Annotated in this window: 54 protein-coding genes and 2 pseudogenes (1 of these 56 running past the window's edge); 28 read left to right on the top strand and 28 right to left on the bottom strand. The window is 58.0% G+C overall.

Annotated elements, in window-relative coordinates; genetic code table 11:
* From MF607_RS22765 to MF607_RS15510, 5 genes are all read right to left on the bottom strand, one after another.
* A partial coding sequence (locus MF607_RS22765; protein WP_347340890.1) for a PAS domain S-box protein occupies positions 1–1813 on the bottom strand: 1813 nt, incomplete at its 3' end.
* 2 nt (positions 1814–1815) lie between these two features.
* Positions 1816–2001, bottom strand: coding sequence for a type II toxin-antitoxin system ParD family antitoxin (locus MF607_RS15520; RefSeq protein WP_242120399.1), 186 nt, complete (start codon positions 1999–2001; stop codon positions 1816–1818).
* A gap of 107 nt (positions 2002–2108) precedes the next feature.
* On the bottom strand, positions 2109–2420 hold the full coding sequence (locus MF607_RS23135; protein ID WP_488803478.1) for a four-helix bundle copper-binding protein: 312 nt from the start codon (positions 2418–2420) through the stop codon (positions 2109–2111).
* 87 nt (positions 2421–2507) lie between these two features.
* On the bottom strand, positions 2508–2732 hold the full coding sequence (locus MF607_RS15515) for a DUF2171 domain-containing protein (protein ID WP_242120397.1): 225 nt from the start codon (positions 2730–2732) through the stop codon (positions 2508–2510).
* A gap of 274 nt (positions 2733–3006) precedes the next feature.
* A complete protein-coding gene (locus tag MF607_RS15510; RefSeq protein ID WP_242120395.1) occupies positions 3007–3552 on the bottom strand; it encodes a transposase in 546 nt (181 codons plus the stop codon).
* Between the two features lie 97 nt (positions 3553–3649).
* On the opposite strand from MF607_RS15510, the gene MF607_RS23130 reads away from it, so the two are divergent.
* A complete protein-coding gene (locus MF607_RS23130; RefSeq protein ID WP_242120393.1) occupies positions 3650–4207 on the top strand; it encodes a hypothetical protein in 558 nt (185 codons plus the stop codon).
* Here MF607_RS23130 and MF607_RS23125 read toward each other — a convergent pair.
* Positions 4169–4438: pseudogene (locus MF607_RS23125) on the bottom strand (transposase); the annotation flags it as partial. The gene MF607_RS23130 and the pseudogene MF607_RS23125 overlap by 39 nt on opposite strands.
* A gap of 221 nt (positions 4439–4659) precedes the next feature.
* Between MF607_RS23125 and MF607_RS15500 the strand changes: the two are divergent.
* The 5 genes from MF607_RS15500 (at position 4660) to MF607_RS15480 (ending at position 10006) form a co-directional block, all read left to right on the top strand.
* Positions 4660–6099: an IS1182 family transposase gene (locus MF607_RS15500; RefSeq protein WP_242120391.1), complete on the top strand. Its 1440-nt coding sequence runs from the start codon at positions 4660–4662 to the stop codon at positions 6097–6099.
* Between the two features lie 257 nt (positions 6100–6356).
* Positions 6357–6737, top strand: a complete 381-nt coding sequence (locus MF607_RS15495) for a PAS domain-containing protein (protein WP_242120389.1) — start codon at positions 6357–6359, stop codon at positions 6735–6737.
* A gap of 10 nt (positions 6738–6747) precedes the next feature.
* Positions 6748–8037, top strand: coding sequence for a sensor domain-containing diguanylate cyclase (locus tag MF607_RS15490; protein ID WP_242120387.1), 1290 nt, complete (start codon positions 6748–6750; stop codon positions 8035–8037).
* Positions 8034–9200, top strand: coding sequence for an AMP-binding protein (locus MF607_RS15485; RefSeq protein WP_242120385.1), 1167 nt, complete (start codon positions 8034–8036; stop codon positions 9198–9200). Before MF607_RS15490 ends, MF607_RS15485 begins: the two co-directional genes overlap by 4 nt.
* Positions 9201–9295: 95 nt before the next feature.
* Positions 9296–10006 carry an EAL domain-containing protein gene (locus tag MF607_RS15480; RefSeq protein WP_242120383.1) on the top strand — a complete coding sequence of 237 codons (711 nt, stop codon included), beginning with the start codon at positions 9296–9298 and terminating at the stop codon, positions 10004–10006.
* Positions 10007–10112: 106 nt separating this feature from the next.
* Here MF607_RS15480 and MF607_RS15475 read toward each other — a convergent pair whose 3' ends face one another.
* The 3 genes from MF607_RS15475 to MF607_RS22940 all read right to left on the bottom strand — a co-directional run bounded on the left by MF607_RS15475 (position 10113) and on the right by MF607_RS22940 (position 12130).
* Positions 10113–10547, bottom strand: a complete 435-nt coding sequence (locus MF607_RS15475; protein ID WP_242120381.1) for a pyridoxamine 5'-phosphate oxidase family protein — start codon at positions 10545–10547, stop codon at positions 10113–10115.
* A 220-nt stretch (positions 10548–10767) separates the two neighbouring features.
* Positions 10768–11139, bottom strand: a complete 372-nt coding sequence (locus MF607_RS15470) for a response regulator (RefSeq protein WP_242120379.1) — start codon at positions 11137–11139, stop codon at positions 10768–10770.
* Positions 11132–12130, bottom strand: a complete 999-nt coding sequence (locus MF607_RS22940) for a sensor histidine kinase (protein ID WP_242120377.1) — start codon at positions 12128–12130, stop codon at positions 11132–11134. The genes MF607_RS15470 and MF607_RS22940 overlap by 8 nt, the downstream gene beginning before the upstream one ends.
* A gap of 249 nt (positions 12131–12379) precedes the next feature.
* On the opposite strand from MF607_RS22940, the gene MF607_RS15460 reads away from it, so the two are divergent.
* Positions 12380–12775, top strand: a complete 396-nt coding sequence (locus MF607_RS15460; protein WP_242120375.1) for a response regulator — start codon at positions 12380–12382, stop codon at positions 12773–12775.
* On the opposite strand, the gene MF607_RS15455 is transcribed toward MF607_RS15460, so the two are convergent.
* Both MF607_RS15455 and MF607_RS15450 read right to left on the bottom strand, forming a co-directional pair.
* The gene (locus MF607_RS15455) at positions 12768–13043 is read right to left on the bottom strand and encodes a hypothetical protein (RefSeq protein WP_242120372.1); all 276 of its coding nucleotides are present in this window, start codon (positions 13041–13043) and stop codon (positions 12768–12770) included. The two genes, MF607_RS15460 and MF607_RS15455, sit on opposite strands and share 8 nt — an antisense overlap.
* Positions 13044–13138: 95 nt before the next feature.
* Complete coding sequence (locus MF607_RS15450) at positions 13139–13348, bottom strand: hypothetical protein (protein ID WP_242120370.1); 210 nt, start codon at positions 13346–13348, stop codon at positions 13139–13141.
* A gap of 261 nt (positions 13349–13609) precedes the next feature.
* Between MF607_RS15450 and MF607_RS15445 the strand changes: the two genes are divergently transcribed.
* The gene (locus tag MF607_RS15445; protein WP_242120368.1) at positions 13610–13912 is read left to right on the top strand and encodes a hypothetical protein; all 303 of its coding nucleotides are present in this window, start codon (positions 13610–13612) and stop codon (positions 13910–13912) included.
* 451 nt (positions 13913–14363) lie between these two features.
* On the opposite strand, the gene MF607_RS15440 is transcribed toward MF607_RS15445, so the two are convergent.
* Positions 14364–15719 (bottom strand): transposase, encoded by a 1356-nt coding sequence (locus MF607_RS15440; RefSeq protein ID WP_242120366.1) that lies wholly within the window; start codon positions 15717–15719, stop codon positions 14364–14366.
* Between the two features lie 223 nt (positions 15720–15942).
* A complete protein-coding gene (locus tag MF607_RS15435) occupies positions 15943–16971 on the bottom strand; it encodes a glycoside hydrolase family 5 protein (protein ID WP_242120364.1) in 1029 nt (342 codons plus the stop codon).
* Positions 16972–17009: 38 nt separating this feature from the next.
* On the opposite strand from MF607_RS15435, the gene MF607_RS15430 reads away from it, so the two are divergent.
* Positions 17010–17201, top strand: a complete 192-nt coding sequence (locus MF607_RS15430; RefSeq protein WP_242120361.1) for a hypothetical protein — start codon at positions 17010–17012, stop codon at positions 17199–17201.
* Positions 17202–18570: 1369 nt separating this feature from the next.
* Here MF607_RS15430 and MF607_RS15425 read toward each other — a convergent pair.
* Both MF607_RS15425 and MF607_RS15420 read right to left on the bottom strand, forming a co-directional pair.
* Positions 18571–18867, bottom strand: coding sequence for a hypothetical protein (locus tag MF607_RS15425; RefSeq protein ID WP_242120359.1), 297 nt, complete (start codon positions 18865–18867; stop codon positions 18571–18573).
* A 207-nt stretch (positions 18868–19074) separates the two neighbouring features.
* Positions 19075–19410, bottom strand: a complete 336-nt coding sequence (locus tag MF607_RS15420) for a hypothetical protein (RefSeq protein ID WP_242120357.1) — start codon at positions 19408–19410, stop codon at positions 19075–19077.
* A gap of 213 nt (positions 19411–19623) precedes the next feature.
* On the opposite strand from MF607_RS15420, the gene MF607_RS15415 reads away from it, so the two are divergent.
* On the top strand, positions 19624–20040 hold the full coding sequence (locus tag MF607_RS15415; RefSeq protein ID WP_242120355.1) for a globin family protein: 417 nt from the start codon (positions 19624–19626) through the stop codon (positions 20038–20040).
* Between the two features lie 27 nt (positions 20041–20067).
* A complete protein-coding gene (locus tag MF607_RS15410; RefSeq protein ID WP_242120353.1) occupies positions 20068–20814 on the top strand; it encodes a methyl-accepting chemotaxis protein in 747 nt (248 codons plus the stop codon).
* A 498-nt stretch (positions 20815–21312) separates the two neighbouring features.
* On the opposite strand, the gene MF607_RS15400 is transcribed toward MF607_RS15410, so the two are convergent.
* Both MF607_RS15400 and MF607_RS15395 read right to left on the bottom strand, forming a co-directional pair.
* Positions 21313–22079 (bottom strand): IS5 family transposase gene (locus MF607_RS15400; protein ID WP_242120349.1). Its coding sequence is split into 2 segments (ribosomal slippage): positions 21313–21755 and positions 21755–22079, totalling 768 coding nucleotides; the frame shifts between segments, so codons are not numbered across the junction.
* A 37-nt stretch (positions 22080–22116) separates the two neighbouring features.
* Positions 22117–22503, bottom strand: a complete 387-nt coding sequence (locus MF607_RS15395; protein WP_242120347.1) for a hypothetical protein — start codon at positions 22501–22503, stop codon at positions 22117–22119.
* 174 nt (positions 22504–22677) lie between these two features.
* Here MF607_RS15395 and MF607_RS15390 point away from each other — a divergent pair, with 174 nt between their 5' ends.
* Entirely contained in the window at positions 22678–24222 is a 1545-nt protein-coding gene (locus tag MF607_RS15390) for an HWE histidine kinase domain-containing protein (RefSeq protein WP_242120345.1), read from the top strand.
* Positions 24219–24623, top strand: coding sequence for a response regulator (locus MF607_RS15385; protein ID WP_242120343.1), 405 nt, complete (start codon positions 24219–24221; stop codon positions 24621–24623). Before MF607_RS15390 ends, MF607_RS15385 begins: the two co-directional genes overlap by 4 nt.
* On the opposite strand, the gene MF607_RS15380 is transcribed toward MF607_RS15385, so the two are convergent.
* Positions 24601–25287, bottom strand: a complete 687-nt coding sequence (locus tag MF607_RS15380) for a recombinase family protein (RefSeq protein ID WP_242120341.1) — start codon at positions 25285–25287, stop codon at positions 24601–24603. The two genes, MF607_RS15385 and MF607_RS15380, sit on opposite strands and share 23 nt — an antisense overlap.
* Positions 25288–25489: 202 nt before the next feature.
* Between MF607_RS15380 and MF607_RS15375 the strand changes: the two genes are divergently transcribed.
* Positions 25490–25738: an AbrB/MazE/SpoVT family DNA-binding domain-containing protein gene (locus MF607_RS15375; protein WP_242120339.1), complete on the top strand. Its 249-nt coding sequence runs from the start codon at positions 25490–25492 to the stop codon at positions 25736–25738.
* Positions 25731–26120: a type II toxin-antitoxin system VapC family toxin gene (locus MF607_RS15370; RefSeq protein WP_242120337.1), complete on the top strand. Its 390-nt coding sequence runs from the start codon at positions 25731–25733 to the stop codon at positions 26118–26120. Before MF607_RS15375 ends, MF607_RS15370 begins: the two co-directional genes overlap by 8 nt.
* 346 nt (positions 26121–26466) lie before the next feature.
* Here MF607_RS15370 and MF607_RS15365 read toward each other — a convergent pair whose 3' ends face one another.
* The gene (locus MF607_RS15365) at positions 26467–26904 is read right to left on the bottom strand and encodes a Ros/MucR family transcriptional regulator (RefSeq protein ID WP_242120335.1); all 438 of its coding nucleotides are present in this window, start codon (positions 26902–26904) and stop codon (positions 26467–26469) included.
* Positions 26905–26990: 86 nt separating this feature from the next.
* Positions 26991–27173 (bottom strand): hypothetical protein, encoded by a 183-nt coding sequence (locus tag MF607_RS15360; protein ID WP_242120333.1) that lies wholly within the window; start codon positions 27171–27173, stop codon positions 26991–26993.
* Between the two features lie 531 nt (positions 27174–27704).
* On the opposite strand from MF607_RS15360, the gene MF607_RS15355 reads away from it, so the two are divergent.
* On the top strand, positions 27705–28496 hold the full coding sequence (locus MF607_RS15355) for a hypothetical protein (protein WP_242120331.1): 792 nt from the start codon (positions 27705–27707) through the stop codon (positions 28494–28496).
* 81 nt (positions 28497–28577) lie between these two features.
* Here MF607_RS15355 and MF607_RS15350 read toward each other — a convergent pair whose 3' ends face one another.
* Positions 28578–29363: a hypothetical protein gene (locus MF607_RS15350; protein ID WP_242120329.1), complete on the bottom strand. Its 786-nt coding sequence runs from the start codon at positions 29361–29363 to the stop codon at positions 28578–28580.
* Between the two features lie 194 nt (positions 29364–29557).
* Between MF607_RS15350 and MF607_RS15345 the strand changes: the two genes are divergently transcribed.
* The 3 genes from MF607_RS15345 (at position 29558) to MF607_RS15335 (ending at position 33099) form a co-directional block, all read left to right on the top strand.
* Positions 29558–30657, top strand: a protein-coding gene (locus MF607_RS15345) for an IS3 family transposase (protein WP_242120327.1) whose coding sequence is annotated in 2 segments (ribosomal slippage) — positions 29558–29819 and positions 29819–30657 — 1101 coding nt in all. Because the reading frame shifts where the segments join, the coding sequence is not laid out codon by codon here.
* 508 nt (positions 30658–31165) lie between these two features.
* Complete coding sequence (locus MF607_RS15340) at positions 31166–32710, top strand: sensor histidine kinase (RefSeq protein ID WP_242120325.1); 1545 nt, start codon at positions 31166–31168, stop codon at positions 32708–32710.
* Positions 32707–33099 (top strand): response regulator, encoded by a 393-nt coding sequence (locus MF607_RS15335; protein WP_242120323.1) that lies wholly within the window; start codon positions 32707–32709, stop codon positions 33097–33099. The genes MF607_RS15340 and MF607_RS15335 overlap by 4 nt, the downstream gene beginning before the upstream one ends.
* A 225-nt stretch (positions 33100–33324) precedes the next feature.
* Here the strand turns inward: MF607_RS15335 and MF607_RS15330 are convergent, their stop codons facing one another.
* Entirely contained in the window at positions 33325–35766 is a 2442-nt protein-coding gene (locus MF607_RS15330) for a TonB-dependent receptor domain-containing protein (protein WP_242120321.1), read from the bottom strand.
* Positions 35767–35951: 185 nt separating this feature from the next.
* Here MF607_RS15330 and MF607_RS15325 point away from each other — a divergent pair, with 185 nt between their 5' ends.
* The 4 genes from MF607_RS15325 (at position 35952) to MF607_RS15310 (ending at position 39904) form a co-directional block, all read left to right on the top strand.
* Positions 35952–38534, top strand: coding sequence for a sensor domain-containing phosphodiesterase (locus tag MF607_RS15325; protein WP_242120320.1), 2583 nt, complete (start codon positions 35952–35954; stop codon positions 38532–38534).
* Positions 38535–38732, top strand: a complete 198-nt coding sequence (locus MF607_RS15320; RefSeq protein ID WP_242120318.1) for a hypothetical protein — start codon at positions 38535–38537, stop codon at positions 38730–38732.
* 226 nt (positions 38733–38958) lie between these two features.
* Positions 38959–39555: an inorganic diphosphatase gene (gene ppa, locus MF607_RS15315; protein WP_242120414.1), complete on the top strand. Its 597-nt coding sequence runs from the start codon at positions 38959–38961 to the stop codon at positions 39553–39555.
* 82 nt (positions 39556–39637) lie between these two features.
* Positions 39638–39904, top strand: a complete 267-nt coding sequence (locus MF607_RS15310; RefSeq protein WP_242120316.1) for a hypothetical protein — start codon at positions 39638–39640, stop codon at positions 39902–39904.
* 1 nt (position 39905) lies between these two features.
* On the opposite strand, the gene MF607_RS15305 is transcribed toward MF607_RS15310, so the two are convergent.
* Together MF607_RS15305 and MF607_RS22750 are read right to left on the bottom strand one after the other, a co-directional pair.
* Positions 39906–40304, bottom strand: a complete 399-nt coding sequence (locus tag MF607_RS15305) for a hypothetical protein (protein ID WP_242120314.1) — start codon at positions 40302–40304, stop codon at positions 39906–39908.
* Positions 40304–42694 carry a bifunctional diguanylate cyclase/phosphodiesterase gene (locus MF607_RS22750; protein WP_277925939.1) on the bottom strand — a complete coding sequence of 797 codons (2391 nt, stop codon included), beginning with the start codon at positions 42692–42694 and terminating at the stop codon, positions 40304–40306. Before MF607_RS22750 ends, MF607_RS15305 begins: the two co-directional genes overlap by 1 nt.
* A 461-nt stretch (positions 42695–43155) precedes the next feature.
* On the opposite strand from MF607_RS22750, the gene MF607_RS15285 reads away from it, so the two are divergent.
* From MF607_RS15285 to MF607_RS15275, 3 genes are all read left to right on the top strand, one after another.
* Positions 43156–43947 carry a hypothetical protein gene (locus tag MF607_RS15285; protein WP_242120311.1) on the top strand — a complete coding sequence of 264 codons (792 nt, stop codon included), beginning with the start codon at positions 43156–43158 and terminating at the stop codon, positions 43945–43947.
* Between the two features lie 317 nt (positions 43948–44264).
* On the top strand, positions 44265–44672 hold the full coding sequence (locus MF607_RS15280) for a response regulator (RefSeq protein WP_242120309.1): 408 nt from the start codon (positions 44265–44267) through the stop codon (positions 44670–44672).
* 345 nt (positions 44673–45017) lie between these two features.
* Positions 45018–45290, top strand: a complete 273-nt coding sequence (locus MF607_RS15275; RefSeq protein ID WP_242120308.1) for a hypothetical protein — start codon at positions 45018–45020, stop codon at positions 45288–45290.
* A gap of 1106 nt (positions 45291–46396) precedes the next feature.
* Here MF607_RS15275 and MF607_RS15270 read toward each other — a convergent pair.
* The 4 genes from MF607_RS15270 to MF607_RS22935 form a co-directional block, all read right to left on the bottom strand.
* The gene (locus MF607_RS15270) at positions 46397–47809 is read right to left on the bottom strand and encodes a methyl-accepting chemotaxis protein (protein ID WP_242120306.1); all 1413 of its coding nucleotides are present in this window, start codon (positions 47807–47809) and stop codon (positions 46397–46399) included.
* Between the two features lie 271 nt (positions 47810–48080).
* On the bottom strand, positions 48081–48542 hold the full coding sequence (locus MF607_RS15265; protein ID WP_242120304.1) for a recombinase family protein: 462 nt from the start codon (positions 48540–48542) through the stop codon (positions 48081–48083).
* 657 nt (positions 48543–49199) lie between these two features.
* Positions 49200–49640 (bottom strand): chemotaxis protein CheW, encoded by a 441-nt coding sequence (locus MF607_RS15260; protein ID WP_242120302.1) that lies wholly within the window; start codon positions 49638–49640, stop codon positions 49200–49202.
* 17 nt (positions 49641–49657) lie between these two features.
* Complete coding sequence (locus MF607_RS22935; RefSeq protein WP_242120300.1) at positions 49658–51520, bottom strand: methyl-accepting chemotaxis protein; 1863 nt, start codon at positions 51518–51520, stop codon at positions 49658–49660.
* Between the two features lie 175 nt (positions 51521–51695).
* Between MF607_RS22935 and MF607_RS15250 the strand changes: the two genes are divergently transcribed.
* Positions 51696–52064 (top strand): transposase, encoded by a 369-nt coding sequence (locus MF607_RS15250; RefSeq protein WP_431311960.1) that lies wholly within the window; start codon positions 51696–51698, stop codon positions 52062–52064.
* 148 nt (positions 52065–52212) lie between these two features.
* A pseudogene (locus tag MF607_RS15245) lies at positions 52213–52547 on the top strand (IS5 family transposase); it runs 493 nt beyond the window's last position.

The raw sequence follows: 52547 nt of genomic DNA, 5'->3' as shown, positions 1-52547 counted from the left end.
GCAACTCGACCGACGATTTGATGATCGTCAGTAGATTGTTGAAGTCGTGCGCAACCCCGCCCGTCAGCTGCCCGACCGCTTCCATTTTTTGAGCCTGGCGCAGCGCATTTTCCGCCTGTTCGCGAACCGCGATCTGGGCGACCAGTTCTTCATTCTTGGCCAGCAGCTCGCCGGTGCGGCGATCGACCGCATGTTCCAGTTCTAGGTTCAGGCGGTGGAGCGCCACCTCCTGCGTTTTCTCTGCGGTGACATTGGCGCTTACGCCTGCCAGCGCGATCGGAATGCCCGCATCGTCGCGGATGATCCGGCCACGCGAGTGAATCCAATGTTCGGTGTCGTCCGGCCAGAAAACGCGAAAGGCGAGGTCGTAATCATGCCCGGTATCGATGCTGCGCTGGATCGCCCGCAACCGATCCTCGCGATCATCCGGGTGGATGGCGGCACACTGCTCCTCATAGCTCATCGGGTGATCGGGGTTGCGCCCATAGTTTTCCCGGCACTGGGGGGAGGTGGTCAGCACCCGGTCGGGCAGGCTGATCGAGAAGGTGCCGAGCTTGCCGGCATTGATGGCCAATTGGAGGTCGGCACGATTGCGCTCCCGCTCCGTTTCCATCCCCTGTATGGCCTCGGCTGCCATCAAAGCGTCCTCGATGTCCTGGACGACGGTTACGGCGGCCACGATGCTCTCGTCGGCAGCCAGCACCGGCCCGCTGCTTACCTCCAGTCGGCGTACCGATCCGGCAGGATAGTCGCCGCCTGCGGCGACGCGGTATCGCATCAACTCACGGTCGATGCGTTCCCCGGTCGTGAGGGCACGGACCGTGGGATAATCCTCGGGGATGTAAGGGCTATCGTCCGCCTTGATCGCGCCATAGCCGGCGTACCGGTCGATACCCTCGCCCTCGGTACCATGGCCCAGGATTGCCCGCAGCCGGTCGTTGATGATTGCCTTACGGTCCGATGACGCCGGCGCGATTGAAATGCCGATCGGCGCCTGGCTGACCACGGCGTCGAGCAGGCCCTTCTCGTAGGCAAGTCGGCTTTCCGCCAGACGTTGATCTTCGATGTCAATGCAGGTGCCGATCCACCGCATGATCCGGCCGGCATCGTCACGCTCTGGGATCGCGCGGCAGCTAAACAGGCGATAGGCACCGTCGTGGCGCCGAAAGCGCATATTGGCCGCGTAGGTCTCCTCGGTTGCGACCGAATGGCCCCACTCTTCTTTCACCTGCGCCACATCGTCAGGGTGGAGGGAGCGAACCCAACCTTGCCCCATCAGATCGTCAAAGGATTTACCGACGAACTGCTGATAGTTCTCGTTTACGTAGATGTTGCCGCCCCCCGGCGCCGTAGTGAAAACGAGGCCGGGCAACGCCTCAGTCAGCGTACGATACTGACGCTCGCTCTCCCGCATCATCTCGTTGGCCTGATGTTGGGGCGTGCGGTCACGCAGGATCTTCAGGTAACCGATATGTTGACCGGTGTCCTCATCCTCGAAACGCATCATCAGCCCGGACGCCCAAAGGCGCGAGCCGTCCTTCTTCATGTGCCAGCGCTCGTCCTCGCTGCGCCCCGTCTCGCGGGCGCGCGTCATCTCCAGTTCGCAGCGATCGATGGCCCGGTCCTCCGGCGTGAAAAACCGATCAGCGGGGCTGCCCAGCATTTCTTCTTCTGACCAGCCCAACAGGGCCTCGGCGCCGGGATTCCAGCTGGTGATGAGCCCTGCAAGATCGGTCGTGACGATCGCGAAGTCGGTAGCGCTGGTGAGGACGGCGCGCGCGAGCGCCGATTGGTGCTTGGCGATATTGGACACGATCAGATTGCCTGGTGCTGGATGACGGGGGAGGTGACTGGGGGCAGCGGCTCTTGCCCGCGCAGGAGGCGCACGGCGGCTCGCACTACCTCGCTGGCACTGTTGTAATCGCCTGCGCTCACACGCGCATCGATATAGGCATCAAGTTCGGGAGTGAGCGACACGTTGCGGGTCTGTCGGATAGCCATGTCGCCCCGTTCCCCGCGTGACGCTCTGTGTCAATCCTTGTTACACCACCGACATCATGGACAGATACTAGACATCTTCATGGAAGACAGCTGGCCCGATTGACCTACTATGCGGCCATCTTCTCGCATGCTTCCGCACACCGGAGGCAGGCCGCAACACAGTCCTCCATACCATCCAGCTTTTCGCAGCTGGCAGCGCAGGCTCGGCATATCTCGGCGCACTCACGGCAGATGTGGCGATGATGCTCCGAGCCACGAGCCATGAAGTCGACGGAAGTCGCGCAAATCTGGACGCAATCCAGCATGATTTTCACGTGCGCTGGCGCAACATGAGCATCCCCGGCTTCCAGACAATGGTTCATCACCATCGATAGGCAGGTCACGTGACACGACTGGCAAGCGTCCAGGCACGCCTTCATTTCAGGCTTCATCTGTTGCATCGTCACGCTCCTCTACAGGTTTGAGGCAGAGGCGGGGCCCGCACATGGCGGATCCCCGCTTTACCATCAGGCCTTGGCGGCCTGGGCTTCGGCCTTGGTCACCTTCAGATAGATGCGATTGTCCTCGACCCGGTCCACCATATCGAACGGAAGCGTGTGATGCTGGTGATCAGCGGCGTCGGTCTTGGTCAGCTTGATCGTCTCGCCCTCGACCTTGTCGACGGTGCCAACATGCTCGCCGTCCGACCCGGCGACTTCCATGTGCTCCTTGATACGCAGCTTCTCGAACATAATGCCTCCTTGTTGACGGAAACCAACGCTCGGTCTGCGGCGAGGATGCATCAACACCCATGCGGTCGACCTTGTTTATTAGATTCAAATCTACCTAGCCCTTTCCCAATTGGGAACCAGACCGTCTGAAAACTCATCTGCTGTTAGGTCTTGGATGAGGGCCGAGGCGAGAAATGGCGGGAGGGTCGGTCTTGCCCTTGATTCGATGGTGAGGCCGCGGAGGGTTGTCGGAACGTCATACTGGGCGTTTTAACGGCGGATATGGCGGCGCGGATCAGGCCTGCACCGCTCGGATCAGCCCCGGTACGCCGATGAGGGTGATGGCCCGTCTGAGATTGTAGGCGAATGCCGTCAGGCTGAACTCGGCGCGCACCTTCTCCAGCCCGCGCATCAGGAACGCGCCCTGGTTCATCGACTGCTTGATTGTGCCGAACGGGTGTTCGACCGTGGAACGCCGGATGATAAGGAGGTCTGGCCGCTTCGCGAGGCGCTCGGCCATGCGCTCGATGAGGTGTTCTTTCTCCCAGCGGTTGACGCGTCGCCAGCGTCCCGTGGTGCATAGCGGCTTCATCTGGCACTCGGCGCAGGCGGCAGGGCTGGAATACTGGACCGTCACATGCCCGCGGGTGATCGAGCTGTGGCGGGTATCGAGTATCTGCCCGCCGGGACAGTGATAGGCGTCGGCTGCCGGATCGTAACGAAACCGCTCCTTGGGAAAGAGGCCGTTGCTGACGTTGACGCCCCGGTGCGGCCGCGGAATGTACGGCGTGATGCCGGTCGCCTCGCAGGCCTCGATGTCTTCGCCCTTGTGGTAGCCCATTGTCCGCCACGGCATCGATCCGCTCGACCCCCAGCACCTCCATCGCCGCGCTGGCGGTGGGTGCCAGCTGACCCATGTCGTTGCAGGCGTTGATGACATGCTGCTCGACGATCAGGCTGTGCTTCGCATCGACTGCCACCTGCGCATTGTAGCCGATGGTCACCTTGCCATGGGCGACCATCGCGCGTGCATCGGGATCGGTGAGCGAAATCTGTCCTTCGCCGCTTTCCTCCAGCTGGCCCATGAGCGCTGCGCTGGCCTGACGCTGCTCGCGCAATCTGGCGATCTTGGTCGCCAGCGCCTCAGCGCGGCCGGTGCCGGCAGCATCCTCACCGCGGTCGATCTGGTCCAGTTCAGCCAGATAGCGCTCCAGTCGTGCATCGGCCGAGGCGAGATAGGTCGCCAACCGCTCGCGGCTGAAGTTGCGTGCCCGACCGTTCACCGCCTTGAGCCGCGTGCCGTCCACCGCCAGCAACTCTCGCCCGAACAGGTCGAGCTTGCGGCACAGCATCACGAATGCGCGGAACACCGCCTTGAACGCGGCCCGGTTGTCGCACCGGAAGTCAGCGATGGTCCGAAAGTCTGGATGCACCCCGCGCAACAGCCAGATCAGCTCGAGATTGCGGCCTGCCTCCGCCGCCAGGCGCCGGCTTGACCGCACGCGGTTCAGATAGCCGTACAGATACAGCTTCAGCATATCGACCGGATCGTAACCCGGCCGCCCGGTTGCCTTCGGCTGCGTCCGCTGAAAACCCGCGCTACCCAGATCGAGGTCGTCGACGAAGGCGTCGATGAACCGCACCGGGTTGTCCGCCGCCACATAGTCCTCGACCGAGGCCGGCAGCAGCAGCGCCTGGTTCCGGGCATGACCTTCGATGTATGCCATGCCCCAAGACTACACCGTCCCGGCACACCGTGGAATCCGCAACACCGTTTTCGGACGGTCTGGATCCCATTCGAGACGGCGTGGTCGCGTCCGATGCGAGCCTCCAAACGCGTTTGGTGTCGCAAAAGTAGGTACATACGATACGTTCGAAACTTAGGCAGACTGTGTGGAAACCTCGTCTGAGGATTCCCGTGGATCTCGGCGTATGGTATGTTTCTGCCATGGCGCATCTGGCTGGAACGGACCGCTCGCAGCTCCTGCTGCTGCCCGAGGCGGTGGATGATTATGTTGGGTCGGACAATCCGGTCCGGTTTATTGAGGCCTTTGTCGACGGGCTCGACCTTGGCACGGCCGGGTTCGTCCGGGTGCAGCCGAAGGCGACGGGACGCCCAGGCTACGATCCGGCCGATCTGCTCAAGCTGTACATCTACGGGTACCTGAACCGCGTTCGTTCGAGCCGACGCCTGGAAGTCGAGACCCACCGCAATATCGAGGTGATCTGGCTGCTGCGGCACCTGAAGCCGGACTTCAAGACCATCGCTGATTTCCGCCGCGACAACCGCACCGCCTTCAAGGAAGTGTTTCGGGAGTTCGTGGTGATGTGCCGCCAACTCGACCTGTTCGGCCGCGAGCTCATCGCGGTGGACGGCACGCGCATCAAGGCGGTCAATAACAAGGACCGCAACTTTACCCGTACTTCGCTCGTCAAGTTCATTCAGGAAGCCGACGAGAAGCTCGCCGGTTATATGAAACGGCTTGATGAGGGAGACGCCGACGACGATCACACGCCGAGTGCCGGTTCCAGTCGGGGTGGCGAGAAGCTGGCTGAGAAAATCGCAGCCATCCAGAGTAAGCGCGACCGGCAGAAGGCGCTCCTCGCCGAACTGGAGCGCACAGGCACCGAGCAGATTTCGCTCACAGACCCTGATGCCCGCGCGATGGCACGCATGACCAAGGTCGGGGTTGGCTACAACATCCAGCTCGCCGTCGACGTGAAGCACAAGCTGATCGCCGAGCAGGCCGTGAGCAACCAGGTCCTCGACTTGGGCCTGCTCGCCCAGACCGCGACAGCGGCTATGGAGGCGCTCGGCGTCAACCGGATCGAGGCAGTTGCCGACCGCGGCTATTTCAAGATCGAAGACATTGAGGCCTGCGAAGCAGCCGGTGTCACCGCTTATGTCCCCAAGCCGATCCGCGGCCCCGCCGTGCGTGACGGCTTCTTCAGCAAGGAGGTGTTCGGCTACCAAGCCGACCGGGACGTCTTCGTCTGCCCGGCCGGAGCGGTGCTCTCGCCACGGCATTTCGGCAAGTCGCGCGACAATGTGAAGGTCGACTACACCAACCGCGCTGCCTGCAAGGCTTGCGAGATGAAACCTCACTGCACCCGGACTTTTCGCCGTGTCTCTCGCCTGGAGAACGAGGCGGTGCTCGACCGCATGGCGGCGCGGCTCGCACTTCGGCCTGGCGTACTCGACGAACGGCGAAACAGTGTCGAGCACCCGTTCGGCACCATCAAACAATGGATGGGCCAGGGTGCGTTTCTCATGCGCCGGCTGCAGAACGTTCGCGGCGAGTTCAGTCTCACCGCGCTCGCCTACAACATCAGACGGGCCATCACCCTGGTCGGGGTACCGGGCCTGGTCGCCGCGGCAAGGGCATAATACCCCCCGTCCGGCCCCTGAATGTCGTACCGAACGTCAGCCGAGCCGCTTCTCCCGGCATCAAAACGACCCTGGGACGTAACCCGGGGCATCTCCGGCTGAAGAACCGTTCAACGGAGGGTATCGCAGTGCGCTACAGCCTGCTCACGCCTTTTCACACGGTCTGTAGGATATTCGCGACACTTCGATATGACGACCGCTACTTGTGAACATCGTCTTAGGTGGAGTTTAACGGAAACCCCGTATCCGACTTTCAGATGGAGGTCGGCGTGTCGATGTCAGCAGAAAGTTTTGAAGGCGTTTCCCGGGATGCCCTGGAAGCGATGAGCGTCGAGCAGCGGGATGCACTGCCCTTTGGCGTTGTCGGGTTCGGCCCGGATACGACTGTGCAGATTTACAACGCGACCGAGGCACGGATGTCGGGCCTAGACCCCTTTACGGTCATGGGCGTGCCATTCTTCGACGCAGTCGCGCAGTGCATGAACAATTTCATGGTCGCGCAGCGCTTCGAGGACGAGCCGGATATCGATGCTATCATTCCGTACGTGCTGACCTTGCGGATGCGTCCGACCAAGGTTCGGCTGCGGCTGCTGGCCGCGGACGGTGCGACCTGCCGATTTATTCTGATCGAGCGATAGGGCCACGGCCATGAACGATAAGTCGAGCGAGGAGCAGCTTCTCGAATTCCTCTATGCCTGTCCGGTCGGCCTCATCGAATGTGATGCCGCCGGCGATATCGCCCTGATGAACCCGCATGCCATGCAGCATCTGCTGCCGCTGGCAGGTGCGCGCGATGCCAGCAACCTGTTCGCCGCGATGGAACAGCACGCCCCTGAATTGCGAAGCATCGCCGCAGCTCATACGGCCCCAACCGGGCGCGTCTGTGACGGCCATAGAATCTTCGTCGATCTGGGGCCGGGCCGACGTGCGCAGGCACCCAAAGTGCTGGCGTGCACGGTGGTCAAACTTGCCCCAGATCGCCTGATGGTGACGCTGTCTGATATCAGCCAGCAAGTGGTGCAGGAAGAACGCCTGCGCCAGGCGGATACCTGGTTCGCGACGCTGCTGGATGACGTCGATGAATACGCCGCGCTTGCCATCGGCGCGGATAGCCGGATTACGTCGGCCAATGCCTGTTTCACGCGACAGACCGGCTATGAGAGTGTCAGTGCGATTGGGCGCAATCTGGCCGACGTGCTTGAAGGTGATCAATCGGGTGGCGACCTGCGGGTAGAAGAGCAGGTGAAGATCGCTGAGCGCGATGGCTGGCACCTGCAGGAAGGTTGGCAGCAGCGTTCGAACGGTGAACGCTACTGGTGCCAGCGCCTTGTGGTTGCGCGTTTCGACTACGATGCGCCGTCCCCTTCCGGCTTCTCGATCATCTTGCGCGACGTACCCCGACGCCAAGAAGCGGTTGATGACATGCGCCGCCTTCTAACCTGTGATCATCTGACCGGTGCGTCCAACCGTCGGCATTTTAGCCAGGTTATGGAACGCGAGCAGGGGCAATGGCGCGAGTTGCGGCAATCGCTGTCGCTGGTCGTTCTGGATCTCGATTATTTCAAGGCGATCAACGACACGCACGGCCATCCGGTCGGCGATGCAGTGCTATGCCGCGTTGCCGAGGCGTGTGCCGCTCTGCTGCCGCCCCGCTGTATCTTCGCTCGATTAGGCGGTGAGGAGTTCGGCGCCTTGCTTCCACGGTACGATCAAATCCAGGCGCTGGGGCTGGCGGAAGAGATGCGTGCCGCAATCGCTGATCTGGAAATTCAGGTCCCGACCGGACCGCTACGGGTGACCGCAAGTCTGGGCTGCGCCACGTTTGATGAGGTCGGTGGGTCGATTGATGCGCTGATCACACTGGCGGACGAGCGCCTTTATGCGGCAAAGCGTGCCGGGCGGAACCAAGTCTGTCATTCTTCTGCTCGAGCCGCATGAGCGCCGGCCTGCCCCGTCTCGCTGTTCACCGCATCGCTTGTGCAGTGGTAGCAGCAGAGGTGAAGCGACTGCGCCCGGTCGACGCGCCGCTGATTGCGCTGCAAGATTGGCCCGAAGCCATGCCGATCGGTGATGACGGGTTGGGATTGGATTCCCTCGAACAACTTGGCGCACTCGGCGCACTGGCCGAGACATTCGATCTCGATGACAGCGCGCTGGGCCAAGTCTCGCCGGACCGGGTCGGGGCTTGGATCGACTGGATCATGCAGAGCCACATATTGGGCCGGTCTCGCTTGACGGTGCAAACCTCCGGTTCGACTGGGACCCCGTCAGTTTGTCGGCACGCCGTGGCAGAGCTGATCGAGGAGGCGCAATTCCTCGCCACGCAGATTGCCGACCAACGACGCGTCGTCGCGCTGGTGCCGGCCCATCATTTGTATGGGATCATTTGGACGGCTCTACTGCCCGCGTTAGTCGACATACCCGTCGTGGTGCGGGCGCTTGGTGCGCCCCTGGAACTCGCCAGCGGGGACCTTGTCGTGGCTGTGCCCGATCAGTGGCGGACGCTGTCACGGCTGACCCGCGCTTTCCCCGACGACGTGGTGGGTATCAGTTCGGCCGGTCCGCTCGACGACCATGTAGCAGCCGCGCTGATCGAGTCCGGCCTAAAACGGATGTTCGATATTTATGGTTCGTCCGAGACCGGTGGTATCGCAATGCGCGAACTTCCCGGCTCCGCTTACGCATTGCTGCCACGATGGCAGCTCACGCCGGATGGAGACGATGACTGGCAACTGACTGACCATGACGGACGTCATCATGCGCTGCCCGATCATGTCGAGCGGATCGGAGAACGCAGTCTGCGGCCGACCAGGCGGCGCGATGGTGCGGTCCAGGTTGGCGGCCATAATGTCTGGCCCGCCCGCGTGGCCGACGTGCTGCGCCGAATCGATGGGGTCGTTGATGCGGCAGTTCGGCTGCACTTCGATGGCCGGCTGAAAGCCTTCATCGTACCGAACAGCAATATCGACCCTGACGAACTCACAGTGATGATCGAGCGCCATACAGCGGACCAGTTGCCTGCGCTCGAACGCCCCCGCCACTTGCGGTTCGGCGCGGCGCTGCCGCGCAACGCGATGGGTAAACTAGAAGATTGGTCATGATACATTCTCCGATATCTGCGGCAGACGTCGCTCGGTCCAAGCCAGTCGGGTTGAGTGATGCCTGTCGGGGCTGCAAGACTGCCGCGCCCCTCGGCATGGACATCACCATGGCGTTTCAGCCAATTGTCGACATCCGTACCGGCTCGATCTTTGCCTATGAAGCGCTCGTACGCGGGATCGAGGGGCAGTCGGCGGGAACCGTGCTGGCTGCTGTCGGACCGGACATGATCTACAAGTTTGATCAGACCTGCCGGGTAAAGGCGATCGAGTTAGCCGGCAGACTGTTTGCGCCTGCCGATAACGCCAAGTTATCGATCAACTTCATGCCGAACGCGGTTTATGAGCCCAATGCCTGCATTCGGGCGTCGCTCGCTGCGGCGCGGCGGGTAGGGTTCGATCCCGCCAAACTGATGTTCGAGTTCACTGAGGATGAGCGGATGTGCGATGTTCCGCATGTCCGACGCATTATCGAATCCTATCGTGCGCGCGGCTTCACCACTGCAATTGACGACTTCGGCGCTGGTTACGCCGGGCTCGGCCTTCTTGCGGAACTGGAGCCGGATATTCTGAAGCTGGACATGGCGTTGATCCGTGGGATCGAGGCATCGGCTGCTCGTCGGACGATCGTTGCGAGCGTCGTAAGCATGGCCAAAGCACTAGGAATACAATGTATCGCAGAAGGGATCGAAACTGCCGCAGAGCTTGACGTTCTACAGGAGATCGGGATTAAGCTTTGCCAAGGCTATTACCTGGCGCAGCCGGCAATAGAGACACTGCCTAATGTCGAGTTGCCTTTGCTGGTGTAAAAAATCGGTGTTGTCGCTAGTTAGGCAATAGCTAGTACAATAGCAGATTGGACCTCCGCGACAAAGCGCGGAAGTCCAATACGATTTGTACATTTGCGTACGTGAATCAGATAGCGATATTCCCTTCGTCGCCACCATCCCAATAGCGGATAGCTTTCGCATCGACACGGATCATTATAATACCAGATGTGTCAATGCCCTCAGGAAAGTACCGATCGAGATCTTTCGTCCAATGATCGGCGAAGGCAGCCTTGTCCTGAATCAGCGCAGCGTTTCCCTCAACGGTGACGAACAACGGCGGTCCACCAAGCATGCCCGCGGCACCGGTATAGCTAAGGATGACATGCGGATCGGCGCGCAGGTCACTGATCTTACGAGAGTCCTCATAGGCGAAGAAGTAGCTGTCACCTCGATATTCCACATCGCCGTTATTGCTCATCGGGCGAGCGGTCATAGTGCCGTTCGACGAGCGAGTCCCCATCATCGTGAAATCCAGCTTGGCCATTTTCTTGGACAGATCGTGTAGGCTGAGGTTCGACATGGTGTTGCTCCTTTTGCAGAGCGATAAGATCGCTCACGTAGTTACAACGAACGTAACGGCGGGTTGGCCGCGCGGACCGATATAATTATCGCTCCGCATCGTGATGATATATATCAAAGAGGTGATATGACTTGGAATGATATCGGATATATGGCTGCAAATAAAATATTTTTGCAATTAAGATCAAATAAGCGCAACTAGTCCTGCATGCTAACTTGTTTCAGATACGTTCAAGAACGTATTTTCTTATTTTCGCTCGAGTGAAAGGTTTTTCGCACCTCGGCAGTTCAAGGAAGCGTGTCTCGAGATTGCTGTCGTCATATCCTGTGCATATAATAGTGTATGCATTCATAGCCATCAGCCTGTCGAGTACGGGCGTACTGACCTCACCAGCGAGATTAATGTCGACGATGGCAATATCGATCGGCCTGCCCGATTGGACCGCCTCTAAGGCGCTGGCAAGGCGGGTTGCCCAGGCAACGGAAGCGCCAAGCTCCTCCAGGCTTCCCTTCAGGCTCAACCCGACCAAGGCATCGTCCTCGACAAGCAGAACCGATTGTCCATTCAGATTCTTTCCAGAAACGTCAGTCATTCGTGGGTTCGGTGCCATAATGCTCAAGGGGAAGGTCTATGACGCAGCTAACCTGATCCCGGTCAATCGATAGTACGGTTGCTGCACCAAGCTGTTGCGGCAAGGCCTGCTCGATCAAGACGCGACCATAGCCGACGCGCTCAGGCGTGCCCTGCTGAGAAAGAGCCAAGCCAGTTTCCAACCACTTGACGCACAACCATCGACCACGGGCGTCCTCGTACTCGAACCAAGAAACCGACAGCTGCCCCTGAGAAGATGACAGAGCGCCATATTTTAGCGCATTCGTAGACAGTTCATGGATAGCGAGCGCCAGTATCTGCGCAGCTGTGTTCCTGATAGCGATGTCGTCGCCAGTGAGCGTGACGCGTTCTCGTCCGCGTGGACCTGCCAAGGCAATAAGCTCGAGTTCGACAAGTCGGCCGATCGTGATCGGATCGTGCTCGGCGTGGGATAGCAGACCTTGAACCCGGCTGAGCGCCGACAGGCGATCATCGAACCGGTCCTGGAAATCGTCTAGTGACGTCGAGCGTTGAATTGTCTGTTCCGCGATCGAATGGACCACTGCAATCAGATTGCGCGTACGGTGCTGTAGCTCCGCCACCAAAACCTTCTGCTCGGCTTGAAGGCGCCTGAGATCGTCGACATCGGTCGACGTCCCGATCCACTCGATAATCGCACCTTCATCGGATCGAATGGGCAGTGCACGGGTCTGGAACCACCGGTACGTTCCCGTGGTATTGCGGATCCGCAAGTCGGCATGAAACTCGCTCTGCCGTTCCGCTTGGGCCCAAGCTGTTCGACCGATGTCACGATCGTCGGGATGAACAACGTCCAGCCAGCCAGCGTCGGCACTCTGCGTCTCGCTTTGGCCGGTGTAGTCTTGCCACTGCGGACTTGACCATGTCCATGTGCCCTGTCCGACAGCCCGCCAGATCATCTGCGGCATGCCCTCGATCAAGGTTACAAGCCAGGTTTCAGTGTCAGGATTCACCGCGTCTCATTTCTATCTTCGCGTGCCACTAGCGGCACCCAGTGCCGTTCTGAGCGGCGAAGACGAGATAACGACGTTGTGATGACAATGACCCACGTCGCATTGATAGCACCGTGGCAATTTTGTCTCAGTTTGGAACGTTGTAACGTATAATATCGCTTGAACCCCAAAGAACGAGCGACTGCCCGCAGCTAATAGGTTAGCAACCTGCCAACGGTTAGCGTTTCGGATAAGCCGATCTCTGTGTCGTTGACGAACATTTTGGAACAGTACGGTCCAATGAGTATCAGGTGCGCAACGATCCTGCTGGTTGACGATGAAGAAGCGATAAGATCGATACTTCGTGATTACCTGAATGACCTGCAGTATAACGTAATCGAGGCTAGCAACGGGGATGAGGCTATTGCTGTCATTGACAGCATGGTGAAGATAGATTTGGTCATTACCGATATTATTATGCCAGGAGCCACGGATGGACTAAGCTTGATAGATTATGCGCGTCGAGCAAACCCAAGAACCCGCACGATCGCTATGTCAGGTTTTGCAGGAAGTTATAACGCAAGTGTCAAGAAAGCCGATAAGTTTATGTCAAAGCCATTCACATTTCCGGCGTTAGAGCGGGAGGTAAATCTACTTATCAATTAGTTTGATAGGTTCGAAATGCGTCGCCTGTACCCAGGAGATCGGACCCGCTCTTCCCGGCCCCGGAGCGCGTCGCAGCGAGCAGCTCTCCCCTTTGGCGTTCAACCGTGAGATCTGCCGGGATCGCGCGCGTCGCCCAGGCAGGCATGTCGGGCGTCTCGAAACGAGTGCGGCCGTTCTCCCGCACGAGGAGAAGGCGGTGGCGCTTGCCGCCGTTATCGAACACGAACGATCGATCGGCGATGTTGATCGCGACCGGCAGGTTCGTCATGGTGCGCGCGTAGCGTCGATCGGTATGCTCGCGCGGCACGTCATGGCCCCCCGCCCCGTTCGGGCCAGCGAACACTCAGAGTTGAGGCTGGTCCTTTACAGGGTCTGGATCACCTCGTCGCCGGCTGACCCTTGCCGGACCAGCTCACGCCGTCCGTCCGGATATTCCTTGATCGCCAGCCCCTCGGCCGTCTTCTCTTCCCAATAGTAGATCGGCCGACCGGCCGCGAGGTGTTCGCGCGCGGCTAGGTCGCCGTCACGCTCCACTCCGGTGGAGATCACGTCCCAGAGGTCGGGCGCATCCATCGCCGCTCCTTTCTCAAAAACACAGCTTTGTGACCGTTATGTGAGAAGCATATAAGGAGAACGGATTTTGCGAAACAGATAATCCGCTCGCGTCGAGGCCGAGAAGAGCGAAGCGATCGACGTGCCTTCCTTCTCACCAGACGTTCCTTATCGGGAAGGTGGCGGCCTGGCTGTCACTCCGCGATGGATCATTGTCATGAGCCATTCATTCCACAGGTGCATCAGTGCGTGCACTCCGACCAACAACCATTTGGACTAAGAATGAACAAAACCGTACTAATCATAGTGGCGATTGCGCTCTCCGCCTGCGCTCAGAAACAAGGCGAGATCAGAAGCTACGGTAATGACATGCTGCCCGCTGCACAGTCTTATGGCAATGATGCACTACCAAGCGCCGAAGTCACTGCTTTTCAAAAGGTGGACGCGCGCTTGAAATACGGCAATGCCCGGATCGAACATGATGCCAATGGCTGTGCTGTGTATCAGGGTACAGCTTCTGACGGGAAAGTACGCCATGAACCACTACGTGATGTGTCCAACCGAGCGATCTGTGTTCGTCGATAAAAGATGATCCGCTATCCGGAAGGGGAAGCTTTACTATCCTTCCCGATATTCGATCCCATCGGGAAACCAAGTCGCCTCCCCGATCATCCCAATCGGGACGGTGTCTTCCGTTCATGTTCGGCCCGGCCTATCGAAACTTCTTTCTGGCCGCGATAACGGCAACTATCAGACAAAGCACGATTGCAACGAGCAGCATCGGTGACATTCTCGAAACTCCACTTTAGCAAATAGGCATTCTAAAGAGGTCGTTGTCGCACAGACAATGGGGCTGAGCTATTCCCGCTTTTCGATGCAGATCGTCCGAAAACGCGACGGGAGGCGGTTCGGCGAGAAGGTTCACGGAGGGAACTGCTGAACATCGGATATTGCCGACGCCCGCGCCGCAGAGACGCCCAAATGGGCTGTGGGCCGGTTCTATTCGGGGTCGTGTCGGTGAATATCGCCGTCTGGATCAGGCCTGCACTGCCCGGATCATCCCCGGCACGCCGATGAGGGTGATGGCGCGCCTGATATTGTAGGCGAGCGCGGTTAGGCTGAACTCGGCACGGACCTTCTCCAGCGCGCGCATCAGGAAGGCACCCTGGTTCATCGACTGCTTGATCGTGCCGAACGGGTGTTCGACCGTGGAGCGGCGAATGACGAGGATGTCGGGCCGCTTTTCGAGGCGCTCGGCCATGCGTTCGATAAGGTGTTCTTTCTTCCAGCGGTTGACGCGCCGCCAGCGTCCCGTGGTGCATAGCGACTTCATCTGGCAGCCGGCACAGGCGGCGGGGCTGGAATACTGGACCGTCACATGCCCGCGGGTGATCGAGCTGTGGCGGGTGTCGAGTATCTGCCCGCCGGGGCAGTGATAGGCGTCGGCTGCCGGATCGTACCGGAACCGCTCCTTGGGAAAGAGGCCGTTGCTGACGTTGATGCCGCGGTGCGGGCGGGGAATGTAGGGCGTGATGCCGGCCGCCTCGCACGCTTCGATATCCTCGCCCTTGTGATACCCCATGTCGTTGCAGGCATTGGTGACGTGCTGCTCGACGATCAGGCTGTGCTTCGCATCGACCGCTACCTGCGCGTTGTAGCCGATGGTCACCTTGCCATGAGCGACCATTGCGCGGGCATCGGGATCGGTGAGCGATATTTGCCCTTCGCCACTTTCCTCCAGCTGGTCCATGAGCGCTGCGCTGGCCTGACGCTGCTTGCGCAATTTGGCGATCTTGGTCGCCAGCGCCTCAGCGCGGCCGGTGCCGGCAGCATCCTCGCCACGGTCGATCTGGTCCAGTTCGGCCAGATAGCGCTCCAGTCGTGCATCGGCCGAGGCGAGATAGGTCGCCAACCGCTCGCGGCTGAAGTTGCGCGCCCGACCGTTCACCGCCTTCAGCCGCGTGCCGTCCACCGCCAGCAACTCACGACCGAACAGGTCCAGCTTGCGGCACAGCATCACTAAGGCGCGGAACACCGCCTTGAATGCGGCCCGGTTGTCGCGCCGGAAGTCGGCGATGGTCCGAAAGTCGGGCCGAACCCCGCGCAGCAACCAGATCAGTTCGAGATTGCGGCTCGCCTCCGCTGCCAGGCGCCGGCTAGACCGCACGCGGTTGAGATAACCGTACAGGTAGAGCTTGAGCATATCGGCCGGATCGTAACCGGGCCGCCCCGTCGCCCTCGGCTGCGTCCGCTGAAAACCCGCGCTCCCCAGATCGAGGTCGTCGACGAAGGCATCGATGAACCGCACCGGGTTGTCCGCCGCCACATAGTCCTCGACCGACGCCGGCAGCAGCAGCGTCTGGTTCCGGGCATGACCTTCGATGTATGCCATGGCCGAAGGCTACACCTTCACGGCGCGACGTGGAATCAGAAGCGCCGTTTTCGGACGGTCTGGATCCCAAACGGGACGATCGCGGCCAACGCGGTTCAACTGGCTCGACCGTAGCGGCCAACGTTGATCGGCTAAATCTATATGCGTACCCGTTTTTGTAACGCCGCCATGATGTCGGTTGCCGGCCCGGACAGCTATGTATCGCCGTCCGGGCCGGAGGTGGCTACTTCGCCGCGTTGACGATGGCGGTGATCGTATCGGTATGGACCCCTTGCCCCGTGCTCCGATTGAATAGACCGGACGTATGGTTGCCGGTCGGTCCGTTGTCCCAATACATCGGCACCATTCCATGCTGAACCGCGGATTTGGTGACGTACCGGTCCCATTCGGTGCGGTACTTCGCGCTGGGATCATACTCGGTCTTCGATATTGCGCTGTATTCCCCAAGGATCACGGGAATGTTCTTGTCGACGAAGTTGACCTTCATTTTCTGGAACGTGTTGTCGACGTATTGCTCGTTCGCCCACGATTGCGTCGCGTTGGGGTCCGTCGCACCTGCGCCCCATTGCCAGATCGCGCTCTTTTCGTTCAGGCTGAAATCATAAGGGTCGTAGTAATGGACCTCCATCATCATTCGGTTTGCCACCGTGTCAGCGGGCAACGTCGCGTTGCAAGACACGGCGTGGTCGATGTTCGTGTTGTAGCTCTGGACCACAAGGTAGCGACTGGCGTTGCCTCCGCCGGTAGCGCGGACGGAATCGACAAACACCTTGTTGAAGCCGTTCTGGACCGCGCAATTCTCTGCGGATGGCGCGTTGTAGTTGCCCGTCACCATTACCTCGTTCGTGCCGGCGAAGAGCAGACGATCGTTATAGTCGCGGAAGCGTGTGGCGATCTGTGTCCAGAAGGTCTTCAGACGGGCGTTGCCCGCCGCTTGATCGGCGTAGGTCGGCTGCAGCCAACCGCCATCCCAATGTACGTTGATCATTACGGTCAGGCCGGCAGAACGCGCCTGATCGACCACCTGTGCAACACGGTCCATCCACGCCGATCCGATGCGATCGTTGGCGTCGGCGTATTGCTTCCACGAAACCGGGATGCGGATGCTCCTGAAGCCCGCCGCGGCGATACCGTTCATCAGCGCCCGCGACGCGGCGGGATTGCCCCATGCGGTCTCTTGCGAGGTCGTGGCGGGCGCGGCGGTGCTACCGATCGCTTCTAGTGTGTTGCCGAGGTTCCAGCCCGGCGTCATCTGCGCCGCGAACTGAACAGCGGACTGCGTCGGGGTTGGTGAGGGTGTCGGTGTCGGTGTCGGTGTCGGTGTCGGTGTCGGTGTCGGTGTCGGTGTCGGTGTCGGTGTCGGTGTCGGTGTCGGTGTCGGTGTCGGTGTCGGTGTCGGGGCGGGCGTCGGCGTTGCAACGGGCGCACTCGACACCGATCCAGTCATGGAACCACCGCCCGAACAGCCTGCCATCAAGCTGACCGCCAACACAGACCAGATCGTCCGACCACCGGATCGCCGCGATACGGCGGGTTCATTCATCGTCGTCATATCCTCTTCCCCTCGTTTATATCGTTCAAAGCTTCAAACCAGTCCCGCCCCGTCCCGCTTCGATCCCAATGGGAATGCCGCGACCGTCTCGTTGGCCGTTCGTTTTAACAAAACTCCCACGCTCCTGATCGGCTGTAATGCTAGCTAATTGGCACGGTCTCTCAGCGGTGAATGGCTCCTTATCGCCGTGCGGAATCACCTGTTTTTCGTACACCTTGTAAGCGATCGGTAGTCGAGCTTGGAACGTTTGGCGGCCCGGGGTCGGATTGCAACTAACACAGCAAACCGCCGCCGAGCGGCGTAGCGGGTATCAGGCGCACGCAGTAATTTTGAATTCACGGATTTATGCGGGGTTGAAGGCGGGATTGCGGAGCGCGCCTCCGCCTCGGGATATAGCGGATCGTCCCAATCTGGGAGCGGTAGCACAAGAGCACAACGGCGCTACAGCAATATCCGGTTGAGTCGATACTTTGTCGGCATTAGCAGAGCCCAATCTGAAAAGGCTTATTCAACGTGTCTGTGGAATATCGAGAGGCCGAACGGCAACGCCGTATTGACGATCGGAGCAAGACTGTAGCGGACGTTGCGGAGGAATTGCTGGGTTCCGACGTTGGCGCTGGTTGCATTCAAGCGGCACTACTTTGTTGGGATCGCCAATATGGCAAGGAAGCCGCTTCGATACTCGCGCGCACGGCATTAATGGGGGTTTGCGGCGAATTGGACCGTGGCGGCAGACGAGCCGATTAAGTCACAACGTGCGGGGCAAATCTTTGCTACCGGCGCGGTTTGGCGGAGTGGGCCTATCTGCTCAATAAGGCTTACAACGCGCGAGGGAGACACCGCGAGCGCGGTCGGTGCCGACGGCGGCGCCGCGTCATACGATGGTACGATTTGCATCTCGTTCTGATGCCTTAACGTGCATGCATGGCTTCACCGCGTACGATAGTCGGAAGCTTCGCTTCCCCGTCGGAGCAAGAGCTCGAACGTGACGAACTGATCGCCAGTCGAAGCCTGACATTGGCGGACATCGCGCAGCAGCTTCTAGGGCAGGATGGTGGTGCGGCGCTGATCAGAGCAGCGATCGTCTGCTGGGAGCGGGACCATGGTCGGCCAGCAGCCTTAGAGTTCGCCCGTACGGCTCTTCTGGGCGTCCATGAGCAGCTTAGTGGCGGTCAACAGCGCCACAATTGATCAGTGCGTCGACGGCTCCTAGAGTGGGTATCTGACGCTTCAATAGCGTTGCATTTCGGTTCAATCGCCGGACGGGGTGTCCGCCGTTGGCATGTCTATGATCAGTGGTTAGAAGCTATTGCAGTTTAGCATGCGTCGAACCTCAGCCTCCGCATCCTCAAGGCATCCGAATATGCCGGAAACTGGCGGTGTTTCGACATCGTGCGAAGCGTCGTAGTAGAGCGCGGCGTCGAAATCCGTTGACCAGCAAAACTCCGTTGGGGCATGAAAACCCATCTGTCGCTGAGCTTCGACGGAGAAACGCCACCATGAGTAAAGGCAGAAATGCCCGTCGCGGCGTCTGACAATCGCGACGCGCCCAAGCCCGTCAGCGGATATGAAAACCTTTTCCTCGCGCTCGATCATGCTGCAAGTTCGCATAGCAGATGCAACTGCGGCAATGGGGTTGCCAGCGGACGCAGGGGTATGATCCTCGAGATCGTGGGTATCGTCGATGATCGGACCGGCAGTTCAAGCCGGCGAAGGCGGACGGAGAGTCCGCCGCGTGAACGTGAGTGGCTTGTGACAACCTGTTGCTCTGTTTTAAAATGCGGTTCGCTTGGAGTTACTTCATCATCGTTCTGGAACTGTGATGGTTGGCTCAGACGTAATCGTGTAGACAGAAACTGAAAAACCTTTGGCTTCAACTTCGGCTAAGGCAGCCTTGTCCGCCCCCGCTTGGAAAGTAGGACCTTTTGTTGAAACGGGTTTAAGAAAGCTCCACGGTGCATACTGCTCCGGCAGGTTTCTTCCCGTTTGATCGATAGTGTAAGCCATCGCGCCTTGCGTACCTTTAAACATATAGACGGTTTCCACTTGACGCGCCTCCAGACCGGCCATTTGAGATGCCCCGACGCTTGCTGCAACCACTACTGCCGCGACGGCCAATGCCTTGATTGTAAACCTCATGGCTTGATCATGGACTTGTCGCTCAACGTTCGCAACGGAACGACAGTAAACAAGGGGTATCGTCCGCCACAGTGCCTATCAGAACGGCTGATCTCCAAGGTCTTCTTCGAGCTACAACGGACGGTGCGTCCGCCTCGTACAGTTCGTAAGTATGCGATATGCTGACCGCAGCGTTAATCAATCCGTTGCAGGTTTGTCGGCATAACCGACGGTATGCTCTCAGCAAGCCAGATCGAACTCGTCCAAGACAGCTTTGCTGCTGTCGTTCCGCTCACCAACGAAGCGGCTGCCGAATTCTACCGACGTCTGTTCGAGTTATCGCCTGATACCCGTGTGCTGTTCCGGAACGACATGACGGAGCAAGGCCGCAAGCTCTTCTTGACCTTGGCCACAGTGGTTGATGCGCTGGACCGGCTCGACACCATCGTGCCGATCGCCCGCGAACTCGCTATTCGGCACATCGATTATGGTGCCAAGGAGTCCCATTATGCCGCTGTTGGATCGGCGCTGATAGAGACGCTACGAGTTGGACTTGGAACGGCGTTCGATGGCGATACCGAAGAGGCCTGGTCTGCAGCCTATGAGATACTGTCCGGGACCATGCTTGCCGCGGTTCGAGAGCGAGCTTAGGCCGCCAGCGCCAAGGTGCGGACGGACATGCCGGAAAACGAAAAACAGTTGTGTAACATCGCGACAAGGTTGCTCGACATTGCGGGCTGCGTCGCGTCCGAGGCCGAGAACGCTACCGCGATGATCCGCGGGGTGACGGAGCATGCGACGCGGATCGCGTCGTTGGCCTGCGCCCTCCAAACTGCGGCCAACGAGGCCGAAGAGAGCGTGCGTCGCCAAGTGGCGGCACTCGCCGAGGCTCGGACGCATCTCGCAACAAGGAAGCCGATTATCGAACATCTCGCACAATCCGTGGACGGTGTAGCGGCTATAAGCGCCAGCATTGCGCAAATTGCCGCGGAAAGCCGAATGCTTAGCCTGAACGCGCGGATCGAGGCGGCCCGTTCTGGCGGCGAAGGTGGCCCTTTCGCTGCGATCTCAGCCGAGATGTCGACGTTGACGACCCGTACGGCGCTTGCCAATGCTTCGATAGGCGAACGCTCGTTGATGATTGCAGAGAACGTCAGCGCAGCCGAAGACGTTGCAGCCGCACATGGTGCGCTAGTGCTGGAACAGGATTTCCTCCTAGCCGGCTCGCTGCAAAGTGCCGGTCAGCAGCGTCAGATTGCGTCGGAGCTTGCCGATATCACGGCTGATACGGCCGGGACGGTAGATCGCGCTGCCGCGGCAATCGGCCGGGTCGGCGCCAACGCAGTTGCCGCGAAGGTTCTGGCACGGCAGATATCGAAGCTGGCAAGCAGTCATGGGAACGTCGGGAAAGCCTCTAAACAGTAGGCCACTGACCCCCCGTATCCCGATATCGAAGCTGGTATGGGTATCGTGCGTCTAGTAAGGAGCCAAAACGCCCTGTTTGCGCGGCGCTCGTTTTGAAGCGGCGGACGGGTCGTCCGCCGCATGAAGGCCGGAGATGGTAGGAGAAGGCCGGTTTTGTGATAGCTTCGCTGAATGCTGCACACTCGCTATAAAACCGGCGCCGTGGAGGTTGATGGACGGTCGTATGAGTGGTCCGTGCAACGGGAACCACAATGGTGCACCGCTGATGGGTGGCGGGGAATGATGATTTGTCTTCGGCAGGTCGGCGAGCAGCGCGAGGCTCTGCTAGAGTTCCCAATGCCAATATCTGGGAACGGTTCGTCACAACGCCGCCGACCGGAGATCAACAACGCTATCGTTGCCAACGGCGTTCGTGCTGCACTGACAGCGGGTTGGAATCCGACCTCACGTGGCAAACCTGTTACCTACATGGTCGACGCCAGCGGCTGCTAATGGTGGCTAGGCCGTAGACTCATAAGCTCGCAGCCAGAGCCGCATTGAGGCGAGCTGGATCATGGCGAGGAAGTTCGCCGCGAGCTTGTCGTAACGGGTGGCGACGCGGCGGAAGTGCTTCAGCTTGGAGAAGAACCTCTCGATCAGGTTGCGCTCGCGGTAGAGCCGCTTGCTGAAGCACGGCTTCCACTTGCGGTTACTCTTAGGCGGGATGTTGGGCGTCGCACCCTGGTCCTGGATCAGCTCCCGGATGCGGTCGGCATCGTATGCCTTGTCGGCCAGCACGATAGTGCGCGGGCCGAGGTGATCGAGCAGACGGTCTACGATCTGCCCGTCGTGCGTCTGGCCTGCAGTGAGGCCGAGCCGGATCGGGAGGCCTTGCGCGTCGACGACGACGTGGATCTTGGTCGTGAGCCCACCTCGGGAGCGACCGAGACAATGATCTGGACCCCCTTTTTTGCCGTCGCAGCCTGCTGGTGCGCCCGGACGGAAGTGCTGTCGATCATCTGGATCTCGTCGTCGTGAGCGGCGCTGATGGCGTCCATCAGCCGATCCCACACGCCTGCCTGCCGCCACCGATTGAAGCGGTTGTAGCAGGTGGTGCGCGGGCCATAGCGTTCGGGCAGGTCGCGCCACGGCGCACCGGAACGCAGCACCCAGAAGATGCCGTTCAACACGCGGCGGTCATCGACGCGCGGCACGCCTCGCGGCTTGTTGGGCAGCAACGGCTCGATCACGCGCCACTCGAAGTCGGTCAGGTCGTATCGGCTCATCGGAAGCCTGAATCACATTACCGGCGCTTCGAAAAGACTATGCACGCGATGCGTCGCACCGGCCGCTATCAACCTCGAACTTGAAGCTCTGAACCGCTCCCGGCGTGACGTAGCCGATAGGGCAGCTTACTGGCGGCCGATCGGGAAAGCCGACCTTGATAGCGCCATCCCCTTCGCAGCGAATTGGGAGCGTGCCGGTGAACTTGCCGTCCATCCGCTTAAGACGGGTAGACTGCCCGCAAAGCGTGAGGTCAGCCGAAGTTGCTCCCACGGCGCGCACCTCAAACGTGTTTGCCGCCCGATCGCATCCCGCCGCCAGCATCGGGACTAAAAGCAGTATCGCCCTCATGACGAACCGATAGCGCACGGCGCCGCCTGCGTCACCGTTTATGGGTTCACGACCTAGTTTCATGAAATGGGGCATGCTGACACTATATGGACAGCGATCTGTAAGCGATGGTCCGTTATATAGCTGGCAACAATGATATCGCTGATTCTAAATTAAAAATGTTGGCGCTATTTCTGGTTCGTGCGATCTTGATTAGGAGTACAAGACAAGCGGAATTCGATGTCCACCTTAAAGGCATCGGGAGAGGTTATGGTCGCAGTTCGCGACACCACACACACGGCCGGTACGGTCGCCTGTCGCCAGCAGGAAATGCTAGCGACGTTCGCTGAGTTTGCGCTCAAGTCGGAAAACGTTGACTTGATCATGCGTGAGGCGTGCCGCTGTGTGTGCGAAGCGGTTAAGGCAGACATGGTCCTCATGTACCGTCTGAGTAACCAAGCTCGCAGGGTTATATTGCGAGCGGGTGTAGGAATAGACGAACTGCACGTTGGCGGGGCAGTAGCCCGGCGGGATGACGGGTCGTTAGAAAGCGCGCTTCTCGACAGCGGTGAGCCCGTCATCGTGCCGAACATCGATATCGAAACCAGGCTCGAAACGAAGAACCTTCTACAACGCTTCGGGCAGCGTGGGTTAGCGTTACTGCCATTACTCGATGGTCCCGGCACTCCGGTGCTCGGTCATCTACATATCAGTACACGAGAGCCGCGCGACTTTTCGTCGGATCTTACGTTCCTTCGTATCTACGCTAGCCTGGTAGCTACAGGCATCATGCGGGTCGAAACCAACGAAGCACGTCAGCGTGAAGCAACGGCTCATCGAGCCGTCGAACGCAACCTTCAGTTGATAGTCGAGAACATACCGCAGTTCATATGGTGCGCGGACGTGAATGCGCGCTGGCGATGGGCAAGCCCGCAGTGGCAACTGATTACCGGTCAGCGGAAACGGTCCAGCCTCGGCTTGGGATGGCGAACGAAGGTGCATCCTGAGGACCTTCCTGCAATCGACAAGGCGTGGTCAGCGGCAGCGATTGAGAGGTTGTTCGAAGTCCATTGTCGGATTTGGCACGACAACGAAGGTGGGTACCGTTGGTACTATGGCCGCGCCCTCCCATATTGGGAGAACGAAACGACCTTCCGGTGGATGGGGACGTTTACCGACATACATGAGCAACGTCGCCTCGAAGTGTCGCAGCAACTGCTCGTTGCCGAACTCCAACATCGCACACGCAACCTGCTGACGATCGTTGAGGGCATTGCGCTTCAAACCGCTGCCACTGCCCAGCAATGGTCTGAGTTTGCGCCGGCTTTCCACGGCAGGCTGCAGGCTATTGCGAGAGTGCAGACCCTACTTACGGATGCTGACACCAAGCCGGTAACTATGAACGATCTCGTATCGATGGAGATCGACAGCATCGGCAATGCCGTGAGTACCGTTAGGTTGAGCGTAGGCGGACCGAACGTCAACCTGTCGCGTACCATAGTTCAGATGCTTGCGCTTTTGCTTCATGAGCTTCTCACGAACTCGCTAAAGTACGGTGTGCTACGTGCTGGCACCGGAAGCATCGCTATTAGTTGGGACATTGATAGCTCATCTAGCAGTCTCACCCTGAAATGGCACGAAGTGGGCTTCTCATCCACGCAGCCCACTGCCGCGTCCCTAACGGGTTTTGGACGGGAGCTGATTGAGCGGGCACTTCCCCGGCAACTTGGTGGCTCAAGCACTTATGAACTTCGCGAGGACAACGTATCTTGTTGCGTTGTTGTGCCCTTTCGTCCGAACGGAGTTGCAGCTTGAACGGAATTCTGCCAGAAAGTTCCCTAAATGGGCGCCGCGTATTAATAGTTGAAGACGAGTACTTCATTGCGGTGCTTCTCGAGCGTTCACTACAGGACCAAGGCGCAAAGCTAGTCACATCTTTAGGCAGACTATCGGATGCGTTGGAGTTTGCACGGAGTGACGGTTTTGCTGCCGACGTCGCCCTCGTCGATATCAATCTAGACGGGGAAATGAGCTTTTCGCTTATTGATCAGCTGATATCACGATCGGTGCCAGTGATTTTGCTCAGTGGGTACGACAAACATTTACTACCAGAAAGATTTTCTGGCTTACCCCAACTTCAAAAGCCAGCTTCCATGCCGCAGGTGATTGCCGCCGTAAGGGATGCGGTGTCGATTAGTTCGAACCGGGACGAGTAACATCAAGCGATGTTTCTGATACCGTAACGCTGCGTCGATGAAGCGCCGTGACCCGCTTAACCTGCGCGATGCTGCAACCAGCCAGTTCCGCCGTGCGGGCAATGCTCATGCCGGCTTCGCGCAGTGCGACGATGCGGCGGTGGTGCGCCAGATCCGGCTTGCGCCCGGTATAACGCCCCGTCCGCTTGGCGATCTCGATCCCCTCGCGCTGGCGTTCGCGCCTTGTTTCGTAATCGTCGCGGGCGGTTTGCAGCGCGACGCGCAGCAGCATGTCCTTCACCGCCTCCAGCACGATACGCGATACCCCCGAACTGTCGGCGACCAAGTCGGAGAGCTCGACAATGCCGGGCACCGCCAAGCGGGCCCCCTTCCCCCTAATCGTTGCAACGAGCAGTTCCGCTTCGGGAAGCGGCAAGCGACTGATCCGGTCGATCTTCTCGGCGATCACGACTTCGCCGGGCTGTAGGTCGTCGACCATGCGCAGCAACTCGGGTCGATCGGGTCGCGCGCCTGATGCCTTCTCTCGGTAAACCGCCGCGACATAAAAGCCGGCGGCCCGGGCGCCGGCAACGATCGCCTCTTGCCGAGCGAGATCCTGTTCGTCGGTACTGACCCGCAGATATACCCGCGCCGCCCGGATCATGCTGCTTTGCTGCTCGCTCATTATTCCTTAGCTCAATAGGGTATACCTTAGTTAGCCACCTGGACGGATAGTGGCTACAAAGACGGACTATCGATCTATGTTGGCCTAGCCAAGCGCGCCGAGGCAATTTGGCTATCAAGGTCAGCCCGGACAGTGAGGATGACACCCGTTTGACGGTTTGGTACTGAGGTGCTGTTTGGTACCGGTCATGAGGACGATACTTATGGAAGCGCAACGGGTTCGGATCGTTGAGGGTGGCAAGCTTGTCATTCCCGCGTCTATGCGCCGCGAACTTAGCATCAGTGCCGGTGATACGGTGATGGTAGATATTACCGATGGCGAACTTAGGGTCCGTTCACTATCAAAAGCACTGGAGCGTGCCCGCCTGATCCTGCGTCGTCACATACCTGAAGGTGTGAACCTGTCGGACGAACTAGTCGAGGACCGGCGTACGGAGGCGGAGCATGAGTAACAGTATCGTCCTTGATGCTTCCGCCCTGCTCTGCCTGCTTAACGACGAACCGGGCGCAGACCGGGTTGCAACTGTCCTCACGCGATCTGTCATCGGCACGGTGAATTTCGGCGAGGTGGTATCGAAATTGCGCGAACGTGGCGTTCCGTTGGATGAGATCCGTGAAGCGTTAGGTGGCCTGCATCTCGATGTGCGTCCACTGACCACGTCGCAGGCAATGACGATCGGTGACTTGCGGCCCGCTACCCGTTCGCTCGGCCTGTCATTCGGTGATCGCGCATGCCTCGCGCTGGCACTCGAACTTGGATCAGAGGCTTATACCACCGACGCCGCCTTAGCCCAGGCAGAGGTTGGCAGCACGGTAACGAACGTCCGGCAATAGGAAGCCAGCCACGCTTCCTTGGCGGTCAAGCCGGTACGTTGTCGTAGGCGACGACCTTGCGCCATAGCGGTGCGCAGGCCGCGACAAATGGCTGATGTGCCGGATGATCCTAATAGGTCTTTTGATCGGCAAGCGTACCGAGCGGCATCCCCTTTTGGCCACGGGCAGTCGCAGTAGCAACGAGCCGAAGGTCAGATGCGTTGATACGTACGACGCTAACGTAAGTGCCAGTGGACGCCCAAGCTGGTCAACGCTTATCGCTTGGCCCTAGGTCCTCGACTCCTCGACGACAATGTGGTCGCCATCTGCACTCGCTCGCGCGTAGGCGCAGATGGCGCTTTTGTCGTTACTCGTCAGCCGCAGTGTTGCGAGGTTTGCGACCAAGACCGATCGTCTTTGCCATAGCCCGCCGGCTTTCGCTGTAGGTGGGAGCAACCATGGGGTAATCCGCCTTCAGGTTATACCGCTCACGGTACTCCTCAGGGGTCAGACCATTACTCGAGAGGTGACGACGCAGCGTGCGGTAAGGCTTTCCGTCGATCATCGATACGATGTAGTCGGGTGAGGAGAGCGACTTTCGAACCGATACGGCGGGCGTGTGCTGCTCAACTTCCTTCTCTGGTTCCACCGGCTGCGCATCGGGTGCCTCGAGTTTGGTCAGCGTCTGGTGCATGGCCTGCAGGAAGGCGGGTACGTCATCGGTCGTCGCGCGAGTGTTCGAATTGCCGAGCCATGCCACCGTTAGTTCCGTGGCTAGTTCGATCGTGTTCGTCATTTCGGTCATTCAAAATACATCCATTTTGGGTACTTAGCAGCAAGGTCATCGCCACCTAACAGCGGTTTGATGCTTCAAACTGTGGCGTTCGCTACCTAAAGGCTAATTCCGCGTTTAGCCATCTCTGACTTGGCAATGTCTTTGATCGGATTGTCCGGTTTTGCATCAAATATATCAGCCAAATCGAGAAGATCGCTATCATCTAGCGCAATGATTGCTGCCTCCATTGCAGCAATGCGGGCTGCAGTGCGCTCGCTATAATCGGCAAGACGCTTCATTCGGGCTTTTAACATACCGCTTCCATATAGGACTATTACCGGATGCCGTCCAGTGCGCTGCGCCGCAGCCCTCAGTCTACCGGCATAGGCGTCACAACGCAGCTCCTACTAGAAACGGAAGAATCTCCCGCCCCTCATTCGATAACACAATGGGCCATTTCGGTATCATTTTCCTACATCACAATGTCCGCAATAGAGTGAAGTAGCTTCTACAAAGCTACTAATGTATACCTAGCAGCGGTACTTTTTAGATCGACGTCGAACCAATACCTATATCGATGATCGACATCATAACGAATGCTTGCCGGTAGCACTTTTCAGCCTACCGAATTTTGTATACATAAACGTCTTACGGTAGGTTTGCAACAAGAATCATTAATACGTCACAATGCAATGAATAGACATCTGATTATTGAAACTTTAGGCTCAATAATAGAAGGTGATTAGCGCGTAGCGTGGCCTTCTGGCAACTGCGACAGGCAGGCGTCGATCATTGCTATGCGACCTACGCAAACGTACGAGGGGTTTATCATGGCCTTCAGAAACAACGATGCCGTAGTAACAAGCGCGATGCTGATAACCGTTGATGCAAATAGGGCTAATGACACATATTTCGCAGACGGCCCGACAGCCTTCGTTTTTCAGAACGGGCCGACAGGCGACGACATATTTCTAAATTTCGATTTTGACGATGTCATTTTGACGGCTAGGTCAATTTTTGATGATGATAACAATGGCTTTATATCAGGTGGGCCAAACAATGTCATCGATATTGATCGAACCAGTCCTGGAAACGCTGGAGAAGACCAGATACAAATAGCGTGGTCAAGTAATAGTCTAAACGAACTTCGAACCTTAGGAAGCAAGCTAGGGCAGTTCGCTTACGCTGATAGTTTGACGCTAAAAAATCTGTGGAGTCAGTTTGGCCAAGAGAATGTGATCGAAGGTACAATTGCGAACAATAGGCTGACCGCTCAAGATGGTGCGAAGGTTATCTTGCATGATAACGCTTTAGGGTTGAATCTGGGTAGTGACACCATATGCGGCTTCGGCGATGACGATCTCCTGATAACAACGCGGCAGCTCTTCGATGGCAATGGCGATGGCGTTATCAGCTTCGGCCGCAATCATGTCCTAGACGCATCCGGAGCGACTGGGCCGAACAGTACCGATCCAAGCAAAGGATTGGGTGGCCAGCTCAAATTCGTAGATGCCGACCTTCAGTCGCTGGACTACCTTGGATCGCAGGAGATAAACGGAATTACGTACTATTACTACGGAACCAATGGCTCGGATTACGTACCGGGAAGCGATTTGGCGTAAGATTTGCGGGGCATCGCTATCGAAATATGGCTAGGCCCCGCAATAAGTTTGAAGGTGCCAAGCGCTTTGTGAGCAAGGCCATCAATTAGCCAAGCTATAATACTCGGTTCCGTAAAGATAATATGCGATACCCTCAATTATTTCACTACGGACTAGTTCGAGAGAAGTTATTTCAGGATCTAAGAACTGAATTTGGCCGCCGGGGCTACGTACAGGATCGCTAGCTTTCGGCCCCATCGATCCAGAAATATCTAAGACACCATTCTTGCTGAATTGGATGACGCCATCGCCATTGCGGTCATAGATTTTACGGGTAAAAACAAGTAAATCATCGTCGCCAAAGTTGTTGATACGATCACCCCCTAGGTTCAGTCCAAGTCCGTTATCAACTAATAGCATCTTGGATCCTGACCCCATGTCTAGCGCGTCGTTGCCAACGTCGCCTTCGATCACTGCCGCGACGCCATAGCGATCGGTCAGGTTGGTTATCGTCCTCGCATCCGCATACACATACGCTCCGCCCTTTTCTCCAAGGTTGCGAAGCGCCGTGACTGAATACTCATCGCCGAAAATCTGGACAATATCACGCTCTACGGTCTCATCCTGAACGTAACCAAAGTTTACGCGGATGTAGCTAGCGTCATTCAGTTCAATGAAGCCATCGGAGTTGCCATCGAGAATCGGTCTGCTCGTAATGAGCGTATCGTCACTACCAAATCCGGTAATTCGTTGGCGATACACGTCATAATCAGCAACAGTAAAGGCACTGGCATCTATCCCCGCATACGATATTCCGGGGAAACCCTCTCCGCCTATAATAGAGTCGGACGCACTCGTGATTAGACGGCTGTTGTCTCTGAACGCCATAATCGTGCTCCTCCAGCTCGTATAATCGATGTCACTACCGACTCACGATATGGAGCATAGGATACCCTACCATGGTGCAACCCCAAAGCCTTCAATAATCAAGCGGTAGCTTGACCTGAGCCCGTCGAATTGGTCCATTCTTTGTGGCAAATTCCCGGTTAGGTTTGGCAGGTGCCGGACGAGGGAATCCGTCGATGAAGAAGTCGAGGTTCAGCGAGCAGCAGATAGCGTTCATCCTCAAGCAGGCCGAGGATGGGACGACCGTGGACGAGGTTTGCCGGAAGGCCGGCATCTCGATCCAAACCTATTATCGATGGCGCAGCAAATACGGAGGTCTGATGCCGTCGGAAATGAAGCGCCTGAAGGTGCTGGAGGAGGAGAACGTTCGGCTGAAGCGCCTGGTGGCGAACCTAAGCCTGGACAAGGAGATGCTCCAGGACGTCATCCGCCGAAAAATGTAGGGCCTGGTCGAGCCCGGGAGATCGTCGGCTATTTGCAGGCGAACTACCAGGTCAGCGAACGGCGAGCTTGCGGTGCGTTTCCGATCAATCGATCGACTCAGCGCTATCAGTCCCGCCGCCTCGATCAGGCCGGCCTCAAGATGCGGATCAAGGAGTTGGCTGCGACCCGTGTTCGCTACGGGTATCGCCGCATCCATGTGCTGCTGCGGCGTGAGGGTTGGGAAATCAACCACAAGCGTACGCACCGCCTGTATCGCGAACTCGGGCTGCAACTGCGCAACAAGACGCCCAAGCGCAAGGTGAAGGCGAAACTGCGCGATGACCGGACGCCAGCGACGGCGCCCAACGAATGCTGGTCGATTGATTTCCTGTCAGACCAGCTCTTTGACGGGCGCAAGATCCGCGTGCTGTCGATCGTCGACAACTTCACGCGTGTCTCGCCTGCGCTCGACGTGCGGACGAGCTACCGAGGCTCTGACGTGGTCGAGACGCTCGACCGCATTGCCAAGGCACACGGTCGTCCCAAGCGCATTCGCCTGGATAACGGCCCGGAATTCATCTCGAAGGATCTGGACCTATGGGCCTATCAGCATGATGTGGTGCTGGATTTCAGCAGGCCTGGAAAGCCTACCGACAATGCGTTTGCGGAGGCGTTCAACGGCCGGGTGCGGGCCGAATGCCTCAACGCATACTGGTTCTTGAGCTTGGACGACGCACGGGTAAAATGTGAGGCGTGGCGGCGCGATTACAACGAGCACCGTCCGCATAGCTCCCTCGGCAACCAGACCCCGATGGAGCGCGCTTTTTCGTCAGAGCAGGCATGCCTGCCCTGACGAAAACAGAGCCGGTTTTCTCATAAAGACCGGACCAAAGACGGGGTGAGGCTCATCCTTGGCCCAGACTGTCATAGGCGATGGACCACTCAGAAGGGGGCAGCTTAACTGATCTCAAAAATGGGATTGTACCTTTAATGTGAAGTCACAAAAATTGCCGGGTACCCATAATGCGCGTAATAACGGTTTGGCCAAACTCTAGTACGATTGTAGCCATACGCCATAAGTACTCTTCATTTTATTGACACCGCAGCTTGCGAAATCTAGTTACTCAGTCATTATTTTATAAAAATCGAGACGGAAGTGGGGATTCCAACTAGCAAACCTGTTGCTCGACTGTCGAAGTATGAATAGGGCGGCAACTTGAGACGGCGTAAGTAATTTGCATTTATGGTACCCATAGGGACGTTCGTTTGATGCCACGCGCATAGATTAACGCATTAGAATTACTTGACACGTATTGCAAATGGGCAGAAAGCTGCCCCTTCTTGCGCGGAGGAGGGGGAATGTGACCGCGTTCGATAAAATCGAAACGAAGGTCAAGGTAAACGCCTATCGACAGCAGGAGATGCTGGCGGCGTTTGCTGAATTTGCGCTGCAATCGGAAAACATCGACCAAATCATGCACGAGGCGTGCCGCTGCGTGTGTGAAGCTGTGCAGGCTGACATGGTCTTGATGTATCGCTTGACCGATGATGCCCGTGCCGTCGTTTTGCGCGCAGGGGTCGGCATTGATGATGCCTATCTCGGTAGGCGGATCGAGCGTCAGAATGACGGATCTCTTGAAAGCGCCCTCCTTCGCGGAGGGGATCCGGTTATCGTCCCAGACGTCAACGTTGCAGTGAATCTTGAAACAAGGCGCCTCCTCAATCGCTTTGGCCAAAGGGGTTTGGCGCTACTCCCATTGCTGGACGGTCCAGGTACCCCGACGTTGGGGCATTTTCACATCAGCACGCAAAATCCGCGTGATTTCGAACAAGAGATACCATTCTTACGAATTTATGCCGGGCTTGTAGCAACCAGCATTATGCGGATCGAAGCTGGGAAGGTTAGTCAGCGTGAAGCGGAGGCGCGTCGTATAACCGAACGCTATCTGCGCTTGATCATCGACAATATTCCCCAGTTCGTATGGTGCGCCGATGCCACATCAAAATGGCGATGGTCGAGTCCGCAATGGCATCAGATCACCGGCCAAGACGATAGCGCGAGTTCCGGTGATGGGTGGCGCCAACGAATTCATTCCGAGGATTTGCCTGCGATTGACGAAGCGTGGAGAAGTGCAGCGCAAGCTGGAATGTTCCAGGTCAATTGCCGCATCTGGCATGATGATATCAGCGGATATCGTTGGTATTACGGTCGCGCCTTACCCAACTTGGACGATGATGCGACCTTGAGTTGGATGGGTACGTTTACTGACATTCACGATCAGCGGCGCCTGGAGGTGTCGCAGGAAATACTCGTCGCGGAACTACAGCATCGGACGCGCAACCTCTTGACAATCGTCGAAGGCATCGCACTGCAAACCGCTGCCGCCACCCATTCATGGGAAGAATTTGAGCCGGCCTTCCACGGACGGTTGCAGGCACTGGCAAGGGTCCAGACGCTGCTTACTGAAGCCGATATCAAACCAGTAACGATGCACAATCTGGTTTCGATCGAAATTGACAGCGTTGGCGACATAGCAGGAGGCACTAAGGTGCGGACCGCTGGCCCCGATGTCGATCTATCGCGACCGTTGGTTCAGATGCTGGCTCTCATGCTTCATGAGCTCCTGACCAACTCGGTTAAATATGGCGCCCTTTATTCAAAAGCTGGTGAAATCTCGATCTGTTGGGAGATACAAGGGGCGCCGCCCTTCCTCACACTAGATTGGCAGGAAACGGGATTGACCCTACGTAAACCCGCATCTGTGCCGCGCAAGGGCTTCGGACGCGAGCTAATCGAACGCGCGATACCGCATCAACTTGGCGGCTCCAGCTACTATAACCTCGAAGATGGCAAGCTGGATTGTTGTGTCGTCATACCATTGCAACACAAAGATGCATTACCATGACCACCAGTGCGGAGGGTGGACCGCTCGAGGGCTGCAATATCCTGCTGGTAGAGGACGAATATTTCGTTGCAATACGCCTTGAGCGAGCGCTAGTCGATCACGGTGCAAATATCATCGCATCATTGTCTCAGCTAGATGCGGCGTATGAATTCATTTTTCAGAATGAAGCTCGGGCTGATGTAGCTATTTTGGATATAAATCTGAGCGGTAAGCTCAGTTTTCCACTAGCTGACGATCTTGCCATTCATGGCGTCCCAGTAATCTTCTTGAGTGGATATGACGATAACTTCGTTCCGGCCGGGTATCGGTCGCGGCCCAGATTGCAGAAGCCGGTTGCCGTGTTGCAGGTCGTTCTGACAATACAGAATTTGCTAGGACTCCCCGCATAATCCGAGCTGTTATGCCTGACCGGAGATAAAGCAGCTCCGCGCGATGTTCAGTACCATTCGTGATGGCACGATAAGCGCGCTTCGCTTTCTTCAACGATGTTATAAGTAAAAGTTTCTTGGCTGCTCGCTTCGGCGTCGCGGAAGTTTGCGTCCTTTGTGGAGGGCGCATCCGCTGCCTCATCAAAACCTGAATGAGGCAGCGGAAAAGTAGCTTTAGGAGGAGCGTCAGAAGTCGAAGCGGACAGTCGCCGAGACGGTGCGGCCGTTAAGCGGACGCGCACGCAGGATGCCGCTGGCAGGGATCGCCGCTTCGTCGAAGGTGGTGATCGCCAGCGTGTCAAACAGGTTGCTGGCGTTGACACCCAGCATCAATCGCTCAGTCAGGCGAATTTGCGCGAACGTGTTGGTCGTCACGAAGCCGGGCGTCTTCAAGACATTGGTATCCTGCGAGTAGCTGCCAGTGGTGCCGATGAACACCGCACCGAGGCTAAAGCGGTCAGTGGTGATCTGTGGCGTCGCCTGGAAGATAAGCTTGGCCTGGTGGCGCGGCGTATTGCCGACTACTGCCGGATTAACCGCGTCGCGCGTTATCTCGGCATCGGTGTAGGTCGCACCAGCGGTCAGCGCAAACAGGCCACGCCGTACGCCGCCCTCGAACTCCAGACCGGTCGCGCGATAGTCACGCTGGATGATCTGGCTGTTAACGACATCGACGTTCGTGTCCTGGGCCTCTGCCCAGAAGCCGGTAAGGTTCAGCGTCAGCCCATTTTCGCGATACTTCACTCCCAGCTCAGCCTGCTTGACCGGGTCGTAGGCGGCGCTGCGGTTTGCAAGGCTGCCGTCGGCGATGTTGACGATCGGGCTAAACAGGATGCGATCCGCGTTCGCGCGCGCGCCGCGACTATAGCGCGCGAACACCGCCAGCGGTTCAGCGATGCGAAAGTTTATACCGCTCGAATAAGAAAGGTAGCGATAGTTGTAGTCGACGGGTGCGGGCGAAGTCAGCGGGGTCACGCCGACGCGGGTTTCGGGCACGGAGATCACCCCGTCGCCGTCTATGTCGCGGGCGACAGTGCCAACGCGCCCGCCGCCGAGATCCGATCCGAACACGCGCCCTTCGGCGGTGCCGAAGTCGTAGCGGATGCTGGCGCCTATCGCGATCCTTCCAATGTGGTAATTGGCGGAGGCGAACGGCGCGTTGACCGCATAGTCGAGATCAACGCTGCGACGGCGTGTGCCGCCGGCCAGAGCCAGATTATAAGCATAGACGCCGTTCTGCGTCAGCACACGACCGCTGGCGGCCGTCACGTCGATCAACGCCGCGCGGCCGTCGCCACGCACGTCTGAGATCATCGTCGACCACAAAGCGTCGCGGGCGATCGTCTGTCGCGCGGCGTAGAAGCCGGCGGTGGTGGTCAAATCACCGTCGCCGACCTGCCACACGCGACTGGCGCGAATGTCGTTAGTGACGTTGCGGTAGGATCGGATGCGCAGGTTGAGGATATTAAGCGCCGCAAGCAGCCCGTTGCCGTTCAGCGTCGCCGGATCAGTGATCCCTTCGCCCGCCAGCGGACCGTTGGCGTAGGACAGCCGAGCACCTACACCGCCGAGCAGCGCTGCGGCCTGCGTTGCGGGCAGGAAGGTGGATGTGAACGGTGTTACAAACCCGCCGGAGACGTTGGAGAAGCGGAACCGTTCGGTCACCACCCAGCCCGCGAGGTCTAGCTGGCTTTCGAGACCTACCGACTTTACCTTGGTCGTGAACCCTTCGGCGATGTCGTGGACGACGGGGTTGTTGCTGCCGTCAAGGACCAGGTTGGTGCGGATGTAACGTGACAGCAACATGTCGCGCGTAGCGTCGAAACTGGCGATCTCCTGCACCTTTGGCGACGTGTTGGAGCCGGTCGCGCGCACCGGCACGGTGTCGTAGAAAGGTGAGCGATCGTCGAGATACTTGCCGTACAGGCGGATATAGCCGCCAGTGAAGGTCTTGGTGACGTTCAGCTTCACCTGCCCGCCGCGCTGCGCGTCATAGCCAGTGCGGCGCGGTCCTTCGCCTTGACGGAAGAAGCCGCCAAGATGGAAGCGCGCGATGTCATCCAGCTTACCGCCCACATCAAAATCAGCGCGATACTGGTCATAGTCCAGACCGCCGGTCAGCGCGATCGCGCCGCCTTCAACCTCGCCGGTCTTGGAAATGAAATTGACAAGTCCGCCAGGCGAGTTCGACGCAAAGGTCGACGCCGAGCCGCCGCGGATCACCTCTACCTGCGACAGGTTCAGATCGGCGCGGATCAGGCTGTCGGGACCGAGCCCCTGAATGTCGCCGAATTCAAGCACCGGCAGGCCATCTTCCTGCAACTGGACGAACTTGATGCCCGACGAGGCCAGCGGAAGCCCACGGATCGACACGCTGGCCAGTCCTTCACCGGTGGCCGCTTCAGAACGGATGCCGGGAACGTCGCGCAGCAGGTCGCCGATCGAGCGCGGCGCCAGCTTGGTAATGTCGCTTTCCTTCAGGCTGCTCGTCGACGTCGCGCTGTCCAATCGGTCGCGTCCCTTCGCCACACCGGTGGTGATGGTGTCGGAAGCAGCCGCGTCCGACGACGAGGCTTGTGCAGCGACCGTAGTGACCGGCGGCGTCGAGATGGCAGCCGACGACGTCAAAGCAGCGGCGATAAAAAGCGGACTCAACGTGAACCTCGAACCTGTGGGACTTGATGGTTCAGGCTGGTTAGCTTCGAAGCTTTAATGCTTTGCTTCCTTGGCTGCCTCGGCAATGGGAACGGTTTCATAACGGTTGCTTAACCCGTCCGAGCTATCGACAGGGGGTTTGGATAAGGGGGGCGGTGGTGAGCGATAGCGAGCAGGTTGAAGGAGCACGGTTGCGTTCCCTCTACAGTCTCGACATTCTCGATACGGTCGAAGAGGCGGAGTTCGACCATATCACAAGCCTTGCGGCTCGCCTGACCGGCGCTCCGATCGCGGCAGTCAGCTTTATCGATGCCAAGCGTCAGTGGGTCAAATCCAGGGTCGGTATCAACGCCTGTGAGGTTGATCGCGACGTCGCGTTTTGTGCGCAGACGATCCTTGGCGACGGCATGCTTGAGATTTGCGATGCTGCTCTTGACCCGTGTTTTGCACAAAACCCGCTTGTTACAGGTCCACCCTACATCCGCTATTATGCCGGATCCCCGCTCATCACCCGAAGCGGCCACCGCATCGGCTCGCTGTGCATTGTCGACACCGTCACCAGATTACCAATGAGCGCCGACACCACTATATTGCTCGCTGGCTTGGCAAAGATCGTCGTTGATTATCTTGAATTGCGTAGGTCTCGTGCCGCTGAGCGCGTTGCAACCTTGATTGCAGAAACCACGTCTGACGCGATCATTTGTGCCGACACGCGTAATCGGATAACCTACTGGAATACAGCTGCTGCAAAGATGCTAGGCTGGTCAGCAGAAGAAGCACTTGGGCAGACCTTGGATCTGATCGTTCCGGAACGCCTTCGTTCCGGTCATTCGGGTGGCTTGGCAAGGGTAGCAGCCGGAGGGATGCCCCGTCTGTTCGGTAAGATTGTCGAGCTTCCTGCTTGCCGACGTGATGGGCAAGAGATCCCAATAGAGCTTTCGCTTGGTAACTGGTCAGATAACGACAGAGGATTGCCGGCAGGCTTTGCCGCAATCGTCCGTGACGTTTCGGATCGCAAGGGACTCGAAGCAGACCGTCTTCGAACACAGGAGCTGCTTGACACAGTCATAGAAGCCATGCCGGTCATGCTTTTCGTTAAAGACGCACAAGACGGACGCTACACGATCGTCAATCGGGCGTTCGAGACCATTACGGACCTTGCTCGTAATACCGTCCTTGGCCGGACCGATGCCGAATTGTTTTCTCCTGCTGACGCAGCTGTCTTCATGGAAAACGACCGGAAGGCGCTTGCCAACCAGCATACCAGCTTGTCGGAAGAAACGTTGACCAAACCAGACGGTTCGACCCGTGTAGTTCGCACGCAGAAGCTTGGGATCGATCCAGACGAAAATAATATGCCGCGTTACGTGCTGGGTATTTCGGAGGACATTACCGATAGGCGCGCTGCTCAGGACCGGCTTAGCCACCTCGCATGTCATGACGTGCTTACTGGTCTGGCAAACCGAATGAAATTCACCGATCGGTTGGCCTCGATGTTGGATACATCATCTGAGATGATTAGTGGCGCGTTGCTCTGCATCGATCTCGACCGTTTCAAGATAATCAACGATCTTTATGGTCATGGCTTTGGTGATGAGGTGCTGAAGGAACTTGCCTGCCGCTTGCAGGCGGTCTGCGGTGATAATGTCCTCGTTGCACGGTTGGGCGGCGACGAGTTTGCGGTTCTGTGTGAATCCGACCCCGATGGAGCCCAGGCAATGCTCTTGGCCAGACGTATTGTCGATGCGGTCAAGGAGCCGGTTGCTTTGTCAGGGCGCGTAGCGCATCTCGACGCGTCGCTGGGCATAGCAGTATTCCCGGCCGACGGCAGCGATCCGTCAGAGTTACTACGCAACGCTGACATGGCACTCTACCGTTCCAAAGCCGAAGGACCGGGCACGATCTCGTTCTTCGACGTATCGATGGATCAAGTGGTGCATCAGCGACGGATGATAGAGTGTGAATTGCGAACGGCTATTGCAGCCGGCGCCATTGTACCTGTTTACCAACCTGTCATGTGTCTCGAGCGCAACCGGATCGTCGGCTTCGAGGTGCTGGCCCGTTGGCACCACCTGACCCTTGGTGACGTATCGCCAGCCCTGTTCATATCAGTTGCGGAAGAGAGTGGCCTGATTGTTGAGCTTGGGCGACAGATTTTGACGATGGCGGTGACCGAAGCACAGCGATGGTCGGCTCCGCTCAAGATCGCGGTAAACCTTTCGCCGGTACAGCTACTGAGCGGCGATTTTGTCGGGAATGTCATTTCGGTTCTCGCAACCGCAGGCCTGGACCCGACACGTCTCGAATTCGAAGTAACTGAGGGGCTTTTAATTCGCGATACGACCCGCGCCATTGATATCCTGCAACGCCTGAAGGTGATTGGCTGTAAGATTTCGATGGACGACTTCGGCACTGGATATTCATCGCTAAGCTATTTTCGACTTTTCCCGTTCGACAAAGTAAAGATCGATCAGTCATTCATTCGGGACATGGCCGACGACCAGCAGGCACGAGCGATTGTCCAAGCCGTAATCGGACTTGGTCGCGGCCTTGGCCTGTCAGTCGTTGCGGAGGGTGTCGAAACTGATGGTCAGATTGCCATACTTCGAGGAGAAGGCTGCGCTCAAGTCCAAGGATATTACGTAGGTAAGCCCGCTGGAATCGAGGCGTTCGATTATATTGTGCGACCCCGGCCTGCCAGCGACGAGTTGGCAGAAGGTCATGTTGCGGTAGCAGCGTAGATGAAAGATATGGCCGTCTGGCTTTACACCGCTACGAGCGGTTTGCATGCGCTTACCAGCGACGAGGACGGCGCCAACCTCCCGGATGAACTTGGTCCGTGGGCGCTGGATCGGGCTGTAAGGCTTCAGACGAGCATGGTCGATGAGCAAGAGGCGATCACCCTGATCGCCCAGCATGGCTATTGCTGCTTCAAATGAGGCAGTCTGACAGCCGCAGTATGCTCGTTAGAACCGGCCCTTTTCCCAACCAAGAACCACGGCCGTAAGTCAGTAAGGGCAGCACTGACGAAATTGCTAAACGGTGTCGCGTCCCTGATCGGTACTGCTCAGCTGACGTTGCAGCATCGCCTTGGGCCGCATGCCGAGGTATGTGCGTACTGCACTGGGGCCGGTTGCGGCCACCTTCCTCATCGACAGGGTTCTTATGCGAATTGAACTGATCCCCGTGGGTACGAGTCCTCCCGACGACCTTAACGTCGTCATCGAAGTGCCAGTTGGCGGCGAACCCGTGAAGTATGAGTTCGACAAGGCGTCGGGCGCGTTGTTCGTTGACCGGATCCTGCACACGCCGATGCGTTACCCCGCGAACTACGGCTTCGTGCCGCACACCCTTTCGCCTGACGGCGACCCGCTTGACGCGCTGGTCGTGGCTCGCTCGCCCTTCATTCCAGGCTGCGTCGTACGCGCGCGCCCGATCGCTGTTCTGAACCTTGAGGACGAGGCTGGCGGGGATGAGAAGCTGGTCTGCGTACCGGTCAACTCAACCTTCCCCTACTACTCCAATGTTGGCGAGAAGGATGATTTGCCTGAGATCGTGTTTGAACAGATCGAGCATTTCTTCACCCACTACAAGGACTTGGAAAAGAAGAAGTGGGTGCGGGTCGGCACTTGGGGCGGTCGCGACGAAGCGCGCCGCATTACCATGGAAGCGATCGACCGCTATAACGACGCCAAGAAGGCTGGCGAAGAGGCGCCAGGAATGGACAAGGTCGAGCGCGAGCGCAAAACAGGCCCGTTCTAACCGTCCGCGCTGCCGGGCTCGCGAGAGTTCGGCAACCTGCTTCACGTGGTTTTCTTTTCTTTACCGGCCACCCAAGCTATCGATGGCCATGGAATTTTACGGCTCGATACTGGACAACCTCGCCAACGCGTTTGCAAGCGCTCGCCGGCTGCGTGGTCACCCGGTGTATAAGGATACGCTGATCTACTGGGATGACTTGGTGCAGGAGGCTAGGCGCTTGCGACAGAATCCTTCATGCGCGCAGCCCGTTGCGGTTGACGAAGACTATACCGCTCCAGCACCCGCTGGCCATCTACCCAAGGCTTGCCAAAAATTCGAGTTCAAACACCTCTGCGTCCGTAAATATTGATTCAATTCACGAAGCCGATGGCAAAAATGGGCAAAATTCGCTCTTCCCATTCCATGATATCGAGTAGCCGACGTTGTAGAGCGAGCACTGCGGAGCGATACCCGGATGGATCGGACGTAATCAACGGTGGTGTCCACTGGCGGATATGGGTGCTATAGTCTTCCCGAAGTTTAAGAATTATGGTGTCGCGTTCGCGTAAAAGGGCGGACTGGCCGGCATTCGCAAGTTTGTGCAGATCGTTATGTTCGTTCAGCAGATGGGTACTGAACGTTTGGGAAAACAGCATCCGCTCGCGAAGCAGGCTGATGTGATCGACGCCAGTCGAAGCATCCAGCATCGCCAGGAACCGTGCCATGCTTGCCCGCAGCGCATCGTGTTCGCGTTTCCGTTGACTCTGCATCAAACGCATTCCGTTCCAGAAGTCTGCGAGTTGGCAATAAAGGTCGCAAAGTCGGTACGTTTGAGGGGATGGCTGACATAGTAGCCTTGGATCGTGTCGCACCCTTCGGCGACCGAAAAGGCAAACTGCTCGGCGGTCTCGACCCCCTCCACCGTCGTGCCGATGCCCAGACAGGCGCTCATCGTAAGGATAGCTCGGACAATGGCAACACCGTCCGGATCGTCGGGTATCTGGCGTACGAACGACTGGTCGATTTTAAGCTTGTCGAACGGAAACTTGCGCAGATAGCTTAGCGAAGAGTAGCCGGTACCAAAGTCGTCCATCGCAATGCGGACTCCCATCGCCCGCAAAGCGGACAGCGTCTCCAGCGTTCGCTTCTCATCGTCGAGCAGGATGCCTTCAGTGATTTCCAGCTCCAGACGATGCGGTGCCAAATTACTCGTTTCGAGCACCTGTTCGACAAGCGTAACCAGCGATCGGTCCTGGAATTGGGCGGGTGACAGGTTCACCGCCACACCAAGCTCGTCCGGCCATGTTGCAGCCTCCATACACGCGGTACGCAGTACCCATTCCCCGAGCTGCAGGATGAGCCCGGTTTCTTCCGCGACCGAAACGAACACCATCGGTGGGATCATCCCGAGTTTTGGATGATGCCACCGGAGCAACGCCTCCGCCGAACAAAAGGCGCCGGTTTTGGCATCGACAAGCGGCTGATAATGAAGCTCGAGTTGCTCGGACACGAGCGCATGGCGAAGCCCTGCCTCAAGCGTCCGTCGTTCGCGCGCCTTCTCATCGAGCAGCGGCTCGTAGCGCCGAAACGTCCCTTTTCCATCCGCCTTGGCGGCATACAAAGCGAGATCGGCGTTATGAAGCAGTTCTGCCGGGCCGGCGCCATCGGTGGGCGCCATGGCAATGCCGATACTGATGCCGATATGGATGGCCTGCCCCTCAAGCATGAATGGGGCATTCTCGAAAGCCGCAATAATTCGTTGCGATAGGCCGACTACTGCGTCTGGATGGTCCGCGGTGAGCTGTAATATAGCAAACTCGTCGCCACCGATCCGTGCAACAATGTCTTCATCACGCAGCAGCGCCTGCAAGCGATCAGCGACAAGCCGCAGTACGATATCGCCAGCAGCATGCCCGAAGGTATCATTGACTGGCTTGAAACGATCCAGATCGAGCATGAGCACGGCAAACGACCGTTCGTTCTCCCGTCGCGACGCGGCATGTACGCCGAGAAGCTCGAGGAAACGGGTACGGTTGGGAAGGTCCGTCAGCGTATCGTTGAAGGCAAGCGTCCGCATCTTGGCTTCGGTTCGTAACCGTTCCCGCTGGTCGCGTACGGCGATGACGGTCTGGACTGTCCGGTCCATGCCGATATTACGTCGCAGGACGCGTACCGGTACCATCTGGCCATCTGCCGCCACCAATTGCGCCTCACGCTCCTCGCGTTCGGGCATGCTGGCGATGTCGAGCCCAGGCAGCAGGGTACTGACGAAGCTTCCTGCCAATCCGCCACTGCGCCGTCCTGACAAGCGTTCCATGCTGTTGTTGGCCGTCACGACCAGATCGTCATGGCAGATCAGCAACCCTTCCAACGCGAGATTGGCAAGTTCACGCATGCGCTCTCGATCCAGACGCACCCGCGCCTTCGACGACAGGTCAAAGCGCCACCCCGTTACAGCCAGTATGAGCAGCGCAAGCGATACCCCTGCCACTACTGGGGTGATTGCTTCTGGCGTTACTGCATCGTCCGGAAGCGACATGGTCGGATCGAAGTGCAGCGTCATTGCCGCCATGCCGCAGAAATGCAGGACCGCGATCGACAACAACAGCAACGGCGCTGCCAGACCGCGCAGGCGTCGGTTCCGGGCGGAAACTGCCAGGAGCGCTCCGCCGGCAATAAGGATACTCGCCACCACGGAGAACGCAACGAGCGTTATGTCCCAATGCACTTCGCCAGGAACCAGATACGCCGACTGCCCAACATAATGGAGAACCGCGATGGTCGCGCCGATGACCATGCCTGCGCAGAATTGTCGCCAGCGCCGGCGTCTGCTGCGCAGGGACAGCGCGATGCCGAGACCGATACCAATGATAGCCGCAGTCAGCGATATGGCGGTCTGGATCGGCGCGAACGCGGCAGGCATGCCAGGGCGGAAGCCGAGCAAGACGATGAAATGGGTGGCCCACGCCGTGCACCCACTGGCGACGATGCTGACCAGCCCCCAGCGCATTTTAAGGCTTCCGGTCGCGCGTGTTGCATGCTGGGCAATGGCGAAGGCTGCATAGGTGCCGGTTGCACAAACCATACCGGCTACGGCGACAAGCCGACCCTCGTGCATATGCCGGATGCAATCCAGCACGGTCATGAAGCCGTGGAACATCGCATCGGTTTAGGAGCAGCCGGTTAAGAGTCCGCCAATTTTACTCACCGATTCCGATATTCAGCGTAATTTACGTAAAAATATGAAGATGCAGTTGCGTCGTATACTGTAGCTTCGTGACAAACTGACGCTTCAACTTACCCACGCCATGCACCGCCTTGCACGGATCGGAAAGTTATCTCCTCACCTCCAGCGATGCGCTGCTCCCGGCATCCGCCGGCGTGGTCGGCATGGCCGACCAGCTTTTCGGCCGTTTCAGCCTACCCACAGTGCGAGCCTGTTGCCCTCGTTGCTCGTCGCTTCGCAGATCCTTTGCGAACGATTGGTAGACTCATAGTTATCAAAGAGTTAAACGCATATCGGGGTATTGCTTGAGTGCAGCATGGCCTGCGGACAACCGCGACGGACCGTTACCCAACAAGGCTGTCCAAGACTGTTAAAGCACTCGCAGGGGGTAGGTTATGGGTTTCAAAAACAACGATGCGTTGGTGTCTGGTGCCACGCTGATCAACGTGATTGCCGATGCATCCAGCAACGTCTTTTTCGCCATGAGCACGACGACGTTCGCATTGGACGACGGTGAAATTGGCGACGACGTGTTCCTTGATTTCAGCAAGAATAATGCGGTTATAACCCGGAAGCCAATCTTCGATTTCAATGGTGATGGCTTCATCTCGCCTGGTCCGAATGGCATTATCGATATTGACGGGACCGGACCAGATCTTGCAGGACCGGATCACATTCAAGTCGTTAGCAACGACGGGGGTTCGATCGAGCTCAGGGGCTTGGGTAGCAAAGGTGGGCAATTTACCTATGCTGATGGCGCGACGCGTAAAAACCTTTGGGCCGAGTTCGGTGAGGCCAACGTGATCGAAGGGACGGTTGGCAACGACCGGATCAACGCAGCAGATGGTGCAAAAGTTATTTTGCACGACAACGCGCTCGGTCTCAATCTGGGCGGCGACACGATATCCGGGTTCGGTAATGACGATCTGCTGGTGACGACCATGCAGCTGTTTGACGGCAATGGCGATGGCACGATTTCTTTTGGCCGTAATCGCGTACTAGATATGTCGGGCGTAAGTAGCGCGAACGATGCCAACTCGCACAATGCTTTGGGCGGTCAGCTTAAATTTGTCAACTCCGCCCTTAGATCGGTTGACTATCTGGGTTCACACGAGATTAACGGCGTAACTTACTATTACTACGGAACAAGTGAATCGACTTACGTCGTTGGCAGCGAGCCGGCCTGAACGATTGGCGGGCTACATTACTGATGGTGATGTAGCCCGCTACGTTGAACGGTGGCAGTTCACCCCTTTTCCTGTCCGGGCCGTTGATTATGCCACCGTTGCAACGGCCGAACGGTTCGCTGCGAACAGATACCGACGCGCTTCATAAACAAGCGACCGCGAACATTGTCAGCTACCGATATCGGACGATTATGTTTCGCTACCGGCAAGCGTCGCACTTTCGACGGACAACGATGAACGGCAATCGGAGAATCGTTTTCCGATAAGAAAATCATTTGTTTATAGAAACTTGCGTCTTTGGCAGTCGTTGGAGACAGATGACTGTCTTGTCCGCACCGTACGCGCTGGTAGTCGATGACGATCCGCTGATCCTCATGAACACCGCATCCATTCTGCAAAATGCCGGGTTCCAGGCCCTTGAGGCCATGGATGGGGACGAAGCGCTGGATTTGCTAACGAAGCATCGGCACAACATCGTCCTGCTGTTTACCGACGTCGATATGCCTGGAACGATGAATGGGTTCGCCTTGGCTAGGCACGTATCCGCCACTCGACCGGAAATCGAAATCGTTATGGCTTCCGGGCATGTACACCCTAAAGATGGTGAGATGCCAGGAAAGGCAACCTTCCTCTTCAAGCCGTACAGTACATATGTAGTTCTCAGTCATCTTGCGCGAATATTGCCAGACAATAAGAAGCCGGGAGTGTTTGTCCGGACGTTTTAAGTATCGGCTCGCTTTGCAACTCTTATCAGTATTCGCAGCCGGTGTCGCCAGTTTGTCAACCAGCGGACTGACGCCACGTCCGCCTTGGCACCCGAACAGTGCTACGGGTATTCAGCGGAGACGAACTGCACCGCTTTGTAATGCCGCCGAGTACAATGTAGCGGTCTCATCACGTACCCGACTACGCAACCGTTCGATCATAGCGCCAGTATCCTGCGAGAATATTATTCGATTGGTACGTATCGACTCTTCATCCCATCGGCTCAAATACGCTTCCCAGTCGTCACATAACCGGTCAAACTCAGCCAAGCCTGCTTTCCAGTCATTGATCCATTGGCCAACCAGATGATCCTGGTCGAGGCCGCTAACGAACTGGCTCTCTTTCTGAACATGCGCTGCGACCAGATTCGCCAGACTTCTAAGCCGGTTTGCCAGCTCATGGCTGGTATCTCTGTGACCAGTCGCAGCGTGAAGCATGTCGTCGGCAGCGCTATCAATCGCATCGTGTTCCGCGATGAGAAGCTGGTAAGTAACATGCTGCATGCACATTCTCCGCTTAACGGCAAGCTTGCGCCTTCTGAAGTGACGTTGCGCGGTTTCAACGCGATGCGTTCGTAGAACAGCTCGTTAATCGTGAAGCACTAAGTCAAACGTACGAATTAGGTTCCATTATGCGAACGAATACTTTCGTATACTCATTATGTGTAAGTAAATGCAGGCGATATTAGCGCCAACCATAGCAAAGCTGTCACCGTGTGGGCCTCTTTGCAGCGGCATCCAAAGCCCACGGCTATCGTTCAGTCCTAGGTGTTTGATCCCACGGTTTGATGGCGCGATCCTTTTGTTGAAATGGAAGGAAGCCGCAGGGACGGATACGTTATGGTTGGGCCGCGAACACGCGCGTCGTCAATTCAGCAATACAGCATGTCGCAAGCTTCGCTCGCTATGCTAAGCTGTGAACTGGGGATCAACCCGAAGACGGTCGCGAAGGAGCGTAAGGGAGCAACGGTCGAGGATATAAAGACCGGGCCGAAGGCGCCTCATTCTATAACCCTGTCGAAAGCCGAGGAGGCAGCTGTTGTGGCGTTCCGACGCCACACGTTGCTGCCGCTCGACGACTGCCTCTATGCCATGCAACCGTCACCCCCGCACTGACGCACTCAGCGTTGCATCGGTGCCTCCAACGACACGGCATCTCGCGCCTGCCGGGCATTGAGGGTGACAAGCCAAAACAGCAGCGCTTCAAGCGCTGCCTGATCGGCTTCTCTGACGTCAATATCGACTTGGGTAGCGGACCGCGAAGGCAAGCTCTACCTGTTCGTCGGCATCGATCGCACCAGCGAGTTCGCAGTCACGCGACCGGTTAAGAAGGCTGAGCCTGAAGATACGCTTCAGCCGCTTCCCTTGATAAAAACACGTCAGAGTATTTAGGATCGTGAGAGCTTTTTGTTTCAATTTTGCGACCAGTGTCTTGAACGACAACCGCGACGCGATCGTTCGCACGGTATAAAACTGGCAGTACCCTCTCTATGTGAGCAGCCACTTCGGGGGGTGCGCAGCGGCCGCACGAAGATCGATCAGCAATCGCACGCCTTTCACACTTCGCCGCTCTAAGACCAGAAGGGATGATAGGTCACGAAAGTGCTGCTGGGCTTCAGCCAAGGTTGCCAAGCCGTTGCCGTGGACCAGAACGTAGTCGGCTTGTTTTCTTATCTGCAAAGGCATCAGAACCGAGACCATTCTTCCTGTGTGGTTTGGCGTAGTGCAGTCACTGTGGGCGTAGGCCGTGCAATCTTCCGAGGCTTTGGCTGGCGTTCGGAACGTGGGTGGTGATGCAGCACAGATACGCTGGCACTCTGCTCAATGAGCGTGAACCGAGCCACTTCCACGGCCAAATTTTCTGCTTCCGATGCCAGGCTGCGCGTTGCCGCCGTCGCCTGCTCGACCATCGCCGCGTTCTGCTGGGTTACACAGTCCATTTCGGAAATGGCGGTATTTACCTGCTGCAGCCCAATCGCCTGTTCTTTAGCTGATGAGGCGATGCTGGAGACGATTGCACTGATCTCGTCAACCCGTCCAACGATACCACGAAGCGCGGATCCAGTCGCCCCCACCAGTTTGACACCAGCTTCCACATGGACGCTAGATGCGGCGATACGTGCTTTGACGTCTTTGGCAGCCTCCGCAGAGCGCTGCGCAAGCGCACGGACCTCTGATGCAACTACGGCGAACCCCTTTCCAGCATCACCGGCTCGGGCTGCCTCAACACCGGCGTTGAGCGCTAGCAGATTGGTCTGAAAAGCAATGCCGTCAATAACCCCGATAATCTCTGAGATTTCGGTGGATGTTCGTTCGATGCCCTTCATAACGGTCACCGCCTGGTCAACGAGTGCGTCAGAGGACCGTGCCTCGGCTTGCGCTTGTAGCACAAGTTCGTTGGCTTTCGTTGCGCCGCTTGCGGTTTGACGCACCGTTGTCGTGATCTCATCCATCGCTGCGGCAGTTTCCTCGAGCGCCGCGGCCTGCTGCTCCGTACGACGTGACAAGTCGTCCGATGCCGCGCGAATATCACTGCTTCCGCTGTTGATACCGTCTGCGACAACCGACACCCTGCTTAGCGTGGATGCCATAGCTTCCATCGCTGCGTTAAAGTCGCGCCTGATCGGCTCGAACTGCTCGGCAAACGGCGACTTAATCTGTAACGTTAAGTCACCTCCGGCCATTCGACCCAATGCGGCACCTAACGCTTCGACCATCATTTGCGAGTCAGCATTCGAACGTCTGATTGTCTCGGCATTGTTGCGGAAAATTCGCATCGCCCGGCTCATTCGTCCGACGCAGTCGCGATGATCAAAGAACATGATCTCACCATCGAGATCGCCTGATGCCAGCCCCTCCATCCGCACCACAGTGCTAACGTAAGGATCGCTGATGAGCTTGCCGCTGTACCAGGTCAGCAGCACTGGCAATGAAGCCAAGGCCGTTCCGCCCAGCATAATAGTCCACACCTCAGCGGACGGCACGCTTGACGCGAGATAGATCAGCCCGAGGCTCAGTGCTGCCACCAAGACCTGGAATGCGATAACCACACGAAATTTTATACGTATTGGCGCGTTGTTCCTAAACCAGGCAATCATCTTCATACTCCTACCGGTGCGTCGAACGGCCTAGTAAGAGTAAGGATCCAAAGAGCTAGCGATATCGTAGCTGCATTTTTAGCTATCTGTGATCGGATTTGTAACTGATTGACTTGCTATAGGAACATGTCCTACTGACAATAACTTTCTTAAAATACAATAACCACTCTTGATAACGATAATTGTTTATCATTCTGCAAATGCCATGCCATGTAAGTTGCCTGTAGTGGCGTAACATCGTTATGGTTATTCCACCTCTATATCAATCTGTTCACACCATCTCATAGAAGGTTTGCTGCGATGTAGTGCGGTTACGCGTGACCTGCGCGATGCTGCACCCCGCCAGTTCCGCCGTGCGGGCGATACTCATGCCGGCTTCACGTAGTGCGACGATACGGCGGTGGTGCGCCAGATCCGGTTTGCGCCCGGTATAGCGCCCCGCCCGCTTGGCAATCTCGATCCCCCGGCGATCGCGATGCGTCTCGTAATCGTCGCGCGCGGTTTGCAGCGCGACGCGGAGCAGCATGCCTGAACCGCTTCCAGTACGATGCGTGGAGACACCCGAACTGTCGGCGACGAGGTCGGACAAGTCGACGATACCAGGGACCGCCAACCGCACACCCTTCCCCCGGATCGTTGCAACCAGCAATTCGGCTTCGGAAAGCGGTAAGCGGCTGATCCGATCGATCTTCTTCGCGATCACGACTTCGCTGGGTTGCAGGTCGTCGACCATGCGCAAGAGCTCGGGCCGATCGGGTCGCGCGTTCCGACGCCTTCTCGCGGTACACCACCGCGACATAGAAGCCCGCCGCCAGCGTGCCGGCGACGATTGCCTCCTGCCGGGCCAGATCCTGTTCGTCGGTGCTGACGCGGAGGTACACTCGCGCCGCCCGGATCATGTCGCTTTGCTGCTTGCTCATCGTTCCTCAGCTCAACTGGGTAGCGAAATAGATATCGACCAACGCCGCGTCGCATTACGATTAGAGCGGCTGACGCCATACATTTGCGCAGCAGAACCCTGTTATGGTCAAAAGGCCGCCGCCGCTGCCCGTAGCCTTGCCGAGGACTAACGCTTCCGCAATGGAAACCAAGCTGGGCAGCACTCGCCAAACCGATCCGCACTTGCCGTCCACAATCTGTGGGAACAAGCTGCACAAATCGGTCGCGAACTCCGCTCCGTCCGGTAAACGGAAGGCGCGGAACCGTTTTAGCGATCGTCGGCGAAGATTGGTCTGAATTTTAATGGCATATGGTACAGCAGAGGTTGAGCTTGTCCCGTGTTCCTGTTGCGTCCAAACTAATCAACATGCCTCCGCCGTAGCGAAGCCGAGTTTCGCCTACCCTTTGGCGTTGCGAGGATGTTCCATCTCGGACGTGATCGACGTCGTTTCTATGCAGCCTCGCTGGAGCATATCGGGACGTCGAGAGCGTCAAGCGAAAGGATGAGGACCATCCGATCACCTTGGTGAGCCAGGCCAGACAGGAAGCCGTCTTCATGTCGACTGTTCTCTGGGACGGGTTGAACGTCGGCGATGGGAAGGCTGACAATGTCGTTCACCGTATCGACGATCAGGCCGATCAGCTGCGCCCCGGTCTGCACCACGATGATGACATGCCGCCCGCTAGCATTGGTGACGCCCCAGCCCATGCGCTCGCGCAGATCCAAGACGGGCAGCACCACACCGCGAAGGTTAACAACGCCCTTCATGCAGGCAGCCGCATTCGGCAGCGGTGTCGCCGGTGCCCAAGCGCGGATCTCGCGCACTGCCATAATGTCGACACCCAGCAGCTGCTCGCCGATCTGGAAGGTGATCAGCTGCTGATGGCTCATCTTGCCCTCGCCTTCCATCAGAACGCGGACCAGTCGTCTGAGGCAACCGCTACCGCAGCGCTACCGCTGCGATGCGTGCGCGCGATGCGCCTACCCGCCGCGGCCGCCTTTGCCTGCAGTTGATGCACCGGCGATCGGCTCATGTTGGCCGGCACGGAGGTGATGCCTGTCTGATCTGCGAACTTGAACCTTCCCACCTCGGTTGCCATCACCTGCGCCTCGTCGGCAAGGGAGCGCGCTGCGGCAGTGGCTTCCTCGACCATGGCTGCGTTCTGCTGTGTGACGCCATCCATTTCGCCGACCGCAGTGTTCACCTGCATGAGGCCAGTGGCCTGCTGCTCCGCCGAGTTGGCGATATCAGCGACCAGGCCGCTGATCTCGTTGATACGTCCGTTGATACGTGTAAGCGCCTTGCCCGCCTCACCAACCAGCTCGACCCCCAAGGCCACCTGCTCGGACGACGTGTTGATACGGGTCTTGACGTCCTTGGCGGCGTCGGCGGAGCGCTGCGCAAGAGCACGAACCTCGCTTGCAACGACGGCGAAGCCCTTGCCCGCATCCCCTGCCCGCGCCGCTTCCACGCCCGCGTTCAGCGCCAGCAGGTTGGTCTGGAACGCAATGCCGTCAATGACTGCGATGATCTCGCTGATCTCGGCCGACGACCGTTCGATCCCGTGCATCGCCTCGACCGCGCGGCCAACTACCTCACCGGATTGCTCGGCATCGGCGCGAGCCTCCATAACGACACCGTTCGCACGCGCTGCACCCGTTGCGGTCTCGCGCACGGTCGTGGTGATCTCGTGCATAGCAGCGGCGGTTTCCTCCAGCGATGCGGCCTGCTGCTCCGTACGCTGCGACAGATCGTCCGATGCCTGACGGATATCGCTCGACCCACTCATAATTCCCTGCGCGCTGGTCGAGACGGCCTGAAGCGTCGAAGCGAGCGAATTGATGGCGTCGTTGAAGTCGTGCTTCAGCTTGGCAAAGGAGCCGGCCAGCTCGGCCTCCACCTTGGCGGTCAGGTCGCCGCGTGCCAGCGCAGCGAGGCCGGAGCCGATGCTGTCGACGATAACCGCAGCCTGTTGCTCCTTCGCTTCTTCCGCCGCATGCAGCTGATCGCGCAGCTTCTTCATCGCGGTGGCAAGTTCACCGATCTCGTCTGTGCGCTCCTGGACTGGAACCTCCGCGTTGAGGTTGCCGTCGCCGAGCTGTCCGAGTGCGCGGGTCACCGCGCCAATCGGCGAGGCGATCCCACGTACGAGCGTCACGAGCATGGCGAGGATGGCAGCCATCGCCGCTGCGATGGCCGCGATTGTCACAATACGAGCATTCTTGAACACGCCCTGTGCATCTTGAGCCTGTTCGGTCATCAATCTGGACTGGGTTGCCTGAAGCTCTGCGGCTGCGCCGTTCGTGCTCTCGAACGAGCTGCGGTTCGCCCTAAAGCGCGCCAGCGATGCGTCATCCTGGTTCAAACGCGAGAGCGCCAACATGCTCTCGGAAGCCTGTTGATAGGACGCGAAACGCTCCTTGAACTCAGCAAACTTCGCGCGCGCCTCCGGCTTGTTAATTGTCTTGTCCAGGAACGCTGAACGATCTGAGATGATCTGCTGCTGTTTCTTGATGTCGCTTTCCGCGCGTTCGAGCGCGGCAGGGTCGTCAGCAAGGATGTGGGCTGCTTCACCGACACGGTAATCGGACATTGCCGTGTTAATTTCCGCGGCCGCCTCAAGTTTGTCCTTCCGGCTGCCACCGATTTCCTGAGCCGAGGCGCTCAGTCGGCTTTGGTTGTACAGGCCGAGTCCACCGACACCGAAGAGCGCGATGAAGAGGATGGCGAAGCAGACGATCAGCTTCTTGCTGATCCGAAGATTGTTCACGTATCAACGACTCCAGAAGGGCGGAATCCTCCATGCCGCAACCAGCTTAACAAACGTCTACATGTCGCTTCGATGCGGCCGCCTTTGGGCGCTAACTGCCATGAACTTTCCCGATTGATCTTTCCCCGGTTTGACGGACACCGATGACAGGCTCTGCGGAGCCGGGAGGTGTACGATGGTGAGTACGACGAAGCGCCGGTTCACGGACGACTTCAAGCGTGAGGCGGTGGCGCTATGGGAGACGAGCGGTCGGATGCAGACCGAGGTGGCCGCCGAGTTGGGGATCATGCCGACGATGCTGCGTCGCTGGCAGCGCAAATTGCAGGAGAGCGGCGCTCCGCCGGCGATCCCGGCGGCGAAGTCGCCAGTATCGAGGATGGCCTCGCTGGCGGATCAGGCGTCCGAGATTGCGCGGTTGCGTCGTGAGCTGGACCGGGCGCGGATGGAGCACGACATCTCAAAAACGTATGGCCCGCCCCGTCCGCAAGGGGTTTGTCAAAGACGGCATGATGGTCTGCATCAACGTATCCGGTCTCAAGGCTGAAGCCTTGGCCAAGATGGATATCCGCACAGTCTGGTCCTTATAAAAGCGCCGGTGGCAAGCACCACATTTAAGAGCCCGACCGGAAATTAGGTTGAGCGATTTTACCCAGTTGTGATTGACCGAGGGTTGCGAAGACCAGGGGGATCATATGGGCTGGACCGAAACCGCTCGTTGCGAGCATGACAGAAGAAGGCTGCGCTACACAAGCGACTGCACCGATGCGGAATGGGCGATCATCGCACCGCTGCTGGCACGAACGACGAAGGTGGGGCGCCCGCGGCCCCACCGGGCACGGGATTCATGGAACGCGATCCAGTATCTTGCGGCGACGGGGTGCCAATGGGTGCAACTGCCCCGGGACTTTCCGCCGTTCACGACGGTGCAGTATCATTTCTACCGGATGCGCGACAGCGGCCTGCTCGATGCGGTCAACGCGGTGCTGGTGGCCAGGGTGCGGGTCGCGGAAGGCCGCGCTGCCGAACC

Origin of the sequence: Sphingomonas lacusdianchii, from assembly GCF_022664395.1 — a bacterium.
In the GTDB taxonomy this organism is placed as follows: Bacteria; Pseudomonadota; Alphaproteobacteria; order Sphingomonadales; family Sphingomonadaceae; genus Sphingomonas; species Sphingomonas lacusdianchii.
This window is presented reverse-complemented; position numbering and strand designations above follow the sequence as displayed.

Bases quoted from the DNA above. Each gene is read 5' to 3' on its own strand.
- MF607_RS15380 (WP_242120341.1), bottom strand. From the start codon at position 25,287: ATGAGCGAGCAGCAAAGCAGCATGATCCGGGCGGCGCGGGTATATCTG.
- MF607_RS15280 (WP_242120309.1), top strand. From the start codon at position 44,265: ATGACTGTCTTGTCCGCACCGTACGCGCTGGTAGTCGATGACGATCCG.
- MF607_RS15485 (WP_242120385.1), top strand. From the start codon at position 8,034: ATGAGCGCCGGCCTGCCCCGTCTCGCTGTTCACCGCATCGCTTGTGCA.
- MF607_RS15270 (WP_242120306.1), bottom strand. From the start codon at position 47,809: ATGATTGCCTGGTTTAGGAACAACGCGCCAATACGTATAAAATTTCGT.
- MF607_RS15365 (WP_242120335.1), bottom strand. From the start codon at position 26,904: ATGACCGAAATGACGAACACGATCGAACTAGCCACGGAACTAACGGTG.
- MF607_RS15350 (WP_242120329.1), bottom strand. From the start codon at position 29,363: ATGGCGTTCAGAGACAACAGCCGTCTAATCACGAGTGCGTCCGACTCT.
- MF607_RS15355 (WP_242120331.1), top strand. From the start codon at position 27,705: ATGGCCTTCAGAAACAACGATGCCGTAGTAACAAGCGCGATGCTGATA.
- MF607_RS15320 (WP_242120318.1), top strand. From the start codon at position 38,535: ATGAAAGATATGGCCGTCTGGCTTTACACCGCTACGAGCGGTTTGCAT.
- MF607_RS15375 (WP_242120339.1), top strand. From the start codon at position 25,490: ATGGAAGCGCAACGGGTTCGGATCGTTGAGGGTGGCAAGCTTGTCATT.
- MF607_RS15490 (WP_242120387.1), top strand. From the start codon at position 6,748: ATGAACGATAAGTCGAGCGAGGAGCAGCTTCTCGAATTCCTCTATGCC.
- MF607_RS15515 (WP_242120397.1), bottom strand. From the start codon at position 2,732: ATGTTCGAGAAGCTGCGTATCAAGGAGCACATGGAAGTCGCCGGGTCG.
- MF607_RS23135 (WP_488803478.1), bottom strand. From the start codon at position 2,420: ATGAAGGCGTGCCTGGACGCTTGCCAGTCGTGTCACGTGACCTGCCTA.
- MF607_RS15450 (WP_242120370.1), bottom strand. From the start codon at position 13,348: ATGGATGCGCCCGACCTCTGGGACGTGATCTCCACCGGAGTGGAGCGT.
- MF607_RS15510 (WP_242120395.1), bottom strand. From the start codon at position 3,552: ATGGGCTACCACAAGGGCGAAGACATCGAGGCCTGCGAGGCGACCGGC.
- MF607_RS15500 (WP_242120391.1), top strand. From the start codon at position 4,660: ATGGCGCATCTGGCTGGAACGGACCGCTCGCAGCTCCTGCTGCTGCCC.
- MF607_RS15285 (WP_242120311.1), top strand. From the start codon at position 43,156: ATGGGTTTCAAAAACAACGATGCGTTGGTGTCTGGTGCCACGCTGATC.
- MF607_RS15265 (WP_242120304.1), bottom strand. From the start codon at position 48,542: ATGGTCGACGACCTGCAACCCAGCGAAGTCGTGATCGCGAAGAAGATC.
- MF607_RS15435 (WP_242120364.1), bottom strand. From the start codon at position 16,971: ATGACGCCGGGCTGGAACCTCGGCAACACACTAGAAGCGATCGGTAGC.
- MF607_RS15395 (WP_242120347.1), bottom strand. From the start codon at position 22,503: ATGCCCCATTTCATGAAACTAGGTCGTGAACCCATAAACGGTGACGCA.
- MF607_RS15275 (WP_242120308.1), top strand. From the start codon at position 45,018: ATGATCCTGGTCGAGGCCGCTAACGAACTGGCTCTCTTTCTGAACATG.
- MF607_RS15425 (WP_242120359.1), bottom strand. From the start codon at position 18,867: ATGATCGAGCGCGAGGAAAAGGTTTTCATATCCGCTGACGGGCTTGGG.
- MF607_RS15250 (WP_431311960.1), top strand. From the start codon at position 51,696: ATGGTGAGTACGACGAAGCGCCGGTTCACGGACGACTTCAAGCGTGAG.
- MF607_RS22750 (WP_277925939.1), bottom strand. From the start codon at position 42,694: ATGTTCCACGGCTTCATGACCGTGCTGGATTGCATCCGGCATATGCAC.
- ppa (WP_242120414.1), top strand. From the start codon at position 38,959: ATGCGAATTGAACTGATCCCCGTGGGTACGAGTCCTCCCGACGACCTT.
- MF607_RS15440 (WP_242120366.1), bottom strand. From the start codon at position 15,719: ATGGCATACATCGAAGGTCATGCCCGGAACCAGACGCTGCTGCTGCCG.
- MF607_RS15260 (WP_242120302.1), bottom strand. From the start codon at position 49,640: ATGAGCCATCAGCAGCTGATCACCTTCCAGATCGGCGAGCAGCTGCTG.
- MF607_RS23130 (WP_242120393.1), top strand. From the start codon at position 3,650: ATGCTGCTCGACGATCAGGCTGTGCTTCGCATCGACTGCCACCTGCGC.
- MF607_RS15445 (WP_242120368.1), top strand. From the start codon at position 13,610: ATGAACAAAACCGTACTAATCATAGTGGCGATTGCGCTCTCCGCCTGC.
- MF607_RS15455 (WP_242120372.1), bottom strand. From the start codon at position 13,043: ATGACGAACCTGCCGGTCGCGATCAACATCGCCGATCGATCGTTCGTG.
- MF607_RS15520 (WP_242120399.1), bottom strand. From the start codon at position 2,001: ATGGCTATCCGACAGACCCGCAACGTGTCGCTCACTCCCGAACTTGAT.
- MF607_RS15390 (WP_242120345.1), top strand. From the start codon at position 22,678: ATGGTCGCAGTTCGCGACACCACACACACGGCCGGTACGGTCGCCTGT.
- MF607_RS15495 (WP_242120389.1), top strand. From the start codon at position 6,357: ATGGAGGTCGGCGTGTCGATGTCAGCAGAAAGTTTTGAAGGCGTTTCC.
- MF607_RS15420 (WP_242120357.1), bottom strand. From the start codon at position 19,410: ATGAGGTTTACAATCAAGGCATTGGCCGTCGCGGCAGTAGTGGTTGCA.
- MF607_RS15470 (WP_242120379.1), bottom strand. From the start codon at position 11,139: ATGACTGACGTTTCTGGAAAGAATCTGAATGGACAATCGGTTCTGCTT.
- MF607_RS15475 (WP_242120381.1), bottom strand. From the start codon at position 10,547: ATGTCGAACCTCAGCCTACACGATCTGTCCAAGAAAATGGCCAAGCTG.
- MF607_RS15480 (WP_242120383.1), top strand. From the start codon at position 9,296: ATGGACATCACCATGGCGTTTCAGCCAATTGTCGACATCCGTACCGGC.
- MF607_RS15310 (WP_242120316.1), top strand. From the start codon at position 39,638: ATGGCCATGGAATTTTACGGCTCGATACTGGACAACCTCGCCAACGCG.
- MF607_RS15305 (WP_242120314.1), bottom strand. From the start codon at position 40,304: ATGCAGAGTCAACGGAAACGCGAACACGATGCGCTGCGGGCAAGCATG.
- MF607_RS15410 (WP_242120353.1), top strand. From the start codon at position 20,068: ATGCCGGAAAACGAAAAACAGTTGTGTAACATCGCGACAAGGTTGCTC.
- MF607_RS15370 (WP_242120337.1), top strand. From the start codon at position 25,731: ATGAGTAACAGTATCGTCCTTGATGCTTCCGCCCTGCTCTGCCTGCTT.
- MF607_RS15360 (WP_242120333.1), bottom strand. From the start codon at position 27,173: ATGAAGCGTCTTGCCGATTATAGCGAGCGCACTGCAGCCCGCATTGCT.
- MF607_RS15335 (WP_242120323.1), top strand. From the start codon at position 32,707: ATGACCACCAGTGCGGAGGGTGGACCGCTCGAGGGCTGCAATATCCTG.
- MF607_RS15415 (WP_242120355.1), top strand. From the start codon at position 19,624: ATGCTCTCAGCAAGCCAGATCGAACTCGTCCAAGACAGCTTTGCTGCT.